This window comes from Actibacterium mucosum KCTC 23349 (assembly GCF_000647975.1).
Classification (GTDB): Bacteria; Pseudomonadota; Alphaproteobacteria; order Rhodobacterales; family Rhodobacteraceae; genus Actibacterium; species Actibacterium mucosum.
This window is the reverse complement of the sequence record NZ_JFKE01000008.1, coordinates 56392-110630: the sequence shown is the minus strand read 5'-3', so window position 1 is coordinate 110630 and position 54239 is coordinate 56392. Positions and strand designations below refer to the sequence as shown.

Below are 54239 nucleotides of genomic sequence, written 5' to 3'. Positions count from 1 at the left end.
CTGAATGATCTTCGAAGATTAGAATGAAGTCCGAACCACAAATTCGTTGCAGTACACTTTCTTTGCTGGCCTCAACGCGTCAAGTGAAGGCTTGTCCAGCCCCATGATCGAGAGCGGGGCGTGGTTCAGGAGCCGACCGACCACTTCTTCGAGAACGCCTTCGAAGCAGTGACTCCGCTGCATGAAGTCAACGTCAGATTCGTCTAAGGTTTGTGGCTGCTATTCGGCGTGAGCTGCAGCGGCGATAAACCTGACAAGGAGAAAGGCGCGGGGAGCTTTCGCTGCTATGGGGATTGTGTTTTGCGGCTGCGTCCGTGATTGCGCGAACTACAGTTGCCTTGGCAGTGAGGATTGCGTTCGCGTCGGATTTCGCGGCTTCGCCGCTCAGCCTATGGGCCAAACTCAGGGAGCCGGTCGCAGTGATTGGTCAGACGTCTGAGTGTCGCAGTGTCGGGGGAACGGCGGGTCAAGCGAACGGCAGCTTTCGCGCCAATGCTGCAGCCGCACAAGCGTGTCTGCATTGGGGATCGAAGCAGGCGCTCGCCATTGGCCAAGCGAGTGTCTTCTTATTAAGATTCTGATTTTATTGAAGAACTGGTGCCGCTGAAGGGACTCGAACCCCCGACCCCATCATTACGAATGACGTGCTCTACCAGCTGAGCTACAGCGGCTTCCTGGACCCTACTATGGCCCTACTAGTTCTTCTCCTGTGCCTCGAACTCTTTGGTTTTGCAAGTCATTCTCGCGGGGACCCGCTAATTACGAATGACGTGCTCTACCAGCTGAGCTACAGCGGCGTCTGGCGGTGAACGGCAGACAATGCGTATTTACGCGTGCAGAGCGTTTAATGGCTTGGCCGCGCCTGCGCAAGGGGTCAGAGGTTTTCTTTCAACAGGATCTCGATCCGGATGGTTTCCTGCGAGGCCAGCGGCGGTCGCTGATCGCTGCGGGCGCGCAGGATGCGGATGGCCGAGCGCACAAGGTGGCCCGGATTCTGCGCGATGACGGCGTCGATCTGGCCGCATTGCAACGACAAGGTTGTGAACGGCGTGCGCTCATGCGCGATGATCACAAGGTCTGACAGATCGCGGGCCTGAGACAGGGCAGCAAGGGGCGTGCGGGCCTCGGCGCTCATGACATAGATGCCGACGATGTCGGGATGCGCCTCGACCGCGGCGGCGATGACCCGGCGGGTGCGGATCACATCGCCGTAGGTTTCCAGCGATGGCAGCACGGTCAGCCCGCCCGCCTCGGCCACCATGACCTGGTCAAACCCCCGCCGACGTTCAAGGCTGTCGCGGGCCTGCATCGAATCCGCGATGACCAGCACCTTACCCTCGGTCGGGGCAAGGAAACGGCGTAGCAACTGCCCGGCAGTGGCCCCGGCGGCGGCGTTGTCGATGCCAACAAAATCGCCCTCCGACTGTTCGGCCTGCCCGGCGATGAACGATACGGCATGCACCCCGCGCTCTGACAGCCGGCGGATGGCGTCGCGCACGGGGGGTGATTCCGGCGCCATGATCGCCACCCCGTCCAAGGCTTCGGCATCTAGGTCCGACAGGAAATTGGCGATCAGGTGCGGATCGGATTCGTCGATCTGCGCATGCTCCACCTGAATCATCTCGGATGAAAACGCGCGCCCGGCCTCGTCGATCTGGGCCAGCAAACCGGCAAGGAACTGATCCCCAAGCTTTGGCAGAACAAACAGAAACCGATAGTTGCGCTGTCGCGCCAGATTGGCCGCCGACAGGTTGCGCACAAAGCCAATCTTCTCGATCGCCTGGTTGACCCGCTCCACCGTCTTGCGATGCACGCCGGGGCGCTCATTCAGCACCCTGTCCACGGTTGCAAGGCTGACTCCGGCAGCTTTGGCAAGGTCTTTGGTCGTGGGGCGCATCGCTGATATCGGCCTGTTTTCCGGGTCGTTTGATCATGGAATATCCCTGAATTCGCGGGGCTTTGCAAGCATTCTGATGTACGCACCTCAAAAACTTCTTGATTTGATGTACGCACCTCATTTACCGTCAATGACACGATGAGTCGCGGTGTGTTCGCGGCCATTCATGGGAGGAAAGCCATAATGAAACCGATTATTCTGCGGACCACAGCTGTGGCCGTTGTGATGGCCGGCGCATCCGTTGCGCAGGCTGACGATCTGACGCTGTGCTGGGCTGCATGGGACCCCGCCAACGCGCTGGTGGAACTGAGCAAGGATTTCGAGGCCAAGTCGGGCCACTCCATGAGCTTCGAGTTCGTGCCATGGCCGAACTTTGCCGACCGGATGCTGAACGAGCTGAACTCGGGCGGGAAACTCTGTGACCTGCTGATCGGCGACAGCCAGTGGATCGGCGGCGGCGCCGAGAACGGGCATTACGTCAAGCTGAACGATTTCTTCGATGCCGAAGGCATCAGCATGGACGACTTCGCCCCGGCCACCGTTTACGCCTATTCGACCTGGCCCAAGGGCACGCCGAACTATTACGCCCTGCCCGCCATGGGCGATGCCAATGGCTGGTTCTATCGCAAGGACTGGTTCGAACGTGACGACATCAAGGCCGCGTTCAAGGCCGAAACCGGCCGCGATCTGGGTGAACCCAAGACCCAGCGCGAGATGCTGGAGATTGCGCAGTTCTTCCAGGGCCGCGAGATCGATGGCGAGACCCGCTATGGCGCCGCGATCTTTACCGAGCGTGGCTCGGAAGGCATCACCATGGGTGTGACCGGCGCGCTTTACCCCTGGGGCTTTAAGTATGAAAACACCCCGGGTTCCTATGACATGGAAGGTGCCGTCAACTCGGCCGAGGCTGTGGAAGCGCTGGAATTCTACAAAGAGTTCTATGAAACCGCGACCCCACCGGGCTATTCGGACAGCTACATGGAACAGGGTCTGGACGCGTTCAAATCCGGTCAGGTCGCCATGGCGATGAACTGGTTCGCGTTCTTCCCCGGCCTTTATGCCGATCCGAACACCGGTGGCGACAAGATCGACTTCTTCGTGAACCCGCCGCAGAACCAGGCCGGTTCGACCCTGGGTGGTCAGGGTATCTCGGTCGTGGCCTATTCGGACAAGCAAGAGGCCGCGCTGGAATACATCAAGTGGTTCGCACAGCCCGACATCCAGGCCACCTGGTGGGAGCTTGGCGGCTATTCGGCCCATAACTCGGTTCTGAACGATCCCGGCTTTGTCGACAGCGCACCCTTTGCCGGTGACTTCCTCGAAGCGATGGAAAGCGTGCAGGATTTCTGGCAGGAGCCGGCCTATGCCGAACTGCTGCTGGCCATGCAGAAGCGTGTTCATGACTATGTGGTGGCCGACCGTGGCACCGCGAAAGAGGCGCTGGACAAGCTGATCGAAGACTGGACCGAAGTCTTCGAAGACGAAGGCAAACTGTAAGAACACTGGCCGGGCTGCGCATCTGCGGCCCGGCCCTCTCCCCCCAACCACTCAATACGTCAGCACGTCCCGCGCCGCCCCTTGGGGTGACCGGCCCCGGCTTGCCTGACGAAAGGGACAGAAATGGCAAACTCACCGGCAGATAAGCTGGCCCAAGCCACACCGCCCGGGATCGCGAACCGCGTGCGCGGGTTGTCAGACCGCGCGATCGCGTGGATCTTCGTGGGCCCGTCGATCTTCCTGTTGCTCGCGGTGAACATCTTTCCGCTGATCTGGACGATCAATCTGAGCTTCACCAATTTCAAGGCCAACCGGAACCGCGAGGTCGACTATATCGGGCTGCGCAATTACGAGCGCATCCTGACCGACGAAGACACGTGGATCACCATGCAGGCCACGGCGCATTTCCTGATCAGCACGATCGTGATCCAGGTGCTGATCGGCTTTACCTTGGCCTACCTGATCAACAAGAAATTCAAGGGCAACGACCTGTGGACCACGATCATCGTGCTGCCCATGATGCTCAGCCCCGCGGTGGTCGGTAATTTCTGGACCTTCCTGTATCAGCCGCAAATTGGCCTGTTCAACTACATCGTCGCGTTCTTTTCCGGCGTGGACCCGTCCAGTTTCTCGATGATCGGCGAGGTGGCGTTGGCGCCATGGGCCATTGTCATCGTGGACACGTGGATGTGGACACCCTTTGTGATGCTGATCTGTCTGGCGGGCCTCAGGTCCATCCCCGACAGCATCTACGAGGCCGCCGAATGCGACCGCGCCAGCAAATGGCGGCAGTTCTGGACAATCACCATCCCGATGGTGCTGCCCTTTCTGATGCTGGCGGTGCTGTTTCGCGGGATCGAAAACTTCAAGATGTTCGATCTGGTGGTGCAGCTGACCGGCGGCGGGCCGGGGTCCACGACCGAGCTGACCTCGATCAACCTCAAGCGCGAAGCGTTCGAGAAATGGCGCACCGGCTATGCCTCGGCCTATGCGGTGATCCTGTTTGTCACGGTGTTTGGCCTCGCGTCGATTTACGTCAAAGCCCTGAACAAGGTGAAGGAGCGGTGATGATGCCCGACAAGTCCCTCAATCACCCGCACGGCGGGCACCGCCGGGCAGCCCCCGACCGCCCCCATGGGCGGGGGCTTCACCCCCACCCGCGGTCGCGCGCAGCCCTGCGCCGCACCGTCCCCACCTCTTGCACCAACATCGCCTGTGGCGAGGAAAACCAATGAGCAGCTATTCCGTCACCGAACCGTCGCTGCGGCAGAAATGGATGGCCGGGATCCTTGTGATCCTCTACGCGGTCATCACCATTCTGCCCTTGCTGTGGATCATCGCCACCGGGTTCAAATCCCCCGCCGATGCCATCGCCTATCCGCCCAAGGTTGTGTTTGAACCAACGCTGGAAGGCTACGTGAACCTCTTCACCACCCGCACGCGGGTGACCGAGGAAACCCTGGCCGAACTGGGCCCGCCCACCACGTGGTACGACCGGATCGTGCGTCAATACGACATGATCATCGCCGGCCCGTCGCGCTATGGCGAACGGTTCCTGAACTCGATCATCATCGGCTTTGGCTCGACCTTCCTGTGTATCATCCTGGGCACCGCGGCGGCTTATGCGTTCTCGCGGTTCCGGGTGCCACTGAAGGACGACCTGTTGTTCTTCATCCTGTCGACCCGGATGATGCCCCCCATCGCCGTGGCCATCCCGATCTTTCTGATGTTCCGCACGCTGGGGTTGAACGACACGCATGCGGGGATGATCCTGCTTTATACCGCCGTGAACCTGTCGCTGTCTGTCTGGCTTTTGAAAGGTTTCATCGACGAGATACCGGTGGAATATGAAGAGGCCGCCCTGATCGACGGATACACACGCTTTCAGGCCTTTTATAAGGTGGTGCTGCCACAGGCGGCCACCGGCATTGCCTCAACCGCGATCTTCTGCCTGATCTTCGCCTGGAACGAATACGCCTTTGCCGTACTGCTGACCTCGGGCACCGCGCAGACCGCGCCGCCCTTTATCCCCACCATCATCGGTGTGGGCGGGCAGGACTGGCCCGCCGTGGCCGCGGGCGCCACGCTGTTCCTGGTGCCGGTCATGGTCTTCACCATCCTGCTGCGCAAACACCTGTTGCGCGGGATCACATTCGGAGCCGTTCGCAAATGATGACCAGCTTTTTCAACAACCTGCTGCGCCTGCGGCGCGGCCCGTGGGAGATGGTCGCCTCGATCCTCATCGCGATCGGCGTGGTCATGATGATGCAGCCCTTCGTGCTGGCGCTGTTCTCCTATTCCTTCATCGTCACGCTGGTGGGCACCGTCATGTTCATCATCGTCAGCCATTTCCCGGAGTAACCCATGGCGCAGATCAGAATAGAAAGCCTGCGCAAGGAATTTGGCGCGTTCACGGCGGTGCAATCCTCGAGCTTCACCATTGAAGATGGCGAATTCTTCATGCTGCTGGGCCCCTCGGGCTGTGGCAAGACGACGACGCTGCGGATGATGGCGGGGCTGGAGCTGCCAACCGCCGGTGAGGTCTTTATCGACGGCGATGCGGTGGGCCAGAAACCCGCCAGCCAGCGTGATATCGCCTTTGTGTTCCAGATGTTCGCGCTGTACCCGCACATGAACGTGCGGCGCAATATCAGCTATCCGCTGCTCAGCCAGGGTATGGCCCGGCCGCAGGTCCGCGCCAAGGTGGGCGAAGTGGCCGAGATACTGGGCATCACCGACATTCTGGACCGTCCGGTGGGCGGTCTGTCGGGCGGCGACCGCCAGCGCGTGGCGCTGGGCCGCGCCATCGTGCGCGAGCCGCGGGCGTTTTTTATGGACGAACCGCTGGGCGCACTGGATGCCGAGTTCCGCGAGCATATGGCCGAAGAGCTGCGCGCGCTGCACGACCGCATGGGCGCCACCACCGTCTATGTGACCCATGATCAGCTTGAGGCGATGCAGATGGGCGACAAGATCGTGGTGATGAACCACGGCGTGGTGGAACAGTTCGGCGTGCCGCAAGACATTTATGACTGGCCCGCCACCATGTTCGTGGCCAGCTTCATCGGCTCGCCGCCCATGAACTTCCTGCGGTTCGACGGCATGGTTGGCGCGGGCACCGATCAGGTCTCGCTGGGCGAGGCCACGATCCCCGTGCCCACCCAACGCGACGGGGCGCATGGCAAGCTGGCGCTGGGGGTGCGGCCCGAACATATCCGCCTGCTGGACGATGCGCCCTATCGGGGCGAGGTTGTGGCGGCCGAATATCTGGGCACCACGCAGATCATCACGCTGAACACGCCCCATGGCGAGGTCAAGGCGCGCATCCCATCGGACCGCAAGGTGCAGATCGGCGCGCGCACCGGGCTGGATTTCGATGCCCGCACCCTGACCCTTTTTGAATGTGACAAGGGCCGCGCGCTGTTGTCTGACGCGAATGCAAAGGTGCTGTCCAATGGCTGAGATTGTACTGGATAACGTGACCAAGAGCTTCGGCGACACGGTGGCGCTGAACAATGTGTCGATGACCGTGCCCGATGGCGCCTTCGTGGTGCTGCTGGGGCCCACCGGCGCGGGCAAAACCACCACGTTGCGCATGGTGTCGGGGCTGGATACGCCTGATGCGGGCGATGTGCGGATCAACGGCCAGTCGATGGCGGGCCTGACACCTGCGCAGCGCAACGTGGCGATGGTGTTTCAGCAATACTCGCTTTATCCGCACCTGACCGTGCGCGAGAATCTGGCCTTTCCGCTGAAATCCCCCCTGCTGCGCACGCCCCAGGATCAGATCACCGCGCGCGTGGCTCAGGTGGCCGAGACCCTGCAGATCAGCCACAAGCTGGACAACAAGGCAACCGAGCTGTCGGGCGGCGAGATGCAGCGCGTCTCGATCGGCCGGGCGCTGGTGCGCGATCCGCAGGTCTATCTGATGGACGAACCGCTCAGCTCGCTCGACGCCAAGCTGCGCGCCGATCTGCGGATCGAGTTGAAAAGCATTCAGGCGGAATCCGGCGCCACGCTGCTTTACGTGACCCATGACCAGATTGAGGCGATGACCATGGCCACCCATGTCGGCGTGCTGGATCAGGGGGCGCTGGTGCAGTTCGGCACCCCGCGCGAGATCTACGAGGATCCCGTCAGCCAATACGCCGCCGGGCGGCTGGGACAGCCGCGTATCAACCTGCTGCCGGCGGACCTGTTTGCCGGCGCACCGTCGGGCGCCACCACCATTGGCCTGCGTCCCGAACAGATCGCGCAGGGCGACGGGCAAGACAGCCTGGTGACCCGCGTGGAACGCTTGGGCGACCAGACCCGCCTGCACCTGTCGCTGCACGAGCATGACCTTGTAACCGTGACCGAGCCGCACACCACCCTGCGGGCCGGCGACATCGTGAAAATCCGGCCCCAGCGGCCGTTCTATTTCGACGCCAGCGGCAATCGCGTGGCCTGAGGAGGACCCATCATGACCCAATTTCTGAACGAAAAAGCGGATATCGTGACCGAGGCCATCGACGGCCTTGTGGCGGCCTCGGGCGGGGCCTTGGCGCGGCTGGACGGCTATCCGCATATCCGCGTGGTGCTGCGCAACGATTGGGACAAATCCCGCGTGGCGCTGGTGTCGGGCGGCGGCTCGGGGCACGAACCGTCGCATGGCGGGTTCGTGGGGCCGGGCATGTTGACGGCGGCGGTGTGCGGCGACGTGTTCGCCTCGCCCTCGGTCGATGCCGTGCTGGCGGGGATCCTGGCGGTCACGGGGCCGGCGGGGTGCCTGCTGATTGTCAAGAACTACACCGGCGACCGGCTGAATTTCGGGCTGGCCGCCGAACGCGCGCGGGCCTTTGGCCTGAAGGTGCGCATGGTGATTGTGGATGACGACATCGCCCTGCCCGACCTGCCTCAGGCGCGCGGGCTGGCGGGCACGCTGTTCGTGCACAAGATTGCCGGGGCGCTGGCCGAAGGCGGGGCCGATCTGGACACAGTCGCCGACCGCGCCGAAAGTGTGATCGCGCGCACACGGTCCATCGGCATGTCGCTGGACACCTGCACCGTGCCCGGCGCCCCGAAAGAGGCGCGCATCCCCGCCGGTATGGCCGAACTGGGCCTGGGCATTCACGGCGAGCCGGGTGTGGAACAGGTGCCGTTCGACACCGCCCGCAACGCTATGGCCGCGGTGTCCGAGAAACTGGCCGCCGGCATGGGCGACGGGTCCCATGTGGCGCTGTTGAACAACCTGGGCGGCTGTTCGGTTCTGGAAACGGCGGTTCTGGCGCATGAACTGTTCAGTGGCCCATTGGCGGGCAAGGTCACCGCGGTGGTGGGCCCGGCGGCGCTGATGACGTCGCTGGATATGCGCGGCTTCTCGATCTCCCTGCTCGAGGCTGCACCGGATGAGGTCGCCGCGCTGGGCGCTGACGTCCCCATGGCGGCGTGGCCCGGCCTGTCGCAGATCACGTCGATCGCTACCGCCGCACTGCCCGACGGCCTGTCACCGATCCGCCCGCCCGCGTCGGATCACCCCGACACCCGCGCCTTTCTGACCCATGTCTGCCAGATCATGATCAACGCCGAGGCGGACCTGAACGCGCTGGACGCCAAATCGGGCGACGGCGACACGGGCAGCACGCTGGCCAACGCCGCGCGCGCCCTGCAATCGGCCATGGACGACCTGCCATTGGCCGATCACACACAGCTGTTCCGCGCCCTTGGACAGGAATTGTCACAGACGATGGGCGGCTCGTCCGGTGTATTGCTGGCGATCTTCTTTGCCGCCGCTGGGGATGCTGCCAGCAGTGGCGTGTCGACCATCGACGCGCTGAAGGCAGGTCTGACCCGAATGCAGGAGATCGGCGGGGCCGAGCTTGGCGACCGGACGATGGTGGATGCCATGCACCCCGCGCTCGACGCCCTGCCCGGCGGCATTCCTGCCGCGGCTGCCGCCGCGCGCGCCGGTGCAAATGCCACCGCCGCAATGCTGCAGGCCAAAGCCGGGCGCGCCGCCTATGTGAATGCCGCACAGCTGGAAGGCCACAACGACCCGGGCGCCGAAGCTGTCGCCCGACTGTTCGAACAGCTCAGCTGATGCGCAACGCCAACCGGCCTTCGATGGCCGGCTGGCCACCCGCCGGACAAATGCCGGTACCTTTGCCGATATGTCCGCCAGCGATAAAGAGCGAAAGGATGTGCAGTGGTGCGGGCGGTGGGACTCGAACCCACACGGGCATAGGCCCTTCGGATTTTAAGTCCGATATGTCTACCATTCCATCACGCCCGCAACGCATGGTGCGGCGACAATAGGCAACCTGTGGGCGGTGTAAAGTGGCTTCCCGCAGGAACCGGGTCGCGCCGGCAATACGCCCCACATTACCAACCCTGCAGCATGACTTATCGGAGAATTCAGATGCTGCACGACAAGACCCTCATCATTACCGGTGCCAGTTCCGGGATCGGCGCGTCGGCCGCGCGGCTTTGCGCGGCGCAAGGGGCAAAACTGGTGCTGGTGGCCCGCCGGGCCGATCCCCTGCAGGCCCTTGCCGCCGAACTGCCGCATGCCGCCTTTCTGGTCGGGGACGTGGCGCAGCCAGAGACCGCCAAAGGCGCGGTTGACCTGGCGCTCGACACGTTTGGCGGTTTGCACGGCGCTTTCAACAATGCGGGTACTCTGGGCGAAATGGGCCCGGTGCCGGACATGACCGCCGAGGCGTGGGACAATGCAATGCAGGTCAACCTGACCTCGGCCTTCCTGTCGGCCAAATACCAGATCCCTGCGATGACGGATGGCGGGTCGCTGGTCTTTACGTCGTCCTTTGTGGGCCACACGATTGGTCTGCCGGGCATGGCGGCCTATGCGGCCTCCAAGGCCGGGCTGATCGGCCTGACGCAGGTTCTGGCGGCCGAGCACGGGGCCGCCGGCATTCGCGTCAATGCCCTGCTGCCGGGCGGCACACTGACCCCCATGGCCGGCGACGACGCAGCCTTTCACGAGGCCGTGGCCGGCATGCATGCGCTCAAACGCATGGCCCAGCCAGAAGAGATCGCGCAGGCGGCGGCGTTCCTTCTGTCGGATGCCGCTTCGTTTGTCACTGGCACGGCCATGCTTGCCGATGGCGGAAACTCGATCTTCAAGGCATAGTGCAGGGGCGCGGCGGATCACCCCGCCGCGCCCACCGACCGGAGGCCCAATGACCCAGACCTGTCTGAACACCGGCGGCTGCCAATGCGGCGCAGTGCGGTACCGTTTTGCACGGCTCGGCCGCGCCTCGATCTGTCATTGCAGGATGTGCCAAAAGGCTTTTGGCGGGTTCTTCGGCCCGCTGGTCACCGCGCATGGGCTGGAATGGACACGCGGACAACCGGCACGGTTTGACAGCTCGAACCGCAACTGGCGCGGGTTCTGCGGCAATTGCGGCACTCCGCTGACTTATGCGTATGAAGGTGGGGTCGAGCTGTCCATCGGCTCGCTGGATACGCCCGAAATGGCCGCCCCCGCCGTTCAGGTCAACACCGAAAGCAAGTGCAGCTTTTTCGACAACTTACCCGCGCTTCCGGTCAAAACCGACGACGAGGCAGCACGAGATCTGGAATGGAATGCCGGGGTGCGGTCGAACCAGCACCCCGATCACGACACCTAGCTGTTCTGCGCGTAATTCGCCACGATCTGCGACACCCGCGCCGCGTCCAGAATGGGCGGCAACAATGTCAGCACTTCGCCCGATGCGTCCAGCAGATACACATGGCTGCCATGGGAAAAGACCGCGCCGTATTCGGGGTCGTCGAACACATGCTCGATCTCGACCCGATAGGCGTCATAGGCCACCTGCAACGCCTCGGGGCTGCCGGTCAGGCCAACAAAATCGGGGTGCAGCGCGCCCAATGGCTCGGCCATGTTGCCCACCTGATCGCGCTTGGGGTCCACGGTGATCATCACCGGGCGCACGGCGATGCCCTGCCCGGCCAGCGTGGTCGTGACATCCGCCATCAGCGGCATGGCCACGGCGCAGATCGACGGGCAGTTGGCATAGCCAAAGAACAGCAGCTGATACCGCCCGTCCGGGTCCACCTGGCTGCGGGGCTGACCGTGGTGATCCACCAGATCAAATGGCCCGCCAACGTCAAACGGCAGTGTCGTGGGCAAGGCCAGTGGCGGCAGCGGCTTGGCCGTCGCGGCCCGGTGGCGCGCCGCCTCTTCGGCGTTCTTGTGCACCACGCCATCATGGGCCAAAGCCGGGGCCAAGGCGGCCCCCACCATCATGCAAAAGGCCAGCGCCGCCTTCATTCGAACAGTTCCTTGATAAAGGTCTGCTCGGCCTCCACACCCAGCCCAGTGAAGCCTTCGGCGGCAATCTCGGCCTTGACGCGCGGGTCACGGCGGAACCACGGGCCCTTGCCCTTGGCCTCGGGGTGGTTCTCCGCCCAAACCTTGGTCCAGCGGTTGGCCTTCACCCATTCCTCGGCGCCCACGGTGCGGATCTTTTGCACCAGATAGATGTTGATCGCACCCAGATCGGGATCATCGATCATCAACCCGTCCACCTCAACCTGCTGACCGCAATAGGGCAGCAGTTCCACCGCCGCGCCGGTAAAGGCCGGCTGGCTGTTCTTGTTGGGGTAAACCAGCACACCATCGGCGGCACGCAGCAGGCCCAGCTGCCGGCGGCCATCGCCGCAATTGTCGGGACAGTTGCCGCTGAGCTCGCACAGGATATCCACCACCTGCGCCTCGAACCGGGCCGGTTGCTCGGCGTAAAGGTTCCACGACCGCGCCTCGGACCCTTCCGAGAAATCCTGCGCAGAAACCGGTGCGGCAATGGGGGCGGCCAACAGGCACAAAGCTGCAATCAGACGTTTCATCACGTGCCTCACTTGTTGGGGTTGGGAATGGCGAAGGGCGGCACGGGGCCGTAATCTTCGTGGTTCAGATTGGTGATGTCGTTGTCGGCCACCACCTCTTCGACGACGATATAGTTCAGCCCGTCGCGCTGATACAGCAGCCCGTCGGCGACAATCTCGTGGCTGGCCAGGGTCAACTGCGTGTCACCGCTTGCCGAACCATCATCGGCACCGATCTTCAGCACCATATACACCTCGCCATCTTCGCCCAACAGGCCAACCGGGATGCCGCCGGCCGAACACCACAGCGCGCAGGTATGATGCGCCGAGCCGACCACCGCGTCCGGACCGCCCATCACGCCCGAGAAATAGCACCACGTGTCGATGATCTCGCCCGTCACGCGCACCCGCTCTCCCTCGGCCGCGTGGGCCATCGGCGACAGGGCGACAGACACCCCCGCAAAGACGGTGGAAAGGAAAAGTTGACGCATTGTCGGCCTCCGCAACGATCTGGATTCGAGTTGCCCGAACTGTGCCCAAAAACCGGTGTTCCACCAAATCAAACCTGCCTCACCGTCCGGTGATCTTGTCCTCGTTTCGTGGCAGATATCAGGTGGCGCAGGCGTCCAAAGTTTTAATTTTGCCTAAATCGAGGTCGAAGAGTTTAAAAAAGACCTGCAAGTTTTCATTGTGATGCTTTCGGCACCAATTGCCGTCAATCGGCGCACATTCTGCGGTGCGGCGCAGATTCTGCGCGCGCGAAAGCTTGACTTGCGCAACCCGCAACCATGCAAATGGAGGCGCGTCAATCAACGGCGGTTGGCGCAAGGGATTAGCAAGAACCGAGCAACGACGCTCTCAGCCACAGGGGCCTTCGCGGGCCCCCGTTCAGGGAACATGTCATGTCGTTGCAGGCCGAAGCCGCTCAAAACACACACCTTTCCGCACCGGACAGTCCGCGTGTTCTGGTCATTGGCGGTGGTCCGGTGGGTATACGTGCAGCGCAGAACCTGACCCGGGCCGGGATCGCGACAACCGTGCTAAGCGACGAGGTTCTGCCGCCTTACAACCGGGTGCGCTTGACCCCTCTTTTAGGGGGCGATGCACAGTTTGGCGATATCGCATTTGGTGATCTGCCAACCGACAAAACGCTATTCAACCTGCAGCTTGGCCAACGCGTTGCCCGGATCAATCGTGAACAAAAACAAGTAGTTACCGCCGATGGCACATTGTGGAGCTATGACCGTTTGGTGATGGCCACAGGCTCGCGCGCATTCCTGCCGGGTATTCCGGGGCGCGAATTGTCGGGCGTCTACCGGTTCCGCAGCGCCGATGACGCCTCGGCCCTTCTTGCCCGGTCCTTCTCGGCCCGCAAAGTGGCCGTGATCGGCGGTGGTTTGCTGGGCCTGGAGGCCGCGCGCGGCATGCGTCGCCGCCAATGTGCCGTGACCGTGGTAGAACACGAAAGTCACCTGATGCCGCGTCAGCTGGACAAAGAGGGTGGCGCAAAACTCGCCAATGATATCAAAACTCTGGGCGTCGATGTTCGTACCGGAGTGGCGGTGCGCGAGATCACCGGAACTCACAAGGTTAACGGTCTGCTGCTGTCGGACGGCACCAAGATCGAGTGCGATACGGTCATCATCTGTACCGGTATCCGCGCCAACATTGATCTGGCCCGCGACACGCGTTTGGCCTTTAACCATGGCATCATCGTCAACGACCAGATGCAAACCAGCGACCCGGACATCTTTGCGGTTGGCGAATGTGCCGAGCATAACGGGCAGCTCCAAGGATTGGTCGGCCCCGGCTACGCGCAGGCCGAGGTGGCCGCACAGGTCATCGCGGGCAAAAACGCCGCGTTTTCAGGGGCTAAGCCAGCCACCAAGCTGAAAGTGATTGGGGCCGAGGTGTTCTCGGCCGGCGAGATCGAACAGCTTGACGTGCGCCCCAATGTTGCAAGCCATACTTGGCGCGACGACAGCGGATATCGCCGGATTTTTGTGGAACGCGGCAAACTGGTGGGTGCAGTGGCCGTTGGCGACTGGGAACAAACCAGTCGCGTGCAGGACGCGATACAAAACGGTGCAACGGTTTACCCTTGGATGCTGTTCCGGTTCCGCAAACAAGGGCTATTGTGGATCGAGGCCGAAGAGGCCCCCGACGCCCTGCCAGACACCGCGACCTTGTGCAATTGCACCGGCGTGACATGCGGGCAGGTACGCGTGGCCATCGCGGGGGGCTGCACGACACCCGATGCGGTCAGCGTCGAAACCGGCGCCAGCACCGTATGTGGGACATGCCGCCCCCAGATTGCCGAGATGATCGAGGCCGGCGCCAAGCCCGAACCGATCCCGTTGTGGAAACCGGTGCTTGGTCTTTCGGCGCTTGCGCTTTTGCTGGCCGCCTATCCGTTTCTTGCCGGCCATATCCCGTTGCCCACCAGCTATGACGCCGACAGCCTGCGCGACTGGCTGTGGCGGGACAATATCGTCAAGCAATGGTCGGGCTTCATCCTGCTTGGGATCACGCTCGCCGCGTTCACGATCGGGCTGCGTAAGCGGTTGCGATTCATGGATAAACTTGGCGGATTCAACAGTTGGCGCATGGTCCATAACGGCATCGGGCTGGCCGCAATTGCAGGGTTTGCGGCGCATACGGGGCTCAATCTTGGATCAGGCTGGAACATGGCGCTGGCCGTCAGTTTCCTTGGTACGACGCTGATCGGTGCGGTGGCAGGGCTGGCCACGGGCGGCGATCACGAGTTGCGCGCACGCGGCGTGGGATCGTCCCGCAAGCCGCCCCGCAAATTGCCAACATGGGTGCATATCCTGTTGCTTTGGCCGTTGCCCGCGCTGCTGTTGTTCCACGTTCTGGCGTCTTACGCGTTCTGAGGGTCCGGACCATGCTGCGTAACCGAACCCTCTGGCTGATCTGGATCGCGCTGACGCTGATCATTGCAGGCGTTGCCTTCACACGGCTTTACCTTGGCGGGCCGCGCCTGACTTTCATGCCCGGCGAGACGGCCGGTGTGCACCATCAGATCGAACTGGCCTGCGAGACCTGTCACACCTCGTCCCCCTTCGCCAGCCAGAAGAAAGTGCGCAAAGACATCAACAAGACCTGTACGACCTGCCACAAGGAAGAATTGAAGGCCTCCAACGACAGCCACCCGATCAAGAAATTCAAGAACCCGCGCATGGCGTCGTATTGGGAAAGGATCGACGCGCGGTTCTGCACCTCGTGCCACTCCGAACACCAGCCCGAGATCACGCTGGCCGGTTTGTTGACCTTGCCGCAAGACTATTGCGTGGCCTGCCATTCCGAAGGCGATCAGGATGTGCGCGTGAACCGGCCTTCGCATGCCGATCTGGGGTTCGAAACCTGCGCGTCGTCCGGGTGCCACAACTACCACGACAATCGCGCCATCTACGAAGATTTTCTGGTGAAACACGCCGGGCAACCCTGGTTGAAAGACGCCGCACAGCATCCTGCGGCAACCGTGGCCCGAAACCGGGCGCGCCCGTCGGAGGACGAGGTTCAGGCCTATCTGGCCTCTGTCCGTGCCCCTGAAGACAAACGCGACGACGTGATAGATGGCCATTGGGCGGCCTCGGCCCATGCTGCCGCCGACGTGACCTGCGCCAGTTGCCACGCGCCAGATGCCGAAACGCCCGACGCGGTCGAGGCCGCGTGGGTCGACGCGCCGGGCGAAGCGATCTGCGCCGATTGCCACCGGGCCGAGGCCAAGACCTTTGCCTTGGGCCGTCACGGCATGCGCAGCCATCCAAAGATCGCCAAACCGCGCGACGCCAAGAAGATGCTGCGCGCGCTTGGCCTGAAGAAGCCGCCCGAAGCCCTGATTTCGGCCATCGAGGCCTATGTGGACGACCCGTCCCCGGCCCCGCGCATGTCGACAGCCGAGGCGCGCGTGCCACTGCTGCCTGACGCGCATGGTCAGGATCTGACATGCAACACCTGCCACAAACCGCACGAGCAGGACCTGAACTTTGCGGCTGTGGGGGCCTGTCTTTCCTGCCACGCCGACGATCACAGCCAATCCTATACCGACAGCCCGCATCATGATCTGTGGCAGGCGGAACTGGCCGGTGATCTGCCGCCGGGTTCCGCCGTCACCTGCGCAACCTGTCACATGCCGCAAACCGAACGCGATGGCATCGTGACCACCAACCACAATCAAAACGACACGCTACGCCCGAATGAAAAAATGATCCGCCCAGTCTGCATGGAATGCCACAGCCTCGAATTTGCCATCGACGCTCTGGCGGACCCGGACCTTGTTGCGCGGAATTTCTCGGGCCAACCGGATCGCCATATCGACAGCATCGATTGGGCGGTAAGCCGCGTGAGCCAGCCGGACGAAGGCGCCAACCAATGACCGGCCGGCCACGCATCCCGCAACCCCGAGGGCACAGGAGATCCTAACATGGGTGCTAAATTCGGAAAAATCAAAGCCGCAGTTCTGGGCGGCGCAATGGCAATGGGCGCAGCCCCATCCGCCATGGCCGACGGAATGGATTACGAAACCGTCACGGACCTGCTGCATCTGGTCATGAGTTCCGACCGTACCGTCTATACGCGTATGATCGTCAACCGTCTGGCCGTGCAGGAAAAAGTCATCACCGCTTCCGAGCATTTCGAGGATGACAAAGCGCTGGTTCTGCCAGCCCAGATGTTCCGCTTTGGTGCGGAAATGGTGGCCGAGGAAACCGACGAGTTCACCTATTCGTTGCTGTCGCTGTGGCCGATCAACAAGCAAAACGCGCCGACCACCGATATGGAGAAGGAAGGCCTGGAATATATCGCCGCGAATCCCGGCGAGAACTTCTATGGCGAGGAAGAGCTGGGCGGCACCACCTATTTCACCGCCGTCTACCCTGACATCGCCGTGGCCGAGGCGTGCTATGCCTGCCACAACGACCACAAGGACTCGCCCAAAACCGACTTCCAGGCCGGTGACGTGATGGGCGGCGTTGTGATCCGCATCCCGATGGACGGCTGATGATGCGCGCGCTGCTGATGGCCGGAATGATCCTGACGCCCATGGCCGCGATGGCCGATGGGCTGAACGGGTTTGTGACCCGTGACCGATTGCCCGAACCGCCCCTGCCCGTATTGGTGCAGGGTGCGCTCGTGTGGGAGGGCACGTGCCAGAACTGCCACGGCGGCAACAAACTGACCGGGGCGCCCAAGGTGACGTCTGAAAAAGACTGGGCGCCCCGGATCGCAAAGGGGATCAACACCCTGAACACCCACGCGATCGACGGGTTCATCGGGCCGAAATACACCCAGATGCCCGCCAAGGGGGGAAACCCGGACCTGTCCGACGATGACGTGCGGGCGGCCGTTGCTTTCATGGTTTGGGTCAGTGGCGGGCAGGATGCCGCGCTGGCCTGGGCCCAAGAAACACAAACCAATTCTGAAACGGAGTGACAGATATGAACGAAACGCAAATTACCCTGATCCAGGACAGCTTTGCCAAAGTGGTGCCGATCAAAGATACCGCCGCCGAACTTTTCTATGCCGACCTGTTTGAAACCGCCCCGGCCGTTAAACCCTATTTTGCCAATTCCGACATGAAGGAACAGGGCACCAAGCTGATGGCGACCTTGGGGGTTGTGGTCAACGGGTTGCGCGATTTGGACGCGATTGTGCCGGTGGCACAGCAGCTGGCCGTCAAGCACGTCGATTACGGCGTAAAGCCGGGTGACTATGACAGCGTTGGCGCTTCGCTGCTGCGCACGCTGGAAAAGGGTCTGGGCGACGCGTGGACCCCAGAGGTGAAGGAGGCATGGGTCACCGCCTACACCACGCTGGCCGGCGTGATGAAAGACGCCGCTTACCCCAGCCCCGCCGCGATTGAGGCACAGGCCGCGGAAAAGAAACCTTTCTGGAAGTTCTGGGGCTAAGCGCCCTACGCGTCGGCGGGCATGCGCAGATCCAGCATCTGGCGTGCTTGCTGCCACGTTGCAACGGGGCGGTCATGCTGTGCGCACAGATCGGTCACGCGCCGCACCAACGCCGCGTTTGACGGCGCCAGCGTGTCGCGGTCCAGACGCACGTTGTCTTCCAGCCCGGTGCGACAATGGCCCCCTGCGGTCACGCACCATTCGTTCAGGGTCAGCTGGTGCGGCCCGATCCCGGCGGCGCACCATTCCGCCCCGGGGGCAAGACGCTGTACCGTTTTGACATAATAGTCAAAGACATCCCGATCCACGGGCATGGCGTTTTTCACGCCCATCACGAACTGGACATACAACGAACCGGGGATGCGCCCGTCGCGGTTCATGGCGGCGGCCTGGTGGATGTGGCTCAGGTCGAAGGCCTCGATCTCGGGTTTGACGGCATGGCTGCGCATTTCGCTGGCCAGCCAGTCCACAAGGTCCGGCGCATTTTCATATACACGGGTTGGGAAGTTGTTCGACCCCACCGAAAGCGACGCCATATCGGGCCCCAAAGACAGCATCCCGCCGCGCTCTTTGTTGGCACCGGATCGGCCACCGGTGGAAAACTGGATGATCATGCCCGGGCAGTGCCGTTCGATCCCTTCTTTCAGCTGTGCGAACCGCTGGGGATCAGAGCTTGGGCTTTGATCGTCATTGCGCACATGGGCATGGACGATGCTGGCCCCTGCCTCGAACGCTTCGTGGGTGCTTTCCACCTGCTCGGCAACGGTGATGGGCACCGCAGGGTTGTTGGATTTACGGGGCAGCGAGCCGGTGATGGCAACACAGATGATGCAGGGCTTGGTGGAAAGGTTTGTCATGCGCGCGACCCTGCAACGCGCCAGATCGGGGATAAACAGCGAATTCGAGGAAAGATTATCGCGAATTCGTGATGAATACCCCCTTCAAACCACGCCGCCATCCACCACGATGGTTTGACCGGTGATCATCCGTGCCGCGTCCGAGCATAGCCACAGCGTGGTCTCGGCAATATCTGCGGGCGAGATCAACTCTGGCAAGCACTGCAGCGAGCGGGTTTCTGCGGCCCATGCGTCGTCAACGGCGGCGGCCACACGTTCCGTCACCACGCGGCCCGGCGCGATGGCGTTCACGCGGATGCCCTGCCCGCCCAGATCGCGCGCCATGCCACGGGTCAACCCCACAACACCGGCCTTGGCTGCGTGATAGGCCGTCAGATCGCCGGCCAGCTTCATCCAGGCGGTGGAGCTCATGTTGACAATCGCGCCGCCTCTTTCGGACATACCCGGCGCGGCCAGCCGGCCCAGCAGCGCGTGATGGTCAAGGTTCACCGCCATCATCCAGCGCCAGCGATCCGCCGTGTCCTGATCAAACGCACAGCGTTGATCGACCCCGGCATTATTGACCAACGCCCGCAACGGGCCCTGTGCGGCGATCGCGGTGTTGAACATCTTTTCCGTGTCCTCCGGATCGCTCAGATCGCAGGTCAGCACGGCAATTGCATCCGGTGCATGGGCTTGCGTTTCCGCCAGCCCCTTGGCATCCAGATCCACCGCCGTCACACGCGCCCCCTGCGTCGCGAAGGCCCGCGCGCAGGCCCGCCCGATACCAGCTGCCGCGCCAGTCACCATCACATGGGCGCCCGCATAGTCGCTGTAACCCGGCATCAGACCTGCACCTCGGTGGTGGGCTGTCCGGGCACATCCATGCCGATGGCAAAAAGGCCTCCCGACAGGGGCGCATCATCCAACACGTTGGCGGGCAATCGGATCGAAGCCGAGGTGATATACATCGTGCGCAAATCCTCTCCCCCAAAGCAGCAACTGGCGGGGCGTGGCACCGGCATATCAATGCTGCGGATCAAACGGCCATCCGGAGCATAGCCGGCCACGCGCCAACCGTCCCACAGGGCGATCCAGACATTGCCCTCGGCGTCAACAGAAAGGCCGTCGGGTTTACCCTCGGACGCCTCAAATTGCGCAAAGACCCGGCGGTTCGAAACCGTGCCGCGCGCCAGGTCGAAATCATAGGCAAAGACGGTGCCCAAGCCGCTGTCGGTAAAATAGAACACCCGGTCATCGGGCGACCAGCCCAGCCCGTTCGAGACCTGAAACCCGCCATCCACCGCACGGGCGCTGGTCGGCGTGTCAAAGCAATACAGCGCGCCCGAAGGCATCGCGGCATCCAGGCTCATCGTGCCGGCCCAGACCCGGCCCAGCCGGTCGGTCTTGGCATCGTTGAAGCGGTTGCCGGGCAAATGCGCCTCGGGGTCGTGAATGGGCGACAGTGCGGCGCTGACGGGATCAAAAGACTGCAAACCGTTCTGGGTGACCGCAATCAACCCGCCATCACTGGCCGGCAGCACGGCCGAGATCAGCTGTTTGGCTGCGGTTTTCGCGGTCCGGGCACCCACTGGATCAAACTGGTGGATCGCGGGGGCGGCCACATCAACCCAGCGGATCAGAGCATTGCGTTCGTCCCACAAAGGCCCCTCGCCCACAATCGCACCGGCAGGCTGCACACAGCGCAACGCCTCGTCGATATGGCGGCTGGGCCGCGGGTTGGGTGAGATACTGACCGGGGCGGTGCCGATATTGCCCATGATGCGCCGGGCGGCCTCCATCAGGTCGCGGCCCACGACATGGCGCTTTTCCTGCGTGAAAGCGCTTTCGAGTGCCGACACCACCAGTGCTCCCCGCCCAAAGCCGGGCGGGCCCATCACCGGCACCGCGATCACCACCACACCGGGAATGGTGCGCGAGGGCGCGATAGTATAGCCGCGCGACCGGCTCATGGCGATATCGGCCAGAAAGGCGTGGCGTGCATCATCGTCATGACCGTCCAGAAAACTCTGAACCTCGTGCGGCGGCAGCGCCGCAAATATGGCAACGCCCGAGGCGCTTTCGATGGCGGGCAGGTTGCGGCCAACCTCCACCCCGACGGCAATGGGGTTCGACGGACGGTGCACGTCAACATAGATGACCCGCTCCTCCTCCAGCACCGACAAGGACACGGTTTCGTTCAGCTGCGCCGACAAGCGCTGCAATTCGTGGCTTGCGGCGCTGCGCAGATCGAACTCGCCCAGCGACGACCGGGCAAGTTCGATCAGGTGCGGACCAAGACCATAGGTCTTGGCCTGTTTGTCATGGCGGACATAGCCAAACTCGACCAAGGCGGCCAACAGACGATACAGCGTGGCCTTGGGCAACCCGGTTTCCCTAAGCAGGACGGACGAGCTGCACGGCTCTGCCGACCGGGAAATCAGATCGAGGATTTGGATCCCCTTGACCAATGTGCCTGCACCCGGAAAGCGGGCCGCGATATCGTCGAATTTATTCAAGTATTTACCTGCCCGCTGGCCGCCCGAAGTGCCGTATGTGTATCCGGGTTAAATACATGAATTTTGTCCTCGGGCAAATGAACCCGGATCGCCTGACCGTCGGCATACCGCACATCGTCGATCACGCGCGCCAGCATGGACGAGGCGTCACGCTCGTCATCATGATCTGCGGCCGTGTCGGCATCGTTGAACTCCTGCCCTTCGGGTGTCTGGAAATGCAGGATCTTCTCAGTGCCAAGGCTTTCCACCAGCGTCAGCCCAATTTCGGCCCCCTCGCCGCCAATGCGGATATGTTCCGGGCGGATGCCAAAGATTGCGTTGTCAAAAGGCAGTTGCCCTGCGGGCACGGCCAGCTTGATGCGCGCACCGGCAAACCGGGTAAAGGCCACATCCCCCTCTTTTTCCACAGGGCCGCGAAAGAAGTTCATACCCGGCGATCCGATAAAGCCCGCGACAAACAGGTTGGCAGGCGTGTCGAACAAGGTTTCGGGGCTGCCGATCTGTTGGATCACGCCTTTGCGCATCACCACGATCTTGGTGGCCATGGTCAGCGCCTCGACCTGGTCGTGGGTCACATAGATCGTGGTAACCCCCAGCCGTTTTTGCAGTTTGACGATCTCGGCCCGGGTCTGCACGCGCAGCTTGGCGTCCAGGTTCGACAGCGGCTCGTCCATCAGGAACGCACTGGGTTCGCGCACGATGGCCCGGCCCAGCGCCACGCGCTGACGCTGACCACCCGACAAGGCGCGGGGTTTGCGATCAAGATAGTCCGACAGTTCCAAGATGTCGGCCACTTCGGCGACTTTGCGGTCGATCTCGGCCTTGGGCAGGCCATGCATCTTCAGCCCGAACCCGATATTGGAGCGCACCGACATATGCGGGTAGAGCGCATAGTTCTGAAACACCATGGCGATGTCGCGCTTGCCGGGGCCCAGATCGGTCACGTCGCGCCCGCCGATGGCAATCTCGCCGCCGCTGGTGGGTTCCAGCCCCGCCAGCATCTTCAGCGCGGTGGATTTGCCGCAGCCCGAGGGGCCAACAAAGACACAGAAATCGCCGTCATCCACCGTCAGGTTGAAGTCGCGGATTGCCTGCACCCCGCCATAAGATTTCTGAATCTGGTTAAATTCGATGGTCGCCATCTGCGTGGCCTCCTATTTCTCAGAGCCGGCGGACAGGCCGCCAACAAGGTATCGTTCCAAAAACAGGTACACCCCGACAATCGGCACCGCCGCCATCAGCGAGGCCGCCATGATCACATTCCAGTCGGTCACAAACTCGCCCTTCAGCGTCGCGATGCCCATGTTCAGCGTCCATTTGCTTTCGGACGTGGTCAGGAAAGTGCGGGCATACAGGAAGTCGGACCAGCTGATGACAAAGGCATAGAGCGCCGTCGCCGCCATGCCGGGGGCCGCCACCGGCAGCACGATCCGCACGATGGCCCCAAGGGGCGAGGCCCCGTCGACCAGCGCGGCCTGCTCCAGCTCGGGCGGGATCGTATCGAAATAGCCTTTCAGCATCCATGTCGCGAAGGGCACGATCAGCGTCGATTGCGCGATGATCACCGACCACAGCGACCCGGTCAGCCCCAGCGAACGGAACACGACGAACAGCGGAATGATCAGCAGTGTCGCGGGCAACATCTTCGACGTCAGGATAAACAGGCCCAGCCCCTGCCCGCCGCGCAGCCGGAACCGTGACAGCGCGTAAGCGGCCAGCGTGCCAACTGTCAGCGACAGGATCATCGTGGCAATGGCCACCAGCACCGTGTTCCACATCCACAGCCCAAAGGGTTGGCTGTTTAACACATCGGCAAAGACGTTCCATTGCGGGTTTTCCGGCCAGAACTCGGGCGGGAAATCCCGCAACCGGTTGGCCGGTTTCAGGGCCGTGATGAACATCCAGTAGATCGGGAACAGCAGCAACCCGCAGGTCGCGGCCACCGCCGCATAAATGCCAATTTTTCCAAGAAGCGAGTGATTACGCATCGGAGCCTCCTTAATGGACCGAGTTGGCAAAGCGGCTGACCAGCGCACGGCTGATCACGGCGCAGATGATCATGGTGACAACCCCCACGGCCGCGCCCTGCCCCATACGGAAGAACGAGAACGACTGCTCGAAGGTAAGGATCGACAGGGTTGTGGTGGCCCCGATGGGTCCGCCCTGTGTCAGCACGTGGATGATCGCAAAGTCGCGGAACACCCACAGGGTGGTGATCACCATTGTCACGCCGATCACCGGCATCAGGTTTGGGATGGTGATATAAAAGAAGCGCTGCCAGACACCGGCGCCATCCACTTCGGCGGCCTGATATTGTTCCTGCGGGATGGACTGCAGCCCGGCCAGCAGCATGATCGACACCAGCGGATAGCCTTTCCAGATCATCACGAAACAGACCGAATAGAAGGACGCAGTGGCGTTCGAGGCGAACTGAATACCCTCGGAAATTATGCCCGACTTCAGCAAGGCCCAGTTGATGACCCCAAAAGAGCTGTCCAGCATCCAGGCCCAGATTACGGTGGCCACAACCTCGGGCACGGCCCAGGGCAGCGCCACGAACAGGCGGGCCAATGACCGGCCCTTGAACCGTTGGTTCACAAGGATCGCCGTGGCCAGCCCGATCACCAGTGCCGTGCCACCAACCATGAGAACCATCTTGGCGGTCACCCATATGGCATTCCAGAATTCTTCCGAGCCAAAGAGCCAGGCATAGTTTTTCAACGTCCACGGTTCGGCCTTGCCGATCCGCGCGATGCGCACATCCTTCATCGAAATATCGACCGACAGAAGGATCGGATAGATGATAATCAGCGCCATCAGCAGAACTGCGGGCGCCAGCAACAGGTATCCAAATTTACTGCGATGTCTGGGTGAACTGAAATCGATCACGCGTGGGTCTCCTTGGCGGAACGCCACCGGCAGGGCAAAGGCCGCGCCGGTGGCAATGGTCAAAGCTTAGCCGGCAATCTTCAGAACGGCGTCCTGAATATTCTTTGCGGCCTCTTCGGCAGAAAGGTCTTCGATCAACATACGCTGCGCCTCGCGGAACAACAGCTTGGTGACTTCGTTGAACTCGATCTCCAGCCCTTTCGGCAGACGATCAACCCCGGCGGCCGCGGCGCGTTCATTGCTTTCCGCAAACAGCGTGAAATAGGGGTTGCTGGCAGCTTCAGCAGCATAGTCCAGCCCCGGCATCGGTGCAGGCGACGAACCAAGCGTGGCGAAACGTTGCTGCATTTCCTGCGACGTGGCGGTCTGGATGAAGTCCCAAACCAGCTCCTTGCGCTCGTCGCTGATGTCGCTGGGCATGCCGATCACGTTCGATGTACCACCAACGGGCGGATCAAACGGCGACGGGGCCAGTTTCAGATCGGCCAGGATCTCGGGCTCGGCACCCTGAACGATGTTCCAGATCCACGGCCCGTCCAGACGAATGGCCAAGCGGCCTTCCTTCATCAGCTGGCGCATGTCACCGGCCCCCAGATCGCGCGGGGTCAGACCCTCGGCGTAAAGGGTTTTGAACCGCTCCAGACCTTCGATCACACCGGGGCTGTCAAAGGCAGGCTTGCCGTCCACCGTCCACGCACCGCCTGCGTCCAGAACATAATGCAGGATGTCGTGCATCATGTTTGCGCCGCCGGTGCTGGCCACGCCCACACCATATTGGTCAATCGTGCCGTCGCCATCGGTGTCCTTGGTTGCCGCCTGCGCCGCAGCCAGATAGCTGGCCCAATCGCTGGGCGGCTCGGTGATGCCCGCCTCGGCCAGCAGCTTTTCGTTATAGGCCATCACATAGGCCGTATACAGCAGCATGATGCACGCGGTCTGGCCTTCCCATTCGCAGGTGCCCTGCCCGGCCCAGCCGGCCAGATCTTTGCCGTCGCGCGCGATATAGGCGTCCAGCGGTTCCATCCAGCCTTCGTCGGCAAAGGGCTGATACTCGAACGCCGCCAGATGCACGATGTCGGGCGGGTTGCCACCGGCGAACATGGTGAACATCGTATCGGCATATTCGGCGCGCGCGACCTTTGTCATCTCGACATTGACGCCCTCATGCTCGGCCTCGAACTTGGCAATGACCTCGTTCCACCAATCGCCATAGCCCGGCTCGCCCTTCATCCAACTGACAAAGGTCAGGGTCTCGGCTGCAGCAGGCATCGCCGTCAGGGCGGTACTCAGCGACAGCGCGGTCACCGCCAAGGTTTTTGTAAAGCGTTTCATCGTTCCTCCTCCGTTTTGAACGTGAATTAGATTTCTATTTTTGAAAGCATTTCAAATGCTTCCGCAGTGGGCTTCACCCCCAACCCGGGGGAGTCGCCAATGATGAAGTGACCGGCCTCGCACGGCGCGCTGCCCTCCAGCAGCGCGGCGTTGCGTCCATAAACCGAGTGTTGGAATTCGTGGCACGTGGCCCCACAGGCCAGCGACGCGCGCAGGCTGGCAGCCATGAAGATGCCCAGACCAATAGTGGCATGCGGGATCAGTTGCGCATTGTTGGCCGCGCCGCGTTTGGCAATGGCCTGAAACTGCGTGATGCCGGTATGGCCCATCTCTGGTTGCAGGATGGCGGGGATTCCGTGCCCGGCGCGCGGAGCATAATCCCAATCTGTCCGCCATTCTTCGCCCAGCGCCAGCGGCGCTTCGATGCCTTTGGCCACGGCCACCTGCGCCGCGATATCCTCGGGCGCGACCGGTGCTTCAAGGAACCAAGGATCGTGCACGGCCAGATCCGCCGCCAGCGCAATCGCATCCTGCGGCGCAAAGGCCCAATGCATGTCCAGCGCGATCTTGTGGTCGGCACCCAGCCCGGCACGCAGCCGCGCAAACTCGCCCACCACATCACCGTCATCCGTAGCGCTGATCGGGATCTTCAGGGCATCAAACCCCTGCGCCGCCCAATGCTGCGCCATGTCCAGCCGTGCGGCCCCCGTGTCGGCCGGCAGGCCCGAGATATAGCCCGGCAACCTGCCGCCCCCGGGCCTGCCCATCGCCGCCTGCAGGCTTTGCCCCATGTTTTGGGCGTAGATGTCCCAAAGCGCGATATCCAGCGCCGCAAGGGCATCGGCATAGTAGCCGCCCCAGTACCCCCGGTTGCGCTGTAGATCATAAAGGGACTGCCAAGCCGCAGCGGGATGCCCAAGCTGCAACGTACACAGGTAAGGGCCCAACAGGTCGGCGATAATTGCCGCGGTCGCCTTGGGCGCAATCAGACCATAGGTCTCGCCCCAGCCTTCAACGCCGCCGGCCGTGCGGACACGCACCACCAACGACCGGTCGTTCAGCGGATACACCGTGCCATTGAACCCCCGCACCACATAGCGGGTGTCGATCATCGTCTCATCGGCGCCGACCCCACCCAGATATGGCGTGTCGCGCGGGCGCTCGAACAAGAAGATATCAACCGAGACGACGCGATCAGGCATCAGCCATCTCCAGCACAGACATGGCCTTTTCGTAGAACTCGATCACCAAACCCTGCAGCGCGGCATCCATCTCGGGCAGTTTTTCGCGCACGATATCGGTTTCGATCAGCCCGCGATGTTTCAGGATCAATTTGGTCATGCGCATCCGGAACGGTGCCTGCACCAGCAACAGCGGCAACGTGCGCTCATAGATCTCCATCGCGCGGGCCCGGTTGTGGCCTCCATAGGCGCGCAAAAGGGCAACATGCAGCTCCAACAGCTCGATCGCGGGCATCGTGGCAATCGCGCCGCGCTCCAGCTCTTCGAACAAATAGCGCGCACCGCCGCCGCCAATGATGCCGTCCAGGATCCCATCGGCACCCCCCACCAACTGGCTGACCTTGTGGCCCGACGGCACACCTTCTTCTTTCACATAGCGGATCGCGGGCACGTTGCGGGCAAGGTCCAGCATCTGCGCCGCGTTCAGATCGGCACCGCGCGGGGCAAAGAGGTTCTGCAAGATGATCGTGCCGCCGTTCAACGCGTCCGAGATCTTGTGAAACCACGCCTCGGTCTCGCCCCCCATCGCAGGGATGGCCATGGCCATGGCACCCGACACGCCGGTTTCAGCAGCGATCCGGGCCAGCGCCACCATCTCTTCCGGCGCACCTGCATTCACTCCGGCCAATACCGGCAGGCGCGACCCTGCCACGCGCACCACGGTTTCCAACGCCTCCTGACGCTCATCCGTGGTCAATTGCACATCTTCGCTGGCAACCCCCGGATAGACCACGCCACTGGCGCCGCGCCCGACCGCGAACTCCACCAGCCGGCCCAACGAGGAAAGGTCAACACTGCCATCCGCCCGAAACGGCGTCGGGACAATGGGCAGAACGCCTCTTAGTGAATTCGCCATGTCAGTCCCTATATTTGATACTGATGTTTCATTGTTGATACAATGCGACACCAGAGCTAAGGTGTCAACGAAAAGTCTAGATTCCAAGCAAGACGGGAAAAACACAATGAAATACATGGCTGTAGACTGGGGAAGCTCGCGATTTCGCGCCTGGCTGATCGACGAGTCAGGTCGAATCATGGATCGCAAGGACAGCGATGACGGTCTCAAATTTGTGAATAGCCGGAAATTTTCTGAGACTTTGGCCGACAATTGCGGCGACTGGATGCGCGCTCACCCGCATGCCCCGGTGATTATGTGTGGCATGGTCGGGTCCAAAACCGGCTGGTTCGAGACACCTTACCTGGATTGCCCACTGGATCTGGACAGGCTGGTTGCAGCCGCCTACCGGTTCGACATTGGCACCCATCCTGCCGCGATCATTCCCGGCGCGGTGTGCCGGTCGGACGCCGGCCATTATGACGTGATGCGCGGTGAAGAGCTGCAAATCCTTGGCAGCCTTGCGGACGAGATGCCTGAAAACGCGGTGATCTGTATTCCCGGCACCCATTGCAAATGGGTCGAAATGCGCGACGGCCACCTGCAGAACTTTCGCAGCTATATCACGGGCGAACTGTTTGCCCTGTTGCGCAACAACTCGCTTGTCGGCGCGCTGGCAGAAGGGGATGCCTATTGCGAGGCAACCTTTCTGCAGGGGGTCACCCATGGCGCTCGCAATGCCACCGCAAACGCCGTTTTTTCGGCCCGCGCCGATGTCCTGAACGGGCAGTTGGCCCCCCAGAACGCGTCCAGTTTTCTCAGCGGCACCCTGATCGGGACCGAGATTGCGACGGAACAACAAGGGATGTCGGGCACCGATGTTATCCTGCTGGCCTCGGGGCCGCAGGCGCAATTGTATCAGGTGGCATTGGCCCATTGCGGACTGACCCCGCAAATGCGTGACGCCAAAGGCGCAACGCTGGCCGGATTGTCAGCAGCGGCGCAGGCCCTGTGGCCCAGCACCGCCGCCGCCTGACCCTAAGGCGAGAAATACCCGTCAGGGTATGCCGAGCCGGGCGTTATTCGTCGCCCGGCAAAATCCGCACAGCGCCCTTGGCCGCCGACGATGCAAAGGCCGCATAGGCCCGCAACGCCGTCGACACCGCACGCTTGCGTGGCTCGGCCGGCGTCCACGGCAACGGCCCCTTCGCGTCACGACGTGCCTGCAATTCGGCGTCATCGACCATCAGGTTGATCGTCCGGTTGGGGATGTCGATCTCGATCATATCCCCGGTCTCCACCAGGCCAATCGCGCCACCCTCGGCCGCCTCGGGCGAGGCATGGCCGATCGACAGACCAGACGTGCCGCCCGAGAACCGCCCATCGGTCAGCAGCGCGCATTTCTTGCCCAGACCCTTGGATTTCAAATAGCTGGTCGGGTACAGCATTTCCTGCATCCCCGGCCCGCCCTGCGGCCCTTCATAGCGGATGATCACCACCTCGCCGGCGGCAACCTTGTTGTTCAGAATGCCGTTCACCGCCGCGTCCTGGCTTTCAAACACCTTGGCAGGGCCCGAGAACTTCAGAATGCTCTCATCCACGCCCGCGGTTTTCACGATACAGCCATCCCGCGCGATATTGCCAAACAACACGGCCAGCCCGCCATCCTTCGAGAACGCGTGCTCCACCGTGCGGATCACCCCACCCTCGCGGTCGGTATCCAGTTCCTTATACCGGTTCTCGGTCGAAAAGGCCTGCGTGGTGCGCACACCGCCCGGCGCGGCTTTAAACAGTTGCTCGGCCTCGGGGTTGTTGGCAACCTTGATGTCCCATTTCGCAATCGCCTCGCCCATCGTGTTCGAATGCACGGTGGACACGTCGGAATGGATCAGCCCGCCGCGATGCAGCTCGCCCAGGATCGAGAAGATGCCGCCCGCGCGGTGCACATCCTCCATATGCACATTGTGGATGTTCGGCGCGACCTTGCACAGGCACGGCACCTTGCGGCTGAGCCGGTCCATGTCGGTCATGGTGAAATCCACCTTGCCCTCATGCGCGATGGCCAGCAGGTGCAAAACGGTGTTGGTGGACCCGCCCATGGCGATATCCAGGCTCATAGCGTTTTCGAAGGCCTCGAACGTGGCGATCTCGCGCGGCAGCAGGCCCGCCTCTTCGCCCTCGTAGTGGCGCTTGGTGATGTCAACGATGCGGCGCCCGGCCTCAAGGAACAGGTGCTTGCGGTCGGCATGGGTGGCCAGCGTCGAGCCATTGCCCGGCAGCGCCAGGCCCAGCGCCTCGGCCAGGCAGTTCATCGAGTTCGCGGTGAACATGCCCGAGCACGACCCGCAGGTCGGGCAGGCGTTTTCCTCGATATGCTGCACCTGTTCGTCGGTAAAGCTTTCGTCGGCGGCGGCGACCATCGCGTCCACCAGATCCACCTTTTTCAGATCCAGATCGGCCAGATCGACCTTGCCGGCCTCCATCGGGCCGCCCGACACAAAGATCGCCGGGATGTTCAGCCGCATCGCCGCCATCAGCATCCCCGGCGTGATCTTGTCGCAGTTCGAGATACAGACCATCGCGTCGGCGCAATGGGCGTTGACCATGTATTCGACGCTGTCGGCAATCACCTCGCGCGAGGGCAGCGAATAAAGCATCCCGTCATGGCCCATCGCAATACCGTCATCCACAGCGATGGTGTTGAACTCTTTGGCCACGCCACCGGCGGCCTCGATCTCGCGCGCGACCATCTGGCCCAGATCCTTCAGGTGCACGTGGCCGGGCACAAACTGGGTAAAGCTGTTCACCACCGCGATGATCGGCTTGCCGAAATCGCTGTCGGTCATGCCGGTGGCGCGCCAAAGGCCGCGCGCGCCGGCCATGTTGCGGCCATGGGTGGAACGTCGGGAACGATAATGTGGCATAAGCTGGCCCCGTCTGATGTCGGTGTGTCACCGTTGAGTTTCGATTTCGTCGCCCCTTTTGACACATTCTTGCGCCAAGGACACCCGCAATCGAAAGTTTTTAAACCCACACCGCCTGACTTGTTCAAATACCGCTATTCACGTTTCGCGGGGCAACGGGCAAAAAGGAGAGGGCACCCCCTGCTCTCACGAACAAAGGGCGCCCTCAGGGAGAAATCCGTGCCTCAGTCGAAGGCCGAGGGGTCGAAATAGGCCCGCACGGTGCGGAATTTGCCGCCTTCGACGCGGATGATGTTCACGCCTTTCAGCACCACGGTTTTGCCCGCCGGGTCGGTCAGATGCGCCGTCCATTCCAGGCTGGCCTCGGGGCCGTTGGACACTTCGTGCGTGATCTCCAGCACCAGACCGGGATATTGCGCGCCCGAGCTGGCATAAAACGTCGCGATCTGGTCGTGGCCCACCAGATGGGTGCCGGCCACGGTGAACGCGGCATCTTCGTGGTAATGGGCCAGGATCGCATCCACATCGCGGGTGCATTCGGCGGCCCAATAGCTCTCGGCGACCTGCCGCGGGGTGGCGTTTTCGGGAAGGGTCATCGGGTCTCTCCTGTCTTGGTCAGCGGCTGGCGCGGTTGGAAAACTTGTCGACACCCACGGCGATCAGGATGATGGCGCCGATCACCACCTGGTGCCAGAACGTGTTGACCTCCAGCAGGTTCAGACCGTTGCGCACCACGCCCATCACCAGCGCGCCCAGCACCGTGCCAAACAACATCGCGCGGCCACCGGCCAGGCTGGTGCCGCCGATCACCACCGCGGCGATCACGTCCAGCTCGTATCCCAGCCCCGCCTCGGGCATCGCCGCCTCAAGCCGCGAGGTCAGCAGCACCCCGGCAATCCCGGCAAACAGCCCGCTCAGCATATAGATGCGCACCTTGACGCCGCGCACCTGCGTGCCGTTCAGGCGCGCGGCCTCGGCGTTGGAACCAATCGCCACCACCTGCCGGCCAAAGGGCGTGCGGTTCAGCAGGATCCAGCAGCCCACGAACAGCAGCGCGCCAATGGCCACCGGCACCGGGACCGGGCCCAGATAGCCCTGTGCGAGGTACTGAAAGCTCTCGATGCGCAAGCCAAAGAAGGGCACACCTTCGGTAAAGACCATGATGATGCCGCGCACCACGCTCATCACGCCCAGCGTCACGATGAAATCGGTCATGCCAAAATAGGCGATCAGCACGCCGGAAAACCCGCCGATCACGGTGCCCAGCGCCATCGCCGCGATCACCGCCACGATGGTTGGGTAACCGGCCAGCAACAGCCACGCCGTCACCGCCCCGCACAGCGCCAGCACCGCGCCAACCGACAGGTCGATGCCCCCCATGCCGATCACAAAGGTCATGGCCAGCGCCATGATCATGATAAAGATCGACTGCCGCGCCACGATGAACAGGTTGTCCACCGTCAGGAAATAGGGCGACGCAAAGCTCAGCGCCACGCACAGCACGATGAACGCGATCAGGATGCCACCGCCCCGGCTGAAATCGGGCAGAAGGCGGCGCGGGTTGGTTTCGGATACGGACATTTCGGTCTCTCCCTCGCGGCGTCAGGCCGCGTCTGATGGCCGTTGGGCCGTATTGGTATCGGATGTGGCACGGGCGGCGATGGCGGGTTGGGTGATGGCGTCGCCCGCCAGTTCACCGGCCACGCGGCCGCGGCGAAAGACATAGACGCGGTCGCACAGCCCTTCGAGCTCGGGCAGGTCCGAGGACACGATCAGAACCGCGCTGCCGGCGGCCACCAGCTCGCCGATCAGGGCGTAGACCTCGGTCTTGGCGTGTACGTCGATGCCGCGGGTGGGTTCTTCGAAGATCAGAACGCGCGGCTCGCGCAGCATCCAGCGGCCCACCAGCACCTTTTGCTGGTTGCCGCCAGACAGGCCCCGAATGGCGATGGTCTGGCTGGGGGTTTTCACCCGCAACCGGGTGATCTTGTCGGCCACCGCGCGGCGCTCTCGGCCCAGCGACAGCAGCCGCCCCGCCAGCCGTCTGAGCGCGGCAAAAGACATGTTGTAGGCCACGCTTTCATCCAGGAACAGCCCCTGGGTTTTGCGTTCACCGGGCAGAAAGGCAAAGCCGCGCGCCATGGCGCGGGCCGGGTTCCAGCCGCCGGGCAACGGCGCGCCATCCAGCGTGATGGTGCCCGCATCGAACCCCTCGGCCCCGAACAGGGCCCGCGCCACCTCGACCTTGCCCGAGCCGTCAAGCCCGCCAAAGCCCACAACCTCGCCCGCGCGCAGAGTAATCGCGACATCATCAAAATGCCCGGCGCGGTGCAGGCCCTGCGTGGCCACCACCACCGCGCCCGGGGCGCGGTCGCGGGGCGGATATTGGTGGCCGATCTCCTGGCCCAGCATATCGGCGATCACGTCATCGACCGACAGGCCCGCGGCATCGCGATCCGCCACTTTGCGGCCATCGCGCATGACCATCACGCGGTCGCCGATATCCAGGCATTCCTCGAGGTGATGCGAGCAGAAGATGATCCCCACGCCTTTGGCCTGAAGGCCGCGCAGGGTGGCAAACAGCTGTGCGCGGGCCGCCGATTCCAGCGACGCGGTGGGTTCGTCCAAAATCAGGATGTTGGAGTTCAGCGATACCGCGCGCGCGATCTCGACCATCTGCCGCTGACCCAACGACAGCGAGGCGATCTCGGCATCGGGGTTGATGGTGACGCCCAGCCCGGCGAACAGTTCGGCCGCCTCGGCGCGCATCGCGGCGCGGTCCAGCAGCCCGGCGCGGGTGCGTTCGCGGCCCAGAAACAGGTTCTCGACCACGCTCATATCCTCGGCCAGCGCCAGTTCCTGGTGGACGATGCCGATCCCGGCCTCCATCGCGCGGCGCGGGTGGCCCAGATCCACCGGCGCGCCGTCGATATGCACGTCGCCGCTGTCGCGGCTGATCGCACCGGCCAGGATCTTCATCAACGTCGACTTGCCCGCGCCGTTTTCGCCGACAAGGATCAACACCTCGCCCCGGTTCAGGGTCATCGACACATCGGCGCAGGCCTGCACCGGGCCATAGGCCTTGGACACGGCCGACATGGTCAGAAGGGGCGCGGGCGCCCCTTCGGGTGGCACGCCGCCAGCGGCGCGATCGGAAGTGCGGACCGGATCAACCATTGGCGGCGCCACGCGTTATTCGACAAAGACGTAATTGTCGGTGTCGAAGGCGTCGATATTGCCGCCATCCCAGACCACCACTTCGGAGTTGATGACCTTGTCGACCATCTGGCCCTTCACCGCATAGTCGTGCACGGCCATGATCAGGTTATACCCCATCTCTTTGGCGGCGGTGTCCACGGTGACATGCATGTCGCCCCGCTTGATCGCGTCATAGGCGTCGGGCGTGTTGTCATAGCCGATGATGTCGATGCCTTCGGCGCCACGACCCTTGATCGCGGCCAGCGCACCCAGCGCCATCTCGTCATACATGCCCCAGACCACGTCGATATCGTCGGGATGCGCGGTCAGGATGTTCTCCATCACCGACTGCCCCTCGGACCGCACCCAGCCGGCGGGCTGGCTGGCGATGATCTTGACGTTGGGCGTGTCGCCCAGACCTTCCTTGAACCCGGTCAGCCGCTGGGTGTTGTGCACGCCGGGCAGACCTTCCAGGATCACCAGGTTGGTGGGCGTGTCACCATAGGTTTCCTTGACATACAGGCCGATCAGGCGGCCGGCCTCGTGCTGGTCATAGCCAACGTTCGACACGAAGAACGGGTTGGTGGACATGGCGGTAGGCATGTTGAACATGAACACCGGGATGCCCTTCTTGGCCGCACGCTCGTACATCGGCATCATCGCCTGATCGTTGGCGGTGGCCATGGTGATCACGTCATAGTTCCGCTGCACCCAGGTTTCCACGATGTTCATCTGCTGGCCGATGCCCGACTGGCTGGTCGGGGCCTGAATGTGCAGATCGATCACCGACTCGCCGCCCAGATCCTTGATGGCCTGTTTCGCGCCGGCAATGACGATGTCGTAATGGGTGTTCATCGCGGTCGGCGTAAAGCCCACCTTGATCGGCAGCTCGGCCTGCTTGGGGGCGGGCTCTTGCCCGGTGCGGGCCAGTTCCGGCGACGGCCCTTTCGAGGCCAGCTGACCGGTATCCAGCTTGTAGGCCGCGCCCAGATCGCCGGCCATCGCGGCGCCGGCAAAGCCGAGCCCAAGGGCCATCGTAGCGCCCAGCGCCAGTGCAGGTTTGAACATACTTTCTCCTCCGTGTCGGCGCCGGGGCACCGGGGTTGCCGCGCGCCCTCCTCCTGGGTCACGCGCATTTTCTCTTAATTGCAGGCACTTGGCCGGCATATCCATTTGTTGGACAACCTGATGATCTAATTATCCGGTGATTCGTCAATCCTGTTAGCGCCAACAGGTCCGAAGGTCGTAGTTCAGTCAGAAAAAACAAAAAAACCGCCCTGCGCGTGGCAAGGCGGTTTCAGGCAATAGGAGCACGATTGGGAGATGCGCGCCCCGGGGGTTCTAGCGGATCGTTTGGTCGTCCGCGTCGAACCAATGGGCAAGTTTTGGGTCGAAATAGGCCGTCATGGTTTGCCCGGCCACGATATCGGTCTGGTGGTTCAGCTTCACGGACAGCGGCTGCCCGTCGGCGGTGGCGCCATAGACAAAACTGTCCGAGCCCAGTTGCTCCACATGGCTGACCGTCATGGCGATGGTGGCGCCCTGCCCGTCGATGCTCAGATGCTCGGGCCGCACACCCAGCGCCACAGCGCCCTTGGGGCTGAGCGCCGACATGTCATCGGTCAGCGGCGCAAGGTCGAAGAAGTTCATCGCAGGCGAGCCGATGAAACCGGCCACGAACTTGTTGTTGGGCGCGTTGTAAAGGTCCAGCGGCTTGCCCACCTGTTCGATAAACCCGGCGCGCATGACCACGATCTTGTCGGCCATGGTCATCGCCTCGACCTGGTCATGGGTCACGTAGACCATCGTGTTGCCCAGCCGCTTGTGCAGCGCCTTCAGCTCCACCCGCGTGGCAACGCGCAGCTCGGCATCAAGGTTCGAAAGCGGCTCGTCAAAGAGATAGATCTTGGGCTCGCGCACAATCGCCCGGCCAATGGCCACGCGCTGTTTCTGCCCGCCCGATAGCTGGCCGGGCTTGCGGTGCAGGTAGTCGTCGATCCGCAGCAGCTTGGCGGCATCGGCAATGCGCTTGTCGATTTCGACCGGGTCCATCTTCAGGTTCTCCAACCCGAAGGCCAGGTTCTGGCGCACCGACATATGCGGGTACAGCGCATAGGATTGGAACACCATCGCCAGCCCCCGCCCGGCGGCCGAGATGTCGTTGACCACGTCGCCGTCAATGGCAATGGTGCCGCCCGAGATCTCTTCCAGCCCGGCAATCATGCGCAACAGCGTGGACTTGCCACAGCCCGACGGGCCCACCAGCACACAGAACTCGCCATCATCAACCGTCAGGTCGATCTCGTTCATGGCCTTGACCGAGCCATAGAACTTCACCAGTTCGCGGATTTCCAGTTCAGCCATTATTTAATTCCTGTATTTGCGATGCCGGAAGCGATGTATTTCTGAAGGAATACAAAGACCAGCGTAGTTGGCAGAAGCGAGATGACCGTCATGGCCAGCTTGTAATGGGTCGCGTCAAAGAACTCGCCATTGAACACAAGCAGGCACATCTGGATCGTATAGGCCTCTTTGTTGGTTGATACCGCGATCATCGGCATGATCAGGTCGTTCCAGCGCCAGATGATCGAAAGGATGGTCAGCGCGGCAATGGCCGGCAGCGACAGCGGGAACACCATGCGCCAAAAGATCGACCATTCGCTGGCCGCGTCCATGCGCGCGGCATCCAGCAACTCGTCGGGGATGGTCAGCATGTATTGTCGCAACATGAAGACCCCCACCGGCGTGGCACAGGCGGGCAGGATGACCCCCCACAGGTTCCCCGCCAAACCAGTGGCCGTCACCATCTTGAAGATCCCAACCATCAGGACCGAGGCCGGAACCATCAGCGCCGAAAGGATGATCACATAAAACGAGATCTGCCCGCGGAACCGGTATTTCGACAGGGCAAAGGCCGCCATCGCGTTGATCAGCACCGTGATGATCGTCGCCACGATGGTCACAAAGACCGAGTTGCCAAGACAGCGCAGCGCATCAAAGCTTTCGCCGCCATGTTCGTCACCCAGAGGTTCGGAGTAGTTGCCCCAGGACGGGCTCACATTGCGGCTGATCGACAGGGTTTCGGTGGGCATCTTGAGCACGCCGCGCTCGGGCTGGCTGACCGAACGCACGCGGGTGATTTCCTTGGTGGCGTCCACCCGGGTCACCGCAAATAGGCCCGGTTCGCCGGTTTCCGGATCAGGCCCGGTCACCACGATCTGGCTGGTGAACGTGTTGGGCTTGTACCCCTCCAGCGACAGGTATTCGGCCAGCAACCGGCGGTCTTCGCCCTGAAGGCTGTCCAGAACCGGCTGCGGGTCAAACTGGTTCTTCTGCGCGCCAAACAGGCTGGGATAGCGCATGATCCATTCGGGCAGGCCGCGTTCGGCCACCAGGGCGCGCGTCATCACCGTTGTCAGGCCCAGCTGCGAGCGCAGCCCGTAATACTCGCGCCCTTCGAACTGGTTCAGCAGGGCAACGGGATCATGCGCGGCGCGTTCCTCGTCGTCCAACTCGTTCCAGCGCAGCGCCCAACCCGGTAGATCCTCGATAAAGAAGATCTCGCGCCCGTCCGGCCCGTACACCGTGGCCCGGCCGATCCGCTCGTATTCATAGGGCAGAAGGCTGGTATCAAGGCTTTGCAGCTGAAAGTTCGACTTGAACGAGTTGGCAACCAGCCACAGCACTGGCACCAGCATCACCAGAACGCCCAGCAGAAGATAGCCATAGGACAGCCAGTCATAAAGGCTCAGACGGCCACGGCCATGCGTACGGCCAAGGAAAGTGGTCAGACCGCTCATCATAGTTTGGTCTCCCGGCGGGTCAGATAGAATTGGAACATGGACAGCACGATCAGGATCAGCGCCACGGTCAGCGAAGCGGCGGCTGCAATGCCAAGGCCGAACTCGTACCGGAACCCTTGCAGGCCCGAGGTTTCAAAGATGTAGCGTACGATCGAGATCCAGCCGACCTCCATCGCCAGCAGCTCTTCAAACGCCTGGAACGCCTTGATCAGCGACAGCACGGTCACCACCAGAAGGATCGGCAACAGCAACGGCAGCGTGATGCGACGGAATACGCGCGGGGCCGGTGTGCCGTCCATCTCGGCCGCCTCGTAAAGGTCGCCGGGGATCGATTGCAGGCCCGCCAGCAGGATCAGCATGTAGAACCCAAGATGCGCCCATGTGTACACAAGGATCGACCAGAACATCGTCCAGCTGGGATCGGTCAGCCATTGGATCGGCTCTTCGATCCAGCCCCACCCCATCAGGACCTGGCTCAGCACGCCCTGGCGTTTCAGGATCAGCTGCCACAGGAACCCTACCACAACGGGGCTCAGCATGACCGGGTAAAAGAACACCGCCCGCCAGAACCCGCGCGCGATGATGTCGCGGTTCAGCACCACGGCGGTGAACATCGCCACCAGAACCATGATCGGCACCTGGAAGATCACGAAGGTGAAGGTAAAGCCCAGCGCGGCATAGAACTTGTCGTCTTCAACGTTCAGATCACCGGTGTCGATCTGGATGTCCGAGAAGATGCGGTAATAGTTGTCGAGGCCCGAAAACTCGCGCGTGGCAAAGCTGAAAAACTGCCCGTCCGTCAGCGAAAAGCCCACATTCATGAACAGCGGCGCAAAGGTATAAAGGCCGAAGATCAACATGTTAGGCAACAAGAACAGGTATGGCAGGTGCCGGTCTCCGGTCATCCGCTGGGCCACTTCGATCGGCCAGCCGACCGCAGACATGAAGCGCGCTGTGGGGCTTCGATGGCTGTGGGTTACAAGATACCCGATCACCAGATAAGCCACAGCCACGAACAAGATATTCAGGTTCGCCACGTTTCCGAACTTTCTTTTGAATTGTTGTGTTTTGGGGGGATGGGGCCGACAGGGCGGCCCCATCCCATGCGTTCAGGCAAAAGGCTGCGGCGGATTACTCGGCCGCTTTGGCCTTAACGTCTGCATCGATCGCGGCCAGCGCATCATCCAGCGAGATTTCGCCATTGATCGCCTGGGTCAGGTAATCCGGCACGATGCCGTAGATGGCAAAGTTCTGCGGATAGGCCGACAGCCACCAGGCCGCTTCGGGTGCGCCCGCAGCATTGCCCGAGAAAACCGACAAAGCCTGACCAATTTTGGGGTCAAGGCTGGAATAGTCGACACCGGTCTTTTGCAGACCCTGGTGGCCCGAGATCGAGCTGGTGGCGATGGCGATGGCCTCGGCATTCTCTTCCCGCGCCATGTAGTCGATGAACGACGCAACGGCTTCGGGATGCTCGCTACCCTTGTAACCAGCCAGCGACGCGCCGCCCGGAATCGCACCGCAGCCCGCCGGGCCACAAGGCGCCGGAACAGCGGCCCATTCGAAATCGGTGATGTTCTCGGCATAGTTGCCGATCATCCACGATCCCGACTGGTGCATGGCCACCGTGCCATCCAGGAATTGCGGGGCGCAGTTGCGGTACTGGGTACCTGCACCTGCCGGCCAGCCTTCCTGCGGCATCAGCCCCTCGGCATGCCAGCCCACGAACAGTTCCGAGAACGCGCGGAACCCGTCATCCACCAGGATCGGCTCGCCATTTTCCTGCAGCGCCGCGCCATAGGAAATCGCCGGACCGGCCCAGCGGTGGGTGGTGCGGTCCATGCACAGGCCAGCGGTCAGGCCCAGTTCGTCCTTCACGGTGCGCAGCGCCTCGGCCCAGTCTTCCCAGGTCGCGCCGTCACCCGGCAGGTCCACGCCGGCATCCTCGAACATTGTCAGGTTTACAAACGGGCCTGTCATCGAAAGAAGCGTTGGCCAGTGATAAATGCCATTGTCACCGGTCACCATCGTCGCCCGGCCCAGCACGTTGGAATAGTTTTCTTCCCAATAAGCGCGGTCAATATAGGGCGACAAATCCAGCAGGTAGGGTGCGAAACCACCCACGTCGGTGATGCGGAACAGATCGGGCGACTGGCCGCCTTCCACCTGCGTCAGCAGTTGTTCGCGGATCACCTGATAGGCCACCACTTCCATGTCCAGCGTGTGACCGGTTTCCGCGGTCCAGCCTTTGGCAAGCTCTTCAAAAGTCTCGCATTCAACGTTGTTGTTATAGCAGATGAACGTCAGCTCGGCGGCCGAAACCGGCCCCGCAAAAGCGACCGCGGCGGCCGCGATGGCCGTCTTGGTTGTCGCCGAAAGTTTGATTGAAGACATTGTTCTCCTCCCTTGGAATCACGTGCCGGGCGCTCCTCTTCCCGGCTTCGCTGTCACCTCGATAGCACTTGCCACGGGGTAAATCAATCGTGTATCAGTTTTCTTGCCTGTCAATGAAACTCCCTGCTAAATAAGGGTTCCCAGATCGCACTTCATATGGATCCAACCTACCCATGAAAACTGTATTCCTATTGTTCGATTCGCTGAATCGCCACTTTCTGCAAAATGCTGAAACGCTGGGAATACCTACGCCAAACTTCGACCGGCTGACCGCACGCAGTGTTTCCTTCACCAACCATTTCGTCGGTTCCATGCCCTGCATGCCAGCACGCCGGGACATCATGACGGGTCGGTTGAACTTTCTGCATCGCGGCTGGGGCCCTTTGGAGCCCTTCGACAACGCCTTCCCTGCGATTCTGAATTCACACGGCATCCACACGCACCTTAGCACAGATCACTACCACTATTTCGAAGAAGGTGGCGCGACCTATCACACGCAGTATTCCAGCTTCGAGTTCTTTCGCGGCCAAGAGCGTGATCCGTGGAAGGCCGACGTGTCACCAGACATGGAAAAGATCCGCCAGACGCATCACCGGATGCACCTGCAATCGTTCGACGCCTTCGCCCCGCGGTTGGCTTATGTCACCAACCGCGCGCAGGTGACCGACGACACACAATTCCCGTCGGTGCAGTGTTTCCAGGCCGGGTTGGACTTCCTTGAAACAAACCACGCGGCGGACAACTGGTTCCTGCAGATCGAAACCTTTGACCCGCACGAACCGTTCCACGCGCCCGATGCCTTTCGCAGGCTGTTCAATTCGCCCTATGACGGCCCGATCCTGGAATGGCCGAAATACGGACCGGTGAACGAAACCGACGACGAAATCGCCGAGCTGCGCGCCAACTATGCCGCGCTTCTGTGCCTGTGCGATGCACAGCTTGGCCGCGTTCTGGATGCATTTGACCAATACGGCCTGTGGGACAACACCGCGCTGGTTGTGACCACGGATCATGGCTTTCTACTGGGCGAGCATGATTATTGGGGCAAGGGGCAGATGCCGCTTTACAAGGAAATCGCCCATATCCCGCTTTATATGCACCATCCCGATACGGCGGATCGCAATGGCGGCACATGCGATGCCCTGACCCAGAATATCGACCTGATGCCCACGTTTCTGCAGTTCCACGATGCTGCTGTTCCGCCACATGTCGACGGTGTCTCGCTTTTGGATGCGCTAAAGAACGGCAATGCCCGCGACATCGCGATCTATGGCTATTGGGGCAGCGGGGTGAACGCCACGGATGGGCAATACAGCTATTTCTGGTACCCGGAAAACGACCGGGACGCGCCGCTCTACCAATACACGCTGATGCCGACAAACATGGCGTCGTTCTTTGACCCGGGCGATCTGGCGCAGGCGACGCTGGTAAACGAGTTCTCGTTCACCAACGGGACACCTGTGCTGAAGGTGCCGTTGACGCGCAAGGACGCGAACATCCTGGCCAATATCGAAGCGCCGTCGCAGCTGTTCGATATTCAGGCCGATCCTTTGCAGACCCGCCCGCTGAACGACACGGAGCGTCAGGGCTGGTTTCAGACCCACATCCTGACCCAATTGCGCGCCAACGAGGCGCCGGCCGAGCTTTACGCCCGCTTTGCCAGATCCGCGCAGACCTAAGGACCGATCATGAATATCCTGCTGATCCACACCCACGATACCGGTCGCTATGTCTCGGCCTATGGCTATCCGGCGCCAACGCCGAACCTGCAGCGTTTTGCCGAAACCGGCGTGACCTATCGCCGGGCATTCAGCGCGGCCCCCACCTGTTCGCCCAGCCGCGTGGCCCTGATGACCGGCTGCCATCCACATCAGTCGGGCATGTGGGGGCTGGCTCATCGTGGCAGTCGCATGACCGATCCGGGCCAGCACCTGTCACACGCCCTGCACGCCACCGGGTATCACACCGCGCTGATCGGAGTGCAGCACGAGGTTGCCGCGTCCGAGATCGAAAGCCTTGGCTACGAGCATGTTCAGACCGAGCTTGGCCAGAATTCGTTCGCGATTGCCGAAGCGGCCGCCAAATGGTTGACCCGCGCGCCGTCTGACCGGCCTTTCTTCGCCTCGGTGGGTTTCTTTGACACGCACCGCCCTTATCTGTCCGAGGTCTCTGCCGGGATCGATGCGCGCTGGCTGCGGCCGCCCGAACCCTTCCCCGACACGGACCCGATGCGCGCTGACATGGCCCGGTTTTATACCGGTCTGGCCGAGGTGGATCGCGGCGTTGGTCAGATCCTCGCCACGCTCGACGCGCGCGGCCTGTCGGACAACACGATGGTCATCATCACCACCGATCACGGCATTGCATGGCCCGGGATGAAAGGTCGCCTGACCGATCACGGCACCGGCGTGATGCTGATGGTCCGCGCACCGGGTGTGGACGGCGGCAGCGTCAAGGATGATCTGGTCTGCCAGACCGATATCTTCCCCACGATTTGCGCGTTGCTTAACCTTGAAACGCCGGAACGCTGCGGCGCGCATCTGCTTCCCGGCCTCGGGCTGTCCACGCCCTCTCGAACGCATGTCTTTGCCCAAACCAATATCCATGCCTCGATCGAAGTGGGCAGGTCCATCCGGACAGACCGCTATCGATATACCGAGCGCTTGCACGGCGGCGACCATTGGCACATGGCCAATATCGACCCCTCGCCGCCGCGCGACATGCTGGTGCAAAACGGGGTCGCCACACAACCCGCGGCGCAAAGCGCCTTCTACGACCTTGCCGCTGACCCGTTAGAGGCCAATCCGATTGCACCCGATCACCAACCGGCGGAAGCGGCAGCCCTCAAGGCACAACTGGATGCGTGGCGGACAGAAACAGCCGATCCGCTGCTGGACCCTGCATTCACCTGGCCTGCCGGCATGGCGCTGACCGATCCGACGTCCGAGAACCCCGCGCAGATCGTCGCCAGCACCTAGCCGGGTTTCAGGTCTGCGCACAGATCAACATAGGTTGGTTCCAGCTCCGTCAGGCGCTCCAACAGAATCTCGACCCGGTGCAAATGCACGTCCAACGCGGCCACCGCCGCCTTTGTGTCCCCCTCGACAAGGGCAGACAGGATCGCGCGATGCTCGGCAATGGCGCGGTCCGGCGAAGAGCCAAGCCCCAGCGTCGCAATCCGCGCCCGGTCCACATGCAACTTGGCAGGCTGCAGATAGTCCCACGCATGCGCCCGCCCGCCGATCTGGAACAGCGCCTTGTGAAACGCCTCGTCCAACGTGTGAAACTCGCGCCGGTTGGCCTTGTCCGCCGCAGCCTGTTGTGCATCAATCAGGTCAGACAGCCGCGCGGCGTCTTCCGCGGACACAAGGCCCGAGACCCGTCGCACATTCGCCTCTTCCACAGCTTGCCGCATAAAGGCCCCTTCGTGCACCAGCTTGGACGAGATCGGCGTGACGTAATTGCCCGATTGCGGCACCCTGCGGACCAGCTTTTGATCCTCCAGCAGGCGCAGCGCCTCACGCGCGTGGGACCGCCCCACGCCAAAGGCCTGCGCCATCGACATTTCCGGCAAAGTGTCGTGCGGGCGCAACCGGGCAAACAGGATATGATCCCGCAGCGCCGCTGCCATGGCCGAGGCAACGGACTGCCCACGCGGAATGGTATCCACGTCGAACGCTTCGCATAGCGCGGGATCAAAGTTCTGCTTGTGCCGCCCTGAAACCATACTTGTCCTGCCCGCTGCCCACGTCTGAGGTTAAACAGCACTACACCATGCCAGAGGGCGCCAACCAACCGAAAGAATTGAATTTTTTTCATTGTACTTTGTTTACTTGTCAGCAAGTTAGTGTCAGGCAGCGGAAAAAACGGGGACCTCCACATGACATCGCAACCCATGCTTCATCCCGACCGGTTGTTACCGGCCGACCCGCAGACCCGCGCCATTGCCCGCGACCTGCTGGCCGGGATCGTCGATTTACCGCTGGTCTGCCCGCATGGTCACGTACCGATCGAATGGTTCGAAGCCGATTATCGCTTCCCCGACCCGGCCGAGCTGTTGATCCGCCCCGACCACTACGTGCTGCGCATGTTCGCCAGCCAGGGGTTCAGCTATGACCAGCTGGGCGTTTCCGGGGGGGAACCGGCCGTGGATGCGCGCACGGCGTTTCGCACCTTTGCCACCCATTACGACCTCTTCCTTGGCACCCCGTCGCGCAGCTGGATTGACCACGCTCTGTATGAAAACCTCGGCGTCACCGAAGAGCTGAACGAAAACAGCGCCGATCGTGTTTTCGACCATATCGATGCACAGCTGGCCCGACCCGAATTTACACCCCGCGCGCTGTTCACCACCATGGGGATCGAACTGCTGGCGACGACCGACAGTGCCGTGGATGACCTTGCCCGCCACGCCGCGCTGGCCGCCGACCCGTCCTTTGCCGGCCGGATCATCCCAACCTTCCGCCCGGATTCCGTAACCGACCCCGATCACGTCGCCTTTGCCGCCGACATCCGCAAACTGTCCGACCTGACCGGCGAAAATATCGCCACCTGGTCGGGCTACCTTTCCGCCCTGCGCAACCGGCGTGCCGTCTTTGCCGCCCACGGCGCCACTGCCACGGACCACGGGTTTGCCACGGCGCAGACCGCGAACCTTGACCCCGCCACCTGCCAAACGCTGCTGGACGCCGCCCTGTCCGGCACCGCCACGCCCGATCAGGCCGCCCGGTTCCGCGCGCAAATGCTGACCGAGATGGCCCGGATGAGCGCCGAAGACGGCATGGTCATGCAGATCCACGCTGGCTCGTCTCGCAACCACGCCCCGGTGATCCAGTCGACCTACGGGCTGGACAAAGGGTTCGACATGCCGACCGCCACCAACTGGACCGTCGCGCTGAAGCCGCTGCTGGACCAACTGGGGTTCGCGCCGAACCTGCGCATCCTGCTTTTTACGCTGGACGAAACCACCTATGCCCGCGAGCTTGCCCCGATGGCCGGCGCCTACCCGGTGCTGCGGCTGGGCGCGCCGTGGTGGTTCTTTGACAGCCCCGCAGGCATGGCACGCTATTTCGACCAGGTGGTGGAAACCGCAGGCTTCGCCAATCTGGCCGGGTTCGTGGATGACACGCGTGCGCTGATGTCGATCCCTGCGCGCCACAATGTCTGGCGCCGCGCGACGGCTGGCCACCTCGCCCGCATGGTGGCCGAACATCAGCTGACGATGGCACAGGCGGCGCGTTTGGCCGAAGACCTGTCAGTGACCCTGGCCCGCCGCGCCTACAAACTGTAACCCCCTGCTCTAAAATGAGAAAAGGGCGCCCAGCGCAGAACACTGGACGCCCCCGGGAAGCTCTGATTGGGGATCAGAACACCTTGTTGGGGTCGTAGCGCTTATAAGCCTCGTCTTTCAGCACCAGACCCGAATAAAGCGGCGTGATATTCGGCAGTTCGGCGCCGGCCAGCATCCCCATCAGGTGATGGAACCCGGTGCGGCCGATCTGGTCGCTGTCATTCACCGCAGTAGCAATGAAGTTCGAACCGTCGCGCATCATCTCGCGCAGCGTATCCTTGCCCGCATCCGAGGCGCCGAACACCATCTCGCCCGACCGGCCCGCATCGTCGGCGGCCTTTTGCGCGCCCAGACACATCGAGTCGTTTTCGCAGAACACACCGGCCAGATCGGCATGCTGCGCCAGCATGTCCGACATCACCTTGTACCCGCCATCAACACCCCAGCCGCCGAAACCCGGCGCCACGGTGATCTTCATGTCGGGGCTGCTGCTCAGCGCCTCGGTAAACGCCTCGGTCCGCGCGATGCCGATCGAGTTATCCGCCGGGCCGCCCTTGATCACAAGGATATGGCCCGTGCCGCCCAGGTGGTCCTCCATATGGTCGCCGATTACGCGGCCCATCACGTCGTTTTCGGCGCCAACCCAGTTCCACGGGGTCTCCAGGTTGGTGTTCTTCCACAGACGGTCCACGAACACGACGGGAATGCCCGCCTCTTCGATGGCGATCAGGGCGCTGGGGATGGTTTCGGTTGGGCCGGCGCTGATGATCAGACCGTCCACGCCCTTGGCGATCAGGTCGTCAATATCGGCGGCCATCTTGGCGGCGTCAAACCCGGCATCGGTCGAGATCACCTCGACATTCGAATAGGCCTCGGCCTCTTCATGCACGGCCACATCCATGCCGGCGAAATACGGCGCGCCATAGAACAGGTTCGCCACGCCGATCTTGATGCCATCCGCCGAAGCGGCCCCGGCGCCCAGGACAACCGCAATCGCGGCCAGGCTGGTGGTAAGTTTCTTCATCATTAATCCTCCCAAGGTCGATGAATAAGGGTCACTGCGGTGAATTTCGTCAGCTGTCAGGTTTGCGGCGCAGCAGCACCGCGATCAGGATGATCACGCCTTTGACAATCTGTTGGTAATAGCTTTGCACGTTGAACAGGTTCAGCACGTTGTCGATCAGCGCCAGCGCGATCACCCCGCCGAACATGCCGCCCACCGTACCGCCGCCGCCGCCAAGGATACCGCCGCCAATGACCACGGCCGCGATGGCATCCAGTTCATAGGCCACGCCCACCGAGGGCTGCGAGATGCCCAGCCGCGCGGCCAGCAACACACCCGCCAGCGCCGCGAAGAAGCCGCAGATCACATAGGCCAGCGTGGTTTGCGCCCGCACGTTCACACCGGCCAGACGCACGGTTTCGGGATTCATGCCGATGGCCATGATCGACCGGCCCGACCGGGTGTGGTTCATGAAAAACCAGACAACCGGGATACAGGCCAGAAAGATCGCGAACGTCACCGGCACCACGCCAAAGATTTTGCCCGCGCCCAGCGTTTTCAGGAAAAACTTGTCGGTCGCATAGGTGGGTGTCTCGGAATAGATGAACAGCGCCCCGCGCACCGCGCCCATCATCGCCAGCGTCACGATGAAGGGCTGCAGGCGCATATATGCGATCAGCACCCCGTTGATCAGCCCCACAACCACCCCCACCGACAGTGCGATGGCAATGGCCGCGCCCACCGGCATCGTCTCTTGCAGCCCCGCGGCCAAAAGCCCGGCAAAGGCCACGGTGGACCCCACCGACAGGTCGATCCCGCCCGACCGGATCACCACATACATGCCGATGCTCAGCAACCCGGTTGTGACCATCTGACGGGCCACGTTGACCATGTTGCGTTCGGTCAGGAACACCTCTTGCATCAGGGCCGTCACGATGATCAGCACCACAACCCCCACCCCAAACAGGATGTTGGCCTTGGCCGCCCGCGACATCGGCGGGCGCTGCTCTTTTTGCGGTTGGCTCAGCGTCTGTTCAGTCATGCGGCAGGTCTTTCCACAGTTGCGGCAGCAACAAAAATTTCGTGTTCATTGGTTTCTTCGGGCACCATTTCGGCGACAATCCGGCCGGAATTCATCACGCATAGCCGATGCGCCAGGCCCAGGATCTCCGGCATTTCCGAGCTGATAAGCAAGATCCCCATTCCCTGCGCGGCCAGATCAGCGATCAGGCGATAGATCTCGACCTTTGTGGCGATATCCACACCACGCGTGGGTTCGTCCAGGATCAGAACCTTCAGTCCCTGCATCAGCAACCACTTGGCCAGAATGACCTTTTGCTGGTTGCCGCCGCTCATCCGGCGCAGGATGTAAGACAGCTCCAGCGGGCGCAGGTCCAGCTTTTGCACCTGCCGGAACACCATGTCGCGCTGCGCCCGGCGGTTCAGAACCGGCCCGCGCGAGATGCGGCTCATCGAGGCCAGCCCGGCATTGTCCAGCACATCAGCATCCAGCGCCAGCCCGTCCACCTTGCGTTCCTCGGTCACAAAGCCCAGCCCCGCCGCCATCGCCCGTTTCGGCGTGGGCGCGTTCAACGGCACGCCGTCGATCACCACGTCGCCCCCCTGGCGCGGATCAGCGCCGAAAATGGCGCGCATCACCTCGGACCGGCCTGACCCGACCAGCCCGCAAAACCCCAGAATCTCGCCGGCTTTCAGGTCAAACGACACATCGTGCACGCCCGGCGCGCGCAGCCCCTGCACCGACATCCGCACCGGCCCGTGATCGCGGACACGGGGCGGATAAATCTTTTCCAGCGGTCGGCCCACCATCGACTGGATGATCCGGTCATGGGTCATCATGTCGGCGGGCGCCTCGTCCACGCTGCGCCCGTCCTTCAGCACCACAACCCGGTCCGAGATCTCCAAAACCTCTTCCATCCGGTGCGAGATATAAAAGATGATCGTGCCAGCGGCCTTCAGCTCGGCAATCTTGGCGAACAGCAGATCGGTCTCGCGCTGGGTCAGCACACCGGTGGGTTCGTCCAGGATCAACAGCTCCGGCTTGTTGCGGATCGCCTTCGCGATCTCGAACATTTGCTGCACGGCCACCGGGTAATCCCCGGCCGGGCGCCGCACGTCGATCTCGGGCATGCCCAGCGCCACCATCTCGGTCCCCGCATCGGCCCACAGCGTCGCCCAATCGATCCGCCCCCAGCCGTTCACCGGCAGCTCGCCCAGAAACAGGTTCTCGGCCACCGACAGGTCGGGCAGCAGGCTAAGCTCCTGATAAACCGTGCGAATGCCGCGATCAAAGGCGTCATGCGGAGACGTGATCAGCACCGTCTTTCCGTTGATCTCGATATGGCCCAGCGTCGGCATGCGCGATCCGGCCAGAATGGACATCAGGGTGGATTTCCCCGCACCATTCTCGCCGCAGATCGCCACAACCTCGCCGCGATAGGCGGTAAACGACGCCTCGCGCAGGGCCAGCGTCGCCCCAAAGGATTTCGCCACTTTTATGAGCGAAATCTGCTGCATCAGCCATTCACCTCAAATACGTCAAACGCGTCCTTCAACACGATGGTCTTGGTCTCAGACATGTCCTTCAACGTTTCCATCAACCCTTCGCGCACGCCATTGCCCGACAGTTTTCGGCCGCCAAAGGGCAGGCATTCAATCCGCATTGCGGTCTGATGGTTCACGATCACCGTACCCACCTGCAGCTTCATCGAGGCATTCATGATAGCACGGAAATCATTGGTAAAGATCGAGGCCTGCAACCCGTAGTCCGAATTGTTCACCATCGCGATGGCATCGTCGATCGTGTCAAACGGTACCAGGGGCAAAACCGGGCCGAACACCTCTTCGTTCAACAGCACGCTGTTATCCGGAATGTCTACAAAGACTGCCGGATCAATATGTTGGCCGTTTTTACCGCCACCGATCAGCAACCGCGCGCCTTCGTCCACGGCGCGGTCGATCTGCGCCTTCACGCCCTCGGCAGCGCGCGCGCTGATCATCGGGCCCACATCGGTATCAGGCTGCGTATGGTCGCCCACTTTCAGACCGCGGGTCAGTTCCACCACCCGGTCCACCACGGCCTGATGAATTTTCTTGTCGATAAATACTCGCTTTACCGCACAGCAGATCTGACCGTTGCCCGACGTGAACCGCCCGGCTACCACCGCCTGTGCGGCAATGTCTGGGTCCACGTCGCCGCAGACAATCGTTGCGTCCGAGCCACCCAGTTCCAGATGCACTTTCTTCAGCGTCCGCGACGCGGCCACCGACACCAGCCGCCCCACCTCGGTCGAGCCGGTCATCGACACCATGTCGACCCCGTCCACCTCGGCCAGTCGTGCGCCCACAACCTCGCCATACCCGGTCAGGATCTGGTGCGCCCCGGCGGGCAACCCGGCCTCTTCGTAGTATTTCGAGATTTCCAGCATCGCGAGCGGGCATTCTTCCGGCGCCTTCGTTATCACCGCATTCCCGGCAGCCAGCCCGCCCGCGATCTTGTGTGACCAAAGCTCGACCGGATAGTTGAACGGGACGATCGCGGCGATCACCCCCAACGGTTGGTACAGCGTCATGGCCAATGAGTTTTCAAGGTTGGGAATACCGTTCAGCGGCACGGAGTGGCCATGCAGGCGCTTGGCCTCCTCGGCATAGCCCTTGATGATCCGCGCGGCGGCGTCGATTTCCCAGCCGTCGATTTCCTTGAATGTCTTGCCGTTCTCGGCGTTCAGCAGCGCCACCAGATGTGCGCGATTCTCGGTGATCCGGGCCGACACGGTTTCCAGGATCTCGGCACGGCGATGCGCCGGCATCGCGGCCATCTGAACCTTGGCGCGATTGGCGGCATCGACGGCCCGGTCCACGTCGTCGGCAGTGGCGGCAGGAACGGCCCCCAGCACCCCACCAGACGAGGGGTTGGTGATTTCCATCAGGGCCTGATCCGCGGATCCGACCCAGTTGCCGTCGATAAGCATCAGCATGGTGCAGCTTCCAATTTGTTCACTATGCTATCCTGTTTTCAAAATGCGTCTTACGTCAACGCAAAATGAACAAATTCCACCGCTCCACCAGCTAAAACGTTGTTAATTATTTAAATTTTCTGTCCAATTTACGTTCAGAACTTACAACATAACGTGAAACCTTACTGGGACTAGACAAGCAATCCGAGTATTGATACGCATATTGTACACATATCGTACAGGTGAACCATGGCCCGCGACTCAAATAAGAGCTCTACCGTGCTCAAGGCTTTCAAGGTGCTCGAAGCTGTCGCTGCGGGCGCTGGCCCGATGTCTGCCGCCGACGTGGCCGAGGCTGCGGGGCTGGAGCGGGTGACCACCTATCGAATGCTGCGCACCATCGAAGAGGCCGGGTATCTGGACCACGACGCGGCCACCAAAACCTTCCGCATCAACCCGCGCATGCTGACCCTGGCGCGGCCCGTATTTGCCGACGGTCCCGACCGGCAGCGCATCGCCGATCTGCTGCGCGCCACGTCTGAACGCACCGGTGAAACCTGCCACTATTCCGAGCTCAGCGGGATCGAAACCGTGCTGACCCAACGCGCCAAGGGGGTGCAGCTGGTGGCGGTTGATTTCGCCATTGGCACGCGCTGCGAATTGCACGCCACATCGGTGGGCAAGGCGATCCTGGCGCATCAACCCCCGGCCTTTATTCAGGACTATCTGACGCTGGACCTGAAGACCTATACCGACCGCACCATCGCCGACCCCGACCTGCTGATCAGCGAGCTGGAGCGGGTGCGCATGCAGGGCCATGCCTTTGATTTTGAAGAGCTTTCCAGCGGCATGAACTGTATCGCCGTACCCATCCGCAACGCCATGGGGCATGTGGAGGGGGGCATCTCGATCTCGGGGCCGTCGAACCGGCTGACGCGCGCGCGCCTGAACGAGCTGGGCCAGATCATGCGCGACGAGGTGCGCCGCATCGGCGCCTGACGCCTACATCGCGCCCGACAGCGCGGCCAGCAATTCGGTGCCGTTGCGCACCCCGAACTTCTTCAGCAGATTGCCGCGATAAATCTCGATCGTGCGCGGCGACAGGTTCAGGCTGCGGGCGATATCCTTGGTCACCTGCCCCTGCACCAGCAACATCGCCACCTGCCGTTCGCGCGCGGTCAGCTCCACCACGGGCCGCGCATCCGACAGGTCGGCAAAGCTCCAGACACATTTGGAAAACGGGTTGGCGCGGTCGGCGGTATGGCCGCGCGCGCGGCACCAGAACAGCGTGCCGTCCTGCTTGCGCATGATGCGTTCATCCATGTAGCGGCCGGTCTTCATCAGGCCCTCTCGGCCCAGCCGCCCGGTCTCGACAAACTCGCGCGTCGACGGGTACAGCATCGACATCATCTTGCCCATCATATCGGCCTGCCGATAGCCGAACATCGAACAAAACTCATCATTACAAGCGGTTATGATCCGCTCGCGGGTCACAACCAGCCCCACGGGCGCCATGGTGAACCCCAGCATCGCGGTGTCGTGATCAATGTCCATGAAGCTACGTAGTCTCACGTATTTGGCGGCCTTGGTGGGATGATAAGGTTGAAGACAGCAAAAGAGAAGGAGGAGCGCCATGGACGCGCGCATCGTTGGCTGGGGCCACACGAAATTTGGCCGCCTGGAAGAGGCCAGCCTTGAAGACATGATCATCGACGTCGCCCAGCAGGCCGTGGCGCACGCGGGCATCGACTATGCCGATGTCGACGGGATCTGGGTGGGGCATTTCAACTCGGGCCTTGTCAGCGACGGGTTCCCGTCATCGCTGGCGCTGGGGGCCAGCGACGATTTGCGCTTCACCCCCGCGACGCGGGTGGAAAACGCCTGTGCCTCGGGCGCGGCGGCGGTGTATTCGGCGCGCGACGCCATCCGGTCGGGCCGCGCCAAGGTTGCGCTGGTGATCGGGGCCGAGAAGATGACTTCGCAAACCACCGAAGGCGTGACCGAAGCGCTGGCCGGGGCGTCGTATCAGAAGGAAGAGGCCGGCGTGTCCTTCCCGCAGATCTTTGCGCGGATCGCGCAGAAGTATTTTCAGGAACATGGTGATCAGTCGGCAACGCTGGCCCGGATTGCCGCCAAGAACCACGCCAACGCGCTGAACAACCCCCTGGCGCATCTGCGCAAGGACCTGGGGTTCGAGGCGTGCAACACCGTGTCGGACCGCAACCCGCTGATCGCGCCGCCGCTGCGGATGACCGATTGCTCGTTGATCTCGGACGGGGCGGCGGCGCTGATCCTGGCCGCCGATGACGTGGCCGAGGATATGGCCAACAACATCGCCTTCCGCGCGGCGGTGCAGGTGAACGACTACCTGCCGATGTCGCGGCGCGATATCCTTGCCTTCGAAGGACCGGCGCGCGCCATCAACACGGCGCTGCAGACCGCGGGCGCCACCACCGCCGATCTGAGTTTTGGCGAGGTGCATGACTGTTTCACCATCGCCGAGCTGCTGATTTACGAGGCGATGGGCCTGGCGCCGCGCGGTCAGGGCGCGCGCGCGATCGAGGACGGCATCGTGGCCGCCGACGGGGCGCTGCCGATCAACCTGTCGGGCGGGCTGAAGGCCAAGGGCCACCCCGTGGGCGCCACTGGTGTGTCGATGCATGTCATCGCCGCGCAGCAGCTGACTGGCACCGCCGGCGACATGCAGGTGGCCGACCCGCGGTTGGGCATGGTGTTCAACATGGGTGGCTCGGGCGTGGCGAATTTCTGCAGCGTGCTGGAAAACGCCGGCTGAAACGGCCGGACAATCGATTTTTGCAAAGGGGGCCTGCATTGCGGCCCCCTTTTTTGTTGGACCGTTTCGAATCATTTCAGTCGGACCAAAAATCGTCACACCCTAACTCTACCCAGCAGCTAAGACGGTAAATCCCCGATTTTTAACAAAATTTGCCACTTGCGCTGGGAGGCCGTCGTCCTTTACGTTTCTCATTACAGTCCAACTGTCGGACTGTAATGGGAGGAAATGTCGTGACGAACCACAAGCTCAACACGGGCCGCAGACGGTTTTTGAAAACCGGTGCAGCCACGGCCATGGCGCTGAGCGCGCCGGCCATCCTGCGCGCCGAAGGTACCGGCGCCATCCGCGTGGGCATGCCCACCATCCTGTCGGGTGTCGTGTCGATCCTGGGCGAAAGCTCGGTCGCTGGCGCCAAGCTGGTCTTTGACGAGTTCAACGCCAGTGGCGGCCTGGACGGGCGCAAGATCGAACTGATCACCCGCGACAGCCGCGCCAAACCGGAAGAGGCCGCCAAGGCGGTCCGCGACCTGGTCAATGGCGACGGGTGTAACATCATCCTGGACGCCGAAGCCTCGAGCGGCAGCTTTGCCGTGCAGGAGGTCATCAAGTCCATCGGCGCGCTGTGCCTGCACACCGTGTCCGAGGCGACGCCGCTGTCGGCCGACCCGGCGCTGCACGCCCCGACCGCGTTCCGGTCGGCCCGTCAGGGCATCCACGACGCCATCGGCGGCGGTGCCTATGCAGCGGCCGTAGCCAAGGAAAAGGGCCTGAAACGCTGGGCCACGTGTTCGCCCGATTACGCCTATGGCCGCACCACCACCGCCGAGTTCATGGAGTACGCCAAGTATTTCAACAGCGATATCGAGGTGATCGGCCAGGCCTGGCCCAAGCTGTTCCAGCCCGACTATACCGAGGTGATCACCCGCATCCTGCAATGGCGCCCCGATGCGCTGTACTCGGCGCTGTGGGGGGGCGATCTGGTGTCGTTCATCGACCAGGCGAACCTGTACGCGCTGTTCGATCAGACCGAGACCTTCTCGGTCAACCTGGG

The 54239-nt window shown here is 62.3% G+C and carries 50 protein-coding genes and 2 tRNA genes (1 of these 52 running past the window's edge); 21 read left to right on the top strand and 31 right to left on the bottom strand.

Features of this window, described 5'->3' with window-relative positions; translation table 11 throughout:
• Window positions 1-595: 595 nt before the first annotated feature.
• Together ACMU_RS16540 and ACMU_RS16535 are read right to left on the bottom strand one after the other, a co-directional pair.
• Window positions 596-671 (bottom strand) — tRNA-Thr (locus ACMU_RS16540).
• Window positions 672-874: 203 nt separating this feature from the next.
• Window positions 875-1897 (bottom strand): LacI family DNA-binding transcriptional regulator, encoded by a 1023-nt coding sequence (locus tag ACMU_RS16535; RefSeq protein ID WP_035261777.1) that lies wholly within the window; start codon window positions 1895-1897, stop codon window positions 875-877.
• Window positions 1898-2080: 183 nt separating this feature from the next.
• Here ACMU_RS16535 and ACMU_RS16530 point away from each other — a divergent pair, with 183 nt between their 5' ends.
• From ACMU_RS16530 to ACMU_RS16500, 7 genes are all read left to right on the top strand, one after another.
• Window positions 2081-3394, top strand: a complete 1314-nt coding sequence (locus tag ACMU_RS16530; RefSeq protein ID WP_035261775.1) for an ABC transporter substrate-binding protein — start codon at window positions 2081-2083, stop codon at window positions 3392-3394.
• A 123-nt stretch (window positions 3395-3517) separates the two neighbouring features.
• Window positions 3518-4462: a carbohydrate ABC transporter permease gene (locus ACMU_RS16525; RefSeq protein ID WP_035261773.1), complete on the top strand. Its 945-nt coding sequence runs from the start codon at window positions 3518-3520 to the stop codon at window positions 4460-4462.
• A 163-nt stretch (window positions 4463-4625) separates the two neighbouring features.
• A complete protein-coding gene (locus ACMU_RS16520) occupies window positions 4626-5567 on the top strand; it encodes a carbohydrate ABC transporter permease (RefSeq protein ID WP_035261770.1) in 942 nt (313 codons plus the stop codon).
• Window positions 5567-5755, top strand: a complete 189-nt coding sequence (locus ACMU_RS16515; RefSeq protein WP_035261840.1) for a hypothetical protein — start codon at window positions 5567-5569, stop codon at window positions 5753-5755. Before ACMU_RS16520 ends, ACMU_RS16515 begins: the two co-directional genes overlap by 1 nt.
• A 3-nt stretch (window positions 5756-5758) precedes the next feature.
• Window positions 5759-6856: an ABC transporter ATP-binding protein gene (locus ACMU_RS16510; protein WP_035261767.1), complete on the top strand. Its 1098-nt coding sequence runs from the start codon at window positions 5759-5761 to the stop codon at window positions 6854-6856.
• On the top strand, window positions 6849-7844 hold the full coding sequence (locus tag ACMU_RS16505; RefSeq protein WP_035261765.1) for an ABC transporter ATP-binding protein: 996 nt from the start codon (window positions 6849-6851) through the stop codon (window positions 7842-7844). Before ACMU_RS16510 ends, ACMU_RS16505 begins: the two co-directional genes overlap by 8 nt.
• Before the next feature lie 12 nt (window positions 7845-7856).
• On the top strand, window positions 7857-9473 hold the full coding sequence (locus ACMU_RS16500; protein WP_035261761.1) for a dihydroxyacetone kinase subunit DhaK: 1617 nt from the start codon (window positions 7857-7859) through the stop codon (window positions 9471-9473).
• 106 nt (window positions 9474-9579) lie between these two features.
• On the opposite strand, the gene ACMU_RS16495 is transcribed toward ACMU_RS16500, so the two are convergent.
• A tRNA-Leu gene (locus tag ACMU_RS16495) sits at window positions 9580-9665 on the bottom strand.
• Window positions 9666-9791: 126 nt separating this feature from the next.
• Between ACMU_RS16495 and ACMU_RS16490 the strand changes: the two genes are divergently transcribed.
• Both ACMU_RS16490 and ACMU_RS16485 read left to right on the top strand, forming a co-directional pair.
• The gene (locus ACMU_RS16490; protein WP_035261760.1) at window positions 9792-10523 is read left to right on the top strand and encodes an SDR family oxidoreductase; all 732 of its coding nucleotides are present in this window, start codon (window positions 9792-9794) and stop codon (window positions 10521-10523) included.
• Between the two features lie 49 nt (window positions 10524-10572).
• Window positions 10573-11022 (top strand): GFA family protein, encoded by a 450-nt coding sequence (locus ACMU_RS16485; protein ID WP_035261758.1) that lies wholly within the window; start codon window positions 10573-10575, stop codon window positions 11020-11022.
• Here the strand turns inward: ACMU_RS16485 and ACMU_RS16480 are convergent.
• From ACMU_RS16480 to ACMU_RS16465, 4 genes are all read right to left on the bottom strand, one after another.
• Complete coding sequence (locus ACMU_RS16480; RefSeq protein WP_051588406.1) at window positions 11019-11666, bottom strand: SCO family protein; 648 nt, start codon at window positions 11664-11666, stop codon at window positions 11019-11021. The genes ACMU_RS16485 and ACMU_RS16480 overlap by 4 nt on opposite strands.
• A complete protein-coding gene (locus tag ACMU_RS16475) occupies window positions 11663-12241 on the bottom strand; it encodes a hypothetical protein (RefSeq protein WP_035261755.1) in 579 nt (192 codons plus the stop codon). Before ACMU_RS16475 ends, ACMU_RS16480 begins: the two co-directional genes overlap by 4 nt.
• 8 nt (window positions 12242-12249) lie before the next feature.
• Window positions 12250-12711 (bottom strand): hypothetical protein, encoded by a 462-nt coding sequence (locus ACMU_RS16470; RefSeq protein ID WP_035261752.1) that lies wholly within the window; start codon window positions 12709-12711, stop codon window positions 12250-12252.
• Window positions 12712-12829: 118 nt separating this feature from the next.
• Complete coding sequence (locus tag ACMU_RS16465) at window positions 12830-13033, bottom strand: hypothetical protein (RefSeq protein WP_035261750.1); 204 nt, start codon at window positions 13031-13033, stop codon at window positions 12830-12832.
• Window positions 13034-13122: 89 nt separating this feature from the next.
• Between ACMU_RS16465 and ACMU_RS16460 the strand changes: the two genes are divergently transcribed.
• From ACMU_RS16460 to ACMU_RS16440, 5 genes are read left to right on the top strand one after another with little or no spacing between them, the layout of a single operon-like run.
• Complete coding sequence (locus ACMU_RS16460) at window positions 13123-15114, top strand: FAD-dependent oxidoreductase (protein ID WP_051588405.1); 1992 nt, start codon at window positions 13123-13125, stop codon at window positions 15112-15114.
• A gap of 11 nt (window positions 15115-15125) precedes the next feature.
• Window positions 15126-16619, top strand: a complete 1494-nt coding sequence (locus ACMU_RS16455) for a cytochrome c3 family protein (RefSeq protein WP_035261749.1) — start codon at window positions 15126-15128, stop codon at window positions 16617-16619.
• Between the two features lie 48 nt (window positions 16620-16667).
• The gene (locus ACMU_RS16450; RefSeq protein ID WP_051588404.1) at window positions 16668-17243 is read left to right on the top strand and encodes a Tll0287-like domain-containing protein; all 576 of its coding nucleotides are present in this window, start codon (window positions 16668-16670) and stop codon (window positions 17241-17243) included.
• Between the two features lie 2 nt (window positions 17244-17245).
• Window positions 17246-17674: a c-type cytochrome gene (locus ACMU_RS18920; protein ID WP_201769904.1), complete on the top strand. Its 429-nt coding sequence runs from the start codon at window positions 17246-17248 to the stop codon at window positions 17672-17674.
• A gap of 5 nt (window positions 17675-17679) precedes the next feature.
• Window positions 17680-18150 (top strand): globin family protein, encoded by a 471-nt coding sequence (locus tag ACMU_RS16440; protein ID WP_035261746.1) that lies wholly within the window; start codon window positions 17680-17682, stop codon window positions 18148-18150.
• A 5-nt stretch (window positions 18151-18155) separates the two neighbouring features.
• Here the strand turns inward: ACMU_RS16440 and ACMU_RS16435 are convergent, their stop codons facing one another.
• The 9 genes from ACMU_RS16435 to ACMU_RS16395 form a co-directional block, all read right to left on the bottom strand.
• Complete coding sequence (locus tag ACMU_RS16435; protein WP_035261744.1) at window positions 18156-19007, bottom strand: BKACE family enzyme; 852 nt, start codon at window positions 19005-19007, stop codon at window positions 18156-18158.
• A gap of 84 nt (window positions 19008-19091) precedes the next feature.
• A complete protein-coding gene (locus ACMU_RS16430) occupies window positions 19092-19832 on the bottom strand; it encodes an SDR family NAD(P)-dependent oxidoreductase (RefSeq protein ID WP_035261742.1) in 741 nt (246 codons plus the stop codon).
• Complete coding sequence (locus ACMU_RS16425) at window positions 19832-21505, bottom strand: SMP-30/gluconolactonase/LRE family protein (RefSeq protein ID WP_051588402.1); 1674 nt, start codon at window positions 21503-21505, stop codon at window positions 19832-19834. The genes ACMU_RS16430 and ACMU_RS16425 overlap by 1 nt, the downstream gene beginning before the upstream one ends.
• Window positions 21502-22647, bottom strand: coding sequence for an ABC transporter ATP-binding protein (locus ACMU_RS16420; RefSeq protein ID WP_035261739.1), 1146 nt, complete (start codon window positions 22645-22647; stop codon window positions 21502-21504). The genes ACMU_RS16425 and ACMU_RS16420 overlap by 4 nt, the downstream gene beginning before the upstream one ends.
• A 12-nt stretch (window positions 22648-22659) precedes the next feature.
• Window positions 22660-23493 carry a carbohydrate ABC transporter permease gene (locus ACMU_RS16415; RefSeq protein WP_035261736.1) on the bottom strand — a complete coding sequence of 278 codons (834 nt, stop codon included), beginning with the start codon at window positions 23491-23493 and terminating at the stop codon, window positions 22660-22662.
• Between the two features lie 10 nt (window positions 23494-23503).
• Window positions 23504-24457, bottom strand: coding sequence for a carbohydrate ABC transporter permease (locus tag ACMU_RS16410; protein ID WP_236626288.1), 954 nt, complete (start codon window positions 24455-24457; stop codon window positions 23504-23506).
• A gap of 3 nt (window positions 24458-24460) precedes the next feature.
• Window positions 24461-25726, bottom strand: coding sequence for an ABC transporter substrate-binding protein (locus tag ACMU_RS16405; RefSeq protein WP_035261733.1), 1266 nt, complete (start codon window positions 25724-25726; stop codon window positions 24461-24463).
• 26 nt (window positions 25727-25752) lie between these two features.
• Window positions 25753-26928 (bottom strand): enolase C-terminal domain-like protein, encoded by a 1176-nt coding sequence (locus ACMU_RS16400; RefSeq protein WP_035261731.1) that lies wholly within the window; start codon window positions 26926-26928, stop codon window positions 25753-25755.
• Window positions 26921-27823, bottom strand: coding sequence for a dihydrodipicolinate synthase family protein (locus ACMU_RS16395; protein WP_035261729.1), 903 nt, complete (start codon window positions 27821-27823; stop codon window positions 26921-26923). The genes ACMU_RS16400 and ACMU_RS16395 overlap by 8 nt, the downstream gene beginning before the upstream one ends.
• A 115-nt stretch (window positions 27824-27938) precedes the next feature.
• Here ACMU_RS16395 and ACMU_RS16390 point away from each other — a divergent pair, with 115 nt between their 5' ends.
• Window positions 27939-28838 (top strand): 2-dehydro-3-deoxygalactonokinase, encoded by a 900-nt coding sequence (locus ACMU_RS16390; protein WP_161635700.1) that lies wholly within the window; start codon window positions 27939-27941, stop codon window positions 28836-28838.
• A gap of 43 nt (window positions 28839-28881) precedes the next feature.
• Here the strand turns inward: ACMU_RS16390 and ilvD are convergent, their stop codons facing one another.
• From ilvD to ACMU_RS16345, 9 genes are all read right to left on the bottom strand, one after another.
• Entirely contained in the window at window positions 28882-30726 is a 1845-nt protein-coding gene (ilvD, locus tag ACMU_RS16385; RefSeq protein WP_035261723.1) for a dihydroxy-acid dehydratase, read from the bottom strand.
• Window positions 30727-30950: 224 nt separating this feature from the next.
• Window positions 30951-31322, bottom strand: coding sequence for a nuclear transport factor 2 family protein (locus tag ACMU_RS16380; protein ID WP_035261722.1), 372 nt, complete (start codon window positions 31320-31322; stop codon window positions 30951-30953).
• Between the two features lie 19 nt (window positions 31323-31341).
• Complete coding sequence (locus ACMU_RS16375; RefSeq protein WP_035261719.1) at window positions 31342-32307, bottom strand: ABC transporter permease; 966 nt, start codon at window positions 32305-32307, stop codon at window positions 31342-31344.
• A gap of 21 nt (window positions 32308-32328) precedes the next feature.
• Entirely contained in the window at window positions 32329-33915 is a 1587-nt protein-coding gene (locus ACMU_RS16370; RefSeq protein ID WP_236626287.1) for a sugar ABC transporter ATP-binding protein, read from the bottom strand.
• A gap of 3 nt (window positions 33916-33918) precedes the next feature.
• On the bottom strand, window positions 33919-34992 hold the full coding sequence (locus tag ACMU_RS16365; protein ID WP_035261716.1) for a sugar ABC transporter substrate-binding protein: 1074 nt from the start codon (window positions 34990-34992) through the stop codon (window positions 33919-33921).
• Between the two features lie 273 nt (window positions 34993-35265).
• The gene (locus ACMU_RS16360; protein WP_035261713.1) at window positions 35266-36288 is read right to left on the bottom strand and encodes an ABC transporter ATP-binding protein; all 1023 of its coding nucleotides are present in this window, start codon (window positions 36286-36288) and stop codon (window positions 35266-35268) included.
• Entirely contained in the window at window positions 36288-37724 is a 1437-nt protein-coding gene (locus tag ACMU_RS16355; RefSeq protein ID WP_035261710.1) for a carbohydrate ABC transporter permease, read from the bottom strand. The genes ACMU_RS16360 and ACMU_RS16355 overlap by 1 nt, the downstream gene beginning before the upstream one ends.
• Window positions 37724-38764 (bottom strand): carbohydrate ABC transporter permease, encoded by a 1041-nt coding sequence (locus tag ACMU_RS16350; protein ID WP_035261819.1) that lies wholly within the window; start codon window positions 38762-38764, stop codon window positions 37724-37726. The genes ACMU_RS16355 and ACMU_RS16350 overlap by 1 nt, the downstream gene beginning before the upstream one ends.
• Window positions 38765-38858: 94 nt before the next feature.
• Window positions 38859-40121 (bottom strand): ABC transporter substrate-binding protein, encoded by a 1263-nt coding sequence (locus ACMU_RS16345; RefSeq protein ID WP_035261707.1) that lies wholly within the window; start codon window positions 40119-40121, stop codon window positions 38859-38861.
• 173 nt (window positions 40122-40294) lie between these two features.
• Here ACMU_RS16345 and ACMU_RS16340 point away from each other — a divergent pair, with 173 nt between their 5' ends.
• The gene (locus ACMU_RS16340) at window positions 40295-41800 is read left to right on the top strand and encodes a sulfatase (RefSeq protein WP_035261706.1); all 1506 of its coding nucleotides are present in this window, start codon (window positions 40295-40297) and stop codon (window positions 41798-41800) included.
• Between the two features lie 9 nt (window positions 41801-41809).
• A complete protein-coding gene (locus tag ACMU_RS16335) occupies window positions 41810-43099 on the top strand; it encodes a sulfatase family protein (RefSeq protein WP_035261704.1) in 1290 nt (429 codons plus the stop codon).
• Here ACMU_RS16335 and ACMU_RS16330 read toward each other — a convergent pair.
• Entirely contained in the window at window positions 43096-43791 is a 696-nt protein-coding gene (locus tag ACMU_RS16330) for a GntR family transcriptional regulator (RefSeq protein ID WP_161635699.1), read from the bottom strand. The genes ACMU_RS16335 and ACMU_RS16330 overlap by 4 nt on opposite strands.
• A 210-nt stretch (window positions 43792-44001) precedes the next feature.
• Between ACMU_RS16330 and uxaC the strand changes: the two genes are divergently transcribed.
• Window positions 44002-45411 (top strand): glucuronate isomerase, encoded by a 1410-nt coding sequence (gene uxaC / locus ACMU_RS16325; protein ID WP_035261700.1) that lies wholly within the window; start codon window positions 44002-44004, stop codon window positions 45409-45411.
• A gap of 73 nt (window positions 45412-45484) precedes the next feature.
• Here the strand turns inward: uxaC and ACMU_RS16320 are convergent, their stop codons facing one another.
• The 4 genes from ACMU_RS16320 to ACMU_RS16305 are packed head-to-tail and all read right to left on the bottom strand — an operon-like array spanning window position 45485 to window position 50412.
• Window positions 45485-46435 (bottom strand): sugar ABC transporter substrate-binding protein, encoded by a 951-nt coding sequence (locus ACMU_RS16320; RefSeq protein WP_161635698.1) that lies wholly within the window; start codon window positions 46433-46435, stop codon window positions 45485-45487.
• A 49-nt stretch (window positions 46436-46484) separates the two neighbouring features.
• Entirely contained in the window at window positions 46485-47456 is a 972-nt protein-coding gene (locus ACMU_RS16315) for an ABC transporter permease (RefSeq protein WP_081805569.1), read from the bottom strand.
• Window positions 47453-48952, bottom strand: coding sequence for a sugar ABC transporter ATP-binding protein (locus ACMU_RS16310; protein WP_035261697.1), 1500 nt, complete (start codon window positions 48950-48952; stop codon window positions 47453-47455). The genes ACMU_RS16315 and ACMU_RS16310 overlap by 4 nt, the downstream gene beginning before the upstream one ends.
• Window positions 48952-50412, bottom strand: coding sequence for an aldehyde dehydrogenase family protein (locus ACMU_RS16305; RefSeq protein ID WP_035261694.1), 1461 nt, complete (start codon window positions 50410-50412; stop codon window positions 48952-48954). The genes ACMU_RS16310 and ACMU_RS16305 overlap by 1 nt, the downstream gene beginning before the upstream one ends.
• A gap of 258 nt (window positions 50413-50670) precedes the next feature.
• Here ACMU_RS16305 and ACMU_RS18915 point away from each other — a divergent pair, with 258 nt between their 5' ends.
• Window positions 50671-51390, top strand: coding sequence for an IclR family transcriptional regulator (locus ACMU_RS18915; protein ID WP_161635697.1), 720 nt, complete (start codon window positions 50671-50673; stop codon window positions 51388-51390).
• 3 nt (window positions 51391-51393) lie between these two features.
• On the opposite strand, the gene ACMU_RS16295 is transcribed toward ACMU_RS18915, so the two are convergent.
• Window positions 51394-51963, bottom strand: a complete 570-nt coding sequence (locus tag ACMU_RS16295) for a LuxR family transcriptional regulator (protein WP_236626286.1) — start codon at window positions 51961-51963, stop codon at window positions 51394-51396.
• A gap of 61 nt (window positions 51964-52024) precedes the next feature.
• Here ACMU_RS16295 and ACMU_RS16290 point away from each other — a divergent pair, with 61 nt between their 5' ends.
• Together ACMU_RS16290 and ACMU_RS16285 are read left to right on the top strand one after the other, a co-directional pair.
• Complete coding sequence (locus tag ACMU_RS16290; protein ID WP_035261690.1) at window positions 52025-53185, top strand: acetyl-CoA acetyltransferase; 1161 nt, start codon at window positions 52025-52027, stop codon at window positions 53183-53185.
• A 233-nt stretch (window positions 53186-53418) separates the two neighbouring features.
• On the top strand, window positions 53419-54239 hold the 5' portion of the coding sequence (locus tag ACMU_RS16285; RefSeq protein WP_035261809.1) for an ABC transporter substrate-binding protein. Its footprint extends 439 nt past the window's final position; the window shows 821 of its 1260 coding nt (coding positions 1-821); its start codon is at window positions 53419-53421; its stop codon lies off the right edge, out of view.

Bases quoted from the DNA above. Each gene is read 5' to 3' on its own strand.
- ACMU_RS16535 (WP_035261777.1), bottom strand. From the start codon at position 1,897: ATGCGCCCCACGACCAAAGACCTTGCCAAAGCTGCCGGAGTCAGCCTT.
- ACMU_RS16530 (WP_035261775.1), top strand. From the start codon at position 2,081: ATGAAACCGATTATTCTGCGGACCACAGCTGTGGCCGTTGTGATGGCC.
- ACMU_RS16525 (WP_035261773.1), top strand. From the start codon at position 3,518: ATGGCAAACTCACCGGCAGATAAGCTGGCCCAAGCCACACCGCCCGGG.
- ACMU_RS16520 (WP_035261770.1), top strand. From the start codon at position 4,626: ATGAGCAGCTATTCCGTCACCGAACCGTCGCTGCGGCAGAAATGGATG.
- ACMU_RS16515 (WP_035261840.1), top strand. From the start codon at position 5,567: ATGACCAGCTTTTTCAACAACCTGCTGCGCCTGCGGCGCGGCCCGTGG.
- ACMU_RS16510 (WP_035261767.1), top strand. From the start codon at position 5,759: ATGGCGCAGATCAGAATAGAAAGCCTGCGCAAGGAATTTGGCGCGTTC.
- ACMU_RS16505 (WP_035261765.1), top strand. From the start codon at position 6,849: ATGGCTGAGATTGTACTGGATAACGTGACCAAGAGCTTCGGCGACACG.
- ACMU_RS16500 (WP_035261761.1), top strand. From the start codon at position 7,857: ATGACCCAATTTCTGAACGAAAAAGCGGATATCGTGACCGAGGCCATC.
- ACMU_RS16490 (WP_035261760.1), top strand. From the start codon at position 9,792: ATGCTGCACGACAAGACCCTCATCATTACCGGTGCCAGTTCCGGGATC.
- ACMU_RS16485 (WP_035261758.1), top strand. From the start codon at position 10,573: ATGACCCAGACCTGTCTGAACACCGGCGGCTGCCAATGCGGCGCAGTG.
- ACMU_RS16480 (WP_051588406.1), bottom strand. From the start codon at position 11,666: ATGAAGGCGGCGCTGGCCTTTTGCATGATGGTGGGGGCCGCCTTGGCC.
- ACMU_RS16475 (WP_035261755.1), bottom strand. From the start codon at position 12,241: ATGAAACGTCTGATTGCAGCTTTGTGCCTGTTGGCCGCCCCCATTGCC.
- ACMU_RS16470 (WP_035261752.1), bottom strand. From the start codon at position 12,711: ATGCGTCAACTTTTCCTTTCCACCGTCTTTGCGGGGGTGTCTGTCGCC.
- ACMU_RS16460 (WP_051588405.1), top strand. From the start codon at position 13,123: ATGTCGTTGCAGGCCGAAGCCGCTCAAAACACACACCTTTCCGCACCG.
- ACMU_RS16455 (WP_035261749.1), top strand. From the start codon at position 15,126: ATGCTGCGTAACCGAACCCTCTGGCTGATCTGGATCGCGCTGACGCTG.
- ACMU_RS16450 (WP_051588404.1), top strand. From the start codon at position 16,668: ATGGGTGCTAAATTCGGAAAAATCAAAGCCGCAGTTCTGGGCGGCGCA.
- ACMU_RS18920 (WP_201769904.1), top strand. From the start codon at position 17,246: ATGCGCGCGCTGCTGATGGCCGGAATGATCCTGACGCCCATGGCCGCG.
- ACMU_RS16440 (WP_035261746.1), top strand. From the start codon at position 17,680: ATGAACGAAACGCAAATTACCCTGATCCAGGACAGCTTTGCCAAAGTG.
- ACMU_RS16435 (WP_035261744.1), bottom strand. From the start codon at position 19,007: ATGACAAACCTTTCCACCAAGCCCTGCATCATCTGTGTTGCCATCACC.
- ACMU_RS16430 (WP_035261742.1), bottom strand. From the start codon at position 19,832: ATGCCGGGTTACAGCGACTATGCGGGCGCCCATGTGATGGTGACTGGC.
- ACMU_RS16420 (WP_035261739.1), bottom strand. From the start codon at position 22,647: ATGGCGACCATCGAATTTAACCAGATTCAGAAATCTTATGGCGGGGTG.
- ACMU_RS16415 (WP_035261736.1), bottom strand. From the start codon at position 23,493: ATGCGTAATCACTCGCTTCTTGGAAAAATTGGCATTTATGCGGCGGTG.
- ACMU_RS16405 (WP_035261733.1), bottom strand. From the start codon at position 25,726: ATGAAACGCTTTACAAAAACCTTGGCGGTGACCGCGCTGTCGCTGAGT.
- ACMU_RS16400 (WP_035261731.1), bottom strand. From the start codon at position 26,928: ATGCCTGATCGCGTCGTCTCGGTTGATATCTTCTTGTTCGAGCGCCCG.
- ACMU_RS16395 (WP_035261729.1), bottom strand. From the start codon at position 27,823: ATGGCGAATTCACTAAGAGGCGTTCTGCCCATTGTCCCGACGCCGTTT.
- ACMU_RS16390 (WP_161635700.1), top strand. From the start codon at position 27,939: ATGGCTGTAGACTGGGGAAGCTCGCGATTTCGCGCCTGGCTGATCGAC.
- ilvD (WP_035261723.1), bottom strand. From the start codon at position 30,726: ATGCCACATTATCGTTCCCGACGTTCCACCCATGGCCGCAACATGGCC.
- ACMU_RS16380 (WP_035261722.1), bottom strand. From the start codon at position 31,322: ATGACCCTTCCCGAAAACGCCACCCCGCGGCAGGTCGCCGAGAGCTAT.
- ACMU_RS16375 (WP_035261719.1), bottom strand. From the start codon at position 32,307: ATGTCCGTATCCGAAACCAACCCGCGCCGCCTTCTGCCCGATTTCAGC.
- ACMU_RS16365 (WP_035261716.1), bottom strand. From the start codon at position 34,992: ATGTTCAAACCTGCACTGGCGCTGGGCGCTACGATGGCCCTTGGGCTC.
- ACMU_RS16360 (WP_035261713.1), bottom strand. From the start codon at position 36,288: ATGGCTGAACTGGAAATCCGCGAACTGGTGAAGTTCTATGGCTCGGTC.
- ACMU_RS16355 (WP_035261710.1), bottom strand. From the start codon at position 37,724: ATGAGCGGTCTGACCACTTTCCTTGGCCGTACGCATGGCCGTGGCCGT.
- ACMU_RS16345 (WP_035261707.1), bottom strand. From the start codon at position 40,121: ATGTCTTCAATCAAACTTTCGGCGACAACCAAGACGGCCATCGCGGCC.
- ACMU_RS16340 (WP_035261706.1), top strand. From the start codon at position 40,295: ATGAAAACTGTATTCCTATTGTTCGATTCGCTGAATCGCCACTTTCTG.
- ACMU_RS16335 (WP_035261704.1), top strand. From the start codon at position 41,810: ATGAATATCCTGCTGATCCACACCCACGATACCGGTCGCTATGTCTCG.
- uxaC (WP_035261700.1), top strand. From the start codon at position 44,002: ATGACATCGCAACCCATGCTTCATCCCGACCGGTTGTTACCGGCCGAC.
- ACMU_RS16320 (WP_161635698.1), bottom strand. From the start codon at position 46,435: ATGAAGAAACTTACCACCAGCCTGGCCGCGATTGCGGTTGTCCTGGGC.
- ACMU_RS16315 (WP_081805569.1), bottom strand. From the start codon at position 47,456: ATGACTGAACAGACGCTGAGCCAACCGCAAAAAGAGCAGCGCCCGCCG.
- ACMU_RS16310 (WP_035261697.1), bottom strand. From the start codon at position 48,952: ATGCAGCAGATTTCGCTCATAAAAGTGGCGAAATCCTTTGGGGCGACG.
- ACMU_RS16305 (WP_035261694.1), bottom strand. From the start codon at position 50,412: ATGCTGATGCTTATCGACGGCAACTGGGTCGGATCCGCGGATCAGGCC.
- ACMU_RS16290 (WP_035261690.1), top strand. From the start codon at position 52,025: ATGGACGCGCGCATCGTTGGCTGGGGCCACACGAAATTTGGCCGCCTG.